Origin of the sequence: Bacteroides luhongzhouii, from assembly GCF_009193295.2 — a bacterium.
Taxonomy (GTDB): domain Bacteria; phylum Bacteroidota; class Bacteroidia; order Bacteroidales; family Bacteroidaceae; genus Bacteroides; species Bacteroides luhongzhouii.
Window position 1 is genome coordinate 1,614,799 of record NZ_CP059973.1, and the last position, 57,671, is coordinate 1,672,469.

Below are 57,671 nucleotides of genomic sequence, written 5' to 3' on the forward strand. Positions count from 1 at the left end.
TAATCTCAGTGGCTACCTTTCCTACTTTGTTCTTTCCTGCGCAAGTAATGATAGGCATCGAGTCAACTAATGATTTCATACTGTCACAATCTTGAGGTTTGAATGAATGGATTAACTGCCTGACGAGTTCGCTGATTGCTTCCGGCATCAAATTCAATCTATGATTGAATGTTTGGTAAGAAGGCAAGTCAGGGAACCATGAAAGTAGGTATTCTTTGGTAAAGGTATGTATGTCTTTGATTTTAAAGTATTGCTGATAAGCTCCACAGAACAGATATACAGTAAGCAGTTCCTGATCGGTAAAGATTGGATGATTGTTATTACTGAATCTCTGGCAGTAGAACTTGAGTGAAGACTCGTAAACATCGCAGATATACATATATATTTTTATAAGTTTTAATTCTTTCTCCTTGGGAATCATAATTAGAACAATGAATGGTTTTATTCTTCTAATATACTGATTTTCAAGGAGATTAGAAAATTAAATTAATGAGATAATTAACTGAATAATAACATTTTAACAAGCGAAAAGGTAGATGATGATCAACTGCTGATTCGCATTAATATGTAAATTTTGCATGGAGGATAATTATTTAATAAGTGTTATTGTTCCGGTACATAATACAGCAGATTACCTGCGTAAATGTGTAGATTCTATATGCAATCAGACCTTAAAATCAATTGAGATAATATTAGTTGAGAACTTGTCAACAGATCAGTCTGCCGATATTTGCGATGAGTATGCCAGATCAGATAAACGTGTAAAAGTTTTGCATCTTTCAGAAGCTGGTTTGTCAATTGCACGTAATGAAGGCCTTAAGGTAGCCTCTGCTCCTTATGTGGGTTTTATTGACAGTGATGACTATATAGAGCCTACTATGTATCAGGAAATGTTGGATGCTATTGAATTATATCAGGCTGACTTTTCGTATTGTAATTATGTTCTTGATTTTGATTATAAAGAAAGTGTTTTTCCTTTTCGTAATTCAGGTTCTGTTGAATTGTGCTCTCGTGAGGATTTTATAAGAGATATGATGTGGGAAAAAATAAGCTGCTCTGTTTGTACCAAGTTGTTTAAAAAATCCTTTTTTGATGCACGTGAGTTTCCTGTAGGCAGGTTATATGAAGATCGTCTCGTTATGCACGAATGGGTACTAACGTGTACTAATATTGTGTGGGTGGATAAATCTTTTTATCACTATATTGAACGTTTGGATAGTATCTGTCATACTATTACTCCGATTAATTATTATCACTATTTTCTATCAGAATTTAGTAGGGTGGAATTTGTGAATAGGCAAGGTTTGTTTAAGGATAAAGAACTCTGTGAAGTACAAACGATGATGTTGCGTATCTGCTTTTCCATTTTTAAAGATATTATGCTACGTGTAGAACCTGGAGATTTTCGGGAGCCAATAAATGATATGAGGCATAGAATGAAGGAATTGTTTCCTTTGTTGAAAAAAGGAGAATTAGAGTCTCGTTGTTATAAGAAGTTGTGGAAAATAATTTATTTGTGGCCTGTTTATCGATTGATACATTATAATAAATTTAAAAGGAATAGGATATGAATGTAAGGAAAGTTTTGTTTTATCATGAAAACTTTCCTGCTGGTGGAGCAGAAAGAGTAACAATAGATATTGCTAATTATATCTCGAATCGGGGATATGAAGTGTATGTGCTTGCTTCTAATGTCAATGAAGGCAATTATTCCCAATTAACTGTGCTGAAATTGCCAGATAAGGTATCCGTTACAGAGGCTTCCGGAATACAATATGTGGTTGATGTGATTCACTCTTTTGATATAGATATATTTGTATTGCCTGTTTGTTCTTTTATCCCATTGTTAGAGGCGGTGAAACGACAGACTTGTTGTAAATTGGTATTTGCCCTTCATAGTGTACCTTTTTGGGAGGTATTGTATTCTTTTTATATAAAGAAAGCTAGAGCTAGAGGTGATTTCTTTAAGACTCTGGAGTGGTGGATGTTGACATACCCTAAAACTATGTGGCTAAAAAAATATGATCCTCCGATTCGTGTGAGACATATTAAAATTTATGAACTGGTTGATGCTTATACTGTATTGTGTGAGAGTTATAAAAAGGATTTGCTTAAAAAGATAGGAATGACAAAATCTGGAGATAAAATATATGTAATTTCTAATTCAGAGAAGGAAATTCCCCAGGTAAATTTGGATAAGAAGAAACAGTTGCTTTTTGTTGGGCGAATGTCTTATGATGATAAAAGGGCTGATCGTTTAATTCATATCTGGCATAAAATATATAGGAAAATGCCGGATTGGGAACTAGTACTAGTTGGGGATGGAGATGAAAGGACTCATCTGGAGACTTTAGTAGCTAAATTGCATTTAGAACGTGTTGTCTTTGCAGGCTATCATGCTGATGTTCGTCGCTTTTATGATGATTCTTTGGTTCTTTGTTTGACTTCGAATTATGAAGGGTGGCCTTTAGTGCTAACAGAGGCTCAAGCTAATGGGGTGATTCCTGTAGCTTTTAATTGTACGGCGGGAGTTCGTGAAATCTTGGAGCCAACAGGAGTGAATGGTATTTTGATTCCCCCTTTTAGTAAAAAAAGATATGCCAAGGAACTTTTAGCATTACTGCGGAATCCTCAGAAATGCCGGGAAATTCAGAAGAATGTAATAATGAAAGCTCACAGCTACTCTCCAGATAAAATAGGTGAGAAATGGTATGCCTTGTTTGAACGATTGTGTGATTAAATATTTGTGGATATGAATGACTCATTGCCTTTGGTTTCTATAATTATTCCTGTATATAATAGCGAGGCTTATTTGGATGCTTGTTTTATGAGTGTTATAAAACAGACTTATAAGATTTTAGAGGTGATTGTCGTGAACGATGGTAGCACAGACAATAGCCTGTCCATAATCAGAAAATATGAGCAGCTAGATAATCGTTTCTTTTGTATAAATAAAGCCAATGGAGGTTTGCCATTGGCTAGAAAAACAGGAATAGAGCATGCACATGGTAAATATATACAGCATTTAGATAGTGATGATACTTTGTTAGAAACTGCTATTGAAAGACTAGTTCGTCGGGCAGAAGAAACGGATGCTGATATTGTTGCGGCTCCATTCAATTTTTGTTTTCAAGATAGACCAGCTCAAAAGTCTGTTGATCTGAAATTTGAAGCATTGTCAGGTTTTGAATATTATCTTGAGATACTTCATTCCCGAGCATATTGGAGTGTCTGGTCAAATTTTCAGAGAAGTTCTTTGTTTCAAGAAAATATAATTCAGACAGTTCCTGAAATTTCTTTTGGGGAAGATGCTATACTCATAACTCAGCTTGCATTGTGTGCTAAAAAAGTAGTGTCACTAGCGGAACCTATTCTTAATTATAATCGATATTCTACGGCTATGTCATTGCAAGTTCATAAAGCTAGATATGAAGAATATAGAGCTTTTCAGAATTGGATAGAAAATTTCTTAAAATCAAAAGGGGTATATGGACTTTTGGAGAAGGAAATGGCTGTTATGCATTTACAGAAAACCTTTTTGAGTATTTCATGGCGGAGACTGGAATATGTGAATGAGGATATGAAACGTATAATTGGTAGCTTGAATTTATTTCCGGAACTTCGTAATGAAATGTCCAAGCAAGAGCTGAAAATCATATCTTATTATAAATTTTCTCCTTTATTGGGGTATATGAAGTTGAAACAGTATTGTAGAAAAAATAAACTATAAAGATGTCTTTTCAAAAACTGAAATGTAAATATTATAACTCTTTATTGAAGAGAAAACTTCTGATTTCACCTAAAGTTATCGTACAATTGGATGGAGGAATCTGTTCTCAGATGCATCAATATTTATTGGGGCAGTATTATGCTCAACAGGCATTTGCTGTGCGCTATGATTTGGCTTTTTATAAAAAATGGGGTAGTGATTTGAATAATCAGTTTGTACGTAACTTTGATTTATTGAGGGCTTTCCCTTATCTTGAATTTAAAGAAGCTTCGGCTTTGGCAGTCGATGTATATAGGAAAAGGTATTATAATGTTGGAAATAATACAGGTAAGCGTGTAGATGATTTTAGTTTTCTACAGAAACAACCTCCTGTTTATTTGGGTGGTTATTATCATTTACCTGCTAATTTGTGGCTGGAAATGTTTCATTCTATATTTAAAATGTCTTTAGAGGTTTTGGATGATCCTAATAAGGAATTTTGTCAAGCTATTGATGAAAAGGCCAATTCTGTTGCGGTCCATGTTCGTAGAGGAGATTTGAAAGTAGAGGTTTTTGATTATGGGAAGCCTGCGTCATTGAAGTATTTTCAAACGGCGGTGGATATGTTCAGAATGAGATTTCCTGATGCTTATTTTTATTTCTTTTCGGATGAACCTGATTGGGTTAGTAAAGTCTTGCTTCCTCAACTGTCGCTTGTGGATGAAGGCCAGGTAGTCAATCTAAATGGATCAGATAAAGGATATATGGATTTATTCTTAATAGCACATTGTAAACATCAAATAACAAGTAAAGGTACTTTGGGAAAATATGGGGCATTGTTGGCAGATAATTCTGCAAAAGTAGTTGTGCTTTGTGATGATGAAATAGAATATTGTTGGAAGGAGTTACTTATGAATCCTATTTTTTTATAATGTATTGATGAAAATCAAAGAGATACGCTTTCATGTTTAACTTGTTTTAATCAAAAAACATTGTTTTGTTATTCAGAAAGGCGAAAGAATCTTTTGAGAGCGTACAAGAGTTTGTTGTTCCATGGCTCTTTTTTTCGTAAAAGGGTATGACCTCCATATTCTTCTTTGCTTTTATCTCTAATCATTATGATTTCTTTGAATGGAATAGACCATCCTTCCGGATATAAATAAGCAGGGGATAAAGTGAATGGCGGGTTTTCGAGGAAATATTTGTTGATATGTGATTCGTCATGCCATATTGCCACAATTTTCTTAGAATTGTCTATATCAACCCATGACTTTATAGTTTCGCAAAGTTGTAAGTATCTCTCTGTGTATCCTCCGGAAAAACCGCCAGCATAATAGTGTATTCCTTCTCCTTTGGGAATATATGCTTTTGAGTTGTATCGGCGTTCGTATGTAAATTCTGAATTAGGTGAATTGTAGAAGCCTGGATGTATTGTTCCTACAAGTTGATTCTCTGTTTTGAGGGGAATAATTTCTGGTCCAATATTTTGTTTGAAAAGTAGGTTTGCATTACAAAAAAACAGAAAGTCGGTTTCTTGTAGTAATTGCTGTTTTATTTGGAGAAATATGTGAAAACGTTTTAATGTATTATCAGGCCATCCTAAATTTTTTTGTTTTATTCGGTGGATATGTTTGTTATTGTCTTCATCGTATAGTTTAGGACTATCTGTGAATACATAATACTCAAGAATGAAAGATTGGTTTTGTAGGAAGTAGCGTTCTGCACTTAGGTAAAAGTCTTTCCAAAAAATATCATATTTGCCAGTACAAATATACAATATACCAATTCTCATTCTATTTGTTTTTTGATTTATATTATTGGCAAATATATAAAGATTTATTTTATAATTATTTGTTTGAAGTATTTTTATTTTCATGAATTATTGGTAACGGGGCTCTTTTTTGCAGATTCTATATTAGTCTTGCTCAGGGATATCTTGTAAATAAGTAATTTGTGTATTCTTAAAAAAAACAATTTTATTTGTCTTTTTCTATACTTAGTCGTACCTTTGCGTACCTAATCAAAACTTAGCTATGGGATATTTATATGTTTTTTTTACCATTCTATTTACCGTATACGGTCAGATTATTCTGAAATGGCGAATTTCAGATTTGAATTGGTCTTTAAACACGACTGGAGGAATAGGACAGATGATTGTTTCTTATATGAAATTTTTATTTGATCCATTGATATTCTCGGGATTTGTGAGTGCATTTGTTGCTTCTGTCTTTTGGATGTTAGCGATGACCAAGTTTGAGCTAACTTATGCTTATCCATTTATGTCTCTTTCTCCTGCACTGGTTTTTATTGTTGGGATTTTTGTGCTTGGAGAGACTTTCACAATCGGAAAGCTACTGGGGTTGCTTATAATCATGATTGGTATTATTGTTACTGTGAAATTATAGAATGGATAGACTTATTCGTTTGGTTACTCTTTTTATGTCGAAGAAAGGAGTAACATTTACATATCCTCTGGCGTTGGGAGCTTGGGTGGCTATTTTTCTGTTTATGTCTTGGTCTTTATCAATTCGCTTTGAGACGAATGATGATGTGGTGATGTTAATGATTTCTTCTGGGGCATATTCTGGTACGCCAGATTTTCATTTGGTCTTTATTAATGTAATTTATGGTTTTCTGCTGAAAGGATTATATTTTATTTTGCCTGGATTAGAATGGTATACCATTTTGTTTTGTCTACTCCATATTATAAGTTTTTCTATAATATTATGGGTGTATAGTAAGCGGATTACTACGGCTTTTGGTCAGTTATTGTTGTTGCTACTATTACTTGTATTACAAGCTCGGTTTATTGTAGGATTTCAATTTACAACGACGGCCGCTATAGTTGCCTGTGCTGGATTGTCTTTGTATTTTGAGCGAGGAAAGAAGGTTAAAATTTTAGGACTATTCCTTTTTTTAATTGGTAGCTTGATTCGCTTTGAAGCTGCGATGCTTTGTTTTGGAGTTTATGCTCCAGTGATGATGTTTCCACTGAGTGGACGAATACGGAGTAAACGGCAATTTTTGAATACGGGACTAATTTTATTTGCTATTCTTGTTCTTCCAGTGTTGGCAAGGGGTGTAGATGCTCAAGTATATAAACATAATCCTGAATGGCAGTATTATGTAGATTACAATCGGGTTCGTGGAGCATTGAATGATAATCCTAATTTTGCGAAATTACTAAATGATAGTCCTGCTTGCTCTGTTGCAGACATTAATGATTTACGAAATCTAGGTAATTTTATTGCAGATCCGGCAGTTTTGGATTTACATGTGATTACTCGAGTGAAAGAGTCATTAGATGCCAAACCTCTTTTTGATAAGTTTCAGAACATAAAAACATGGATATGTTTTTATGTGGATACAATTGTTTGCATTTTGTTATTAATATTATTATTAATGCTTGAACGGAGAGTAACTTATCGATGGGGATTACTTTTTTCGGGATTATCATTTTTTATATTACTTTCATGGGTGTCTCTTAATGCAACAGTAAAAGAACGTGTGTTTCTTTCTTCTATTGTTCCATTAATGTTGATAATTACTTTGTTGATTACCTGTTATCAGAAGAAGATTTGGAAAATAATAGTTTCATCTGTGTTTTATTTGTTAACTTTGCACACAATTATTATGCAAACGGCTGATATGTATGCTGTTAAAAAGGAGCAAAGACGAATAGCTGATAAACAGATAAATTTGATCCAGCGTTTTATAGATTGTGATTTTACTCCATTGGGTGCTGGACTTATTTTAGAAGGATTAAATCCGTTTGGTGTTACATCTGTCTTTAAAGTATTAAATGTTAAGATGATTATTAATGGTTGGATGACACAAATTCCTCTTAACTGTGAGGTAGATTCACATCTTGATTTTGTGGAAAAGCCTATCTTGATATTTCTGGCAAAAGTTGATGCTCCTGTACTACACGATATACAATATTGTATAAAAAAGAATTATCAGATAGAAACAACTTTGGAAGTCATAGCTGAAGATGAATTATCTGAAATTATAGTCATTAAAAAGAAAACGATATGAAAATTAGTATAGTATCTCCAATTTATAGAGCTGAGAATATCGTAGAGGAATTGGTTAGACAAATTGTCAAGAATGTGGAGCCTTTAACATCTGATTTCGAGATTGTGTTGGTAAATGATGCCTCACCTGATCGTTCATGGATGAAGATACGAGAAATTTGCCATAAAGATTCGCGAGTAAAAGGTATAAATCTGAGTCGTAACTTTGGGCAACATTATGCGATAACAGCTGGATTAAGTTATGCATCGGGTGAGTGGGTAGTTGTGATGGACTGTGATTTGCAGGATCGTCCGGATGAGATTCCTAATTTATATGTCAAAGCTTTAGAAGGATGGGATTCTGTTTTTGCACAGAGAGTTGAGCGTCAGGATTCTTTCTTCAAACGTATGTCATCAAAATGCTTTTATGGATTATTTAGTTACTTGACTGAGACGAGGCAGGATAGTAGTGTTGCTAATTTCGGAATTTATAATCGGAAGGTGGTGAAAGCCATTTTATCAATGCAAGATAGTGTTCGTTATTTCCCGACAATGGCTCAGTGGGTAGGATATGATAAATGTTATCTTCCAGTCCGTCATTCTGAACGATTGGAGGGAACTTCTAGCTATAATATAAGAAGATTATTCAAATTAGCGTTTGATAATATTATTGCCTTTTCGGATAAGCCTTTAAAATTAGTTGTGAAATTTGGATTTTTCCTATCATTCATGTCTCTGTGTATAGCTTGCTATTTTCTAGTAAGATATATTTTGGGAGATATAAATGTTATTGGGTTTGCGAGTTTGATCGTTTCTATTTGGTTCTTATCAGGAATGATAGTTATGCTTATAGGAATTGTGGGTATATATATAGGGAAGGTTTTTGATAATACCAAGAAACGACCTGTGTTTATAGTTAAAGAAGAATTGAATATATGTCAATCGAACGTTTAAACTGGGATAGTCAATTTTTAGGATTAGAGGTCGGGCGTACAAACCGCGATAAGCTATTAACTGTCTCTAATAATGAAATTGATAAGTATGATTTGTTATATCTTATGGAGAATGAGATTATTGTGGATGATGCTTTTTTATCACATAGAAATAATCTCTTAGTTGACTGTAAGCTTATATATTCAAAACAAAATTTAAATTTAAGTTTATCTACAGACTATAGAATAAAGGACTACAACAAGTACGAGGATACATGCGTTAGACGTGAACAGTTGTATAGTTTGGCATATCTTAGTGGAGAACATTCTAGATATAAATTGGACGCAAACTTTGCTAAAGGTAAATTTGAGGAAATGTATAGGATGTGGGTTGATAATTCTATTTCCGGAGAAATGGCTGACCATCTATTCTATATAGAGGAAGAAGGGAAAATTTGTGCTTTTGTTACTTTGAAGATAATACATGAAGAAGGTGTTATTGGGTTGATTGCGACGGATAAAAATGTTCAAGCTAAAGGCATGGGTAAAACTTTAATGTTGAAATGTGAGGAGACTTTGAGGCTGAAAGGAATAGATCGACTGAATGTTGCAACACAGGCTAGTAATAATATAGCTTGCCTTTTTTATGAGAAATGTGAAATGCGTGTGACAGAGATGACTTTTATTTATCATAGTTGGAAATGCTAAATATAATATATAATGAATGAAGTACCTTTTAATAAACCATACTTAACAGGAAAAGAGGCACATTATATGTACCAGGCAGTGTATGGTGGCAAACTTTCGGGTAATGGGATATTTACCAAGAAATGCCAGGAGTATTTTGAGAAACAGTATGGTTTTAAGAAGTCTCTATTGACGACTTCTTGTACTGATGCTCTGGAAATGTGTGCTATACTGGCTGATATCCAGCCGGGTGATGAGGTGATTGTTCCTTCATATACCTTTGTTTCAACAGCATTGGCTTTTGTTCGTCAAGGAGCAAAGATTGTATTTGCTGACAGTTGTCCTGATAATCCGAATATTGACGCTACACGTATTGAGGAACTGATTACTCCTAAAACAAAGGCGATCGTTCCAGTTCATTATGCAGGAGTGGCTTGTGATATGGATCTTATTATGGATTTGGCACGAAAATACAATCTTTTAGTGATTGAGGACGCTGCTCAGGCGATTGATTCTTATTATAAAGGAAAGCCTTTGGGAAGTATCGGGCATTTGGCAGCTTTCTCATTTCACGAAACTAAAAATATAATTTCTGGGGAAGGCGGAATGTTGGCTATCAATGATGAACGATTTATTCGTCGTGCAGAAATTATTTGGGAGAAAGGTACTAACCGTGCCGAATTCTTCCGTGGGGCGGTAAATAAATACGGTTGGGTTGATATAGGGAGTTCTTTTTTGCCTTCGGAAGTTATTGCTGCGTTTCTGTGGGCGCAGTTAGAAAATTTGGAGAATATCCAATTGCGTAGGAAAGAACTATGGAACCGGTATAATGATGCATTATCAGCAGCAGCTTTGCCAAATATTACTCTGCCAAATATTCCTGATTATGCAACCAACAATGCTCATATGTATTATTTGGTTTGTCAATCGTTGGAACAGCGTACTGAATTAATCAAAAAGCTGAAAGAGAATGGAGTGTTGGCTGTATTTCACTATTTGTCATTGCACACTAGTGAATATTATCATGATAAACATGACGGAAGGGTATTGACTAATACAGATCATTTTGCAGACTGTTTAGTACGTTTGCCTATGTTCTATGAGTTGACAGATGCAGAAGTAGATGAGATAGTTCGCATTATTGGTAGCTAATGTAAAAAACTTATAATAATGAAGAAGAAACTAGGTTTATTATTCTTGACGGCATTTGTTGTTAGAGTCATCTTTTGTTTATCTTATAACATTAATGAATTATATCCAGATGCTGCAGGGTATCATATGTATGCAGTGAACCTAATCAATAATGGTTATTTTTCACCTTTGGAATCTCCCACGGAGGATGTGTTTTTTAGGGAACCTGCAACTGTTTATATCTTGAAAGTTGCGTATCAAGTTGCTTCCTTTTTTGGTGTGGATGTACTCCCAATTTCTGATTATTCTATTGAAAAATATGCAGTATTGGAATATCATCCAGAATTTTATTGGGGAAGGTTGGCTTTTGCTTTTATAGACTCTATTTCTATTTGTTTCTTCTTCTTGACTTTATTATATTTTACTACGGAGAAAAGGGCGACAATTGTTACGGTCATATATTTGCTATTCCTTCCCTGTTTTTTCTATTTACAAACCTTGTTAAGGGATTCTTTTCAAGTGAGTTTACTGTTGATTCTTAATTACTTTTTTGTTCGATATTTGTTTAAGGGGAGTCGAATATCTTTGTTCTTAGTCGGATTATTACTTGGGATCGCAATTCTGACATTGAAAGCATTGGCGGTTATGGGATTGGGAATTGTTATATATATATTTATTATTCATAGACGCTCTTTAAAAAGGTTCTTTGTAGATGCTGCTTTGGTAACTATTGTTTCTTGCTTAACGATAACTCCTTGGATGATGAAAGTTTATAGGTCATATCCTGATATTAGAATTGTTAAGGCACTTGGTACTTCTTTTACGTTTGATATGGGTGAGTTTTGTACGGCAATGAGAGTATATCGTTTTTCTGGTCAAATACCGGTTAATGATGCTGAGCAAATTTTGGTGAAGACTTGGGCAATGGATAGCAAAAAGCAATTTGCACTCTCATTGGATGGGACATTTAAGCATCAAGCGGATTCGGTTTATGCACTTATGGGTGATAAACAGGAGTACTATAAGCAGAAGTTTCATTTATATTCTTATCGTAGAGCTGTAGAAAATTCTTTTTATCCAACTGGTTGGGGATTGCTGTATAATTTTATGTTTAAGTTAAATGAATCTGTGATATCGATATTTCTTTTAATGGGTGCATTGGGTTTCTTAGGCTTTATCTTATTCTTCAGGAAATATTGGAAAGGGTTGATGGTTTACTCTTCTTTACTAGTCACAATGCTTTTTTTGCCATCATTTGGAGATGAAGGTAGAAGGCTACTGGTATTTTATTCTGTCTGGATTCCTTTTTCTTTGTTGCTAATTAGTAAGATATATCTTTATGTGAAAGGTAGATGGTGCTTTGAGTTGAGGGGGAAATAATAGAAACTTATAGTTGGAGGGGATTTTAGGTAAGCGTCTTTTAGTCTGGTTATTTGAAAAAAAAGAGCAACAGTCTTGTTTATATCTGCTAAAGAACTATATCGATAAAAAGTTATTCAAGCTTGGGGGCTTATTAGTTCTCCGTTGACAGTTCTCTTTTATATGTTCTTGTGGACTAAGATATTGAATGTATAATTCTGATGCGTGTCCTCTTGATATCTAATTATTAGGATAAACATATCCAACTATAGGAGGTTCTATTCGAATCCATCCTCCATGATTATAGCAAGAATGTACCCATCATAGTTCCAAAATTTCCAATCTGGATAGCGAGTTGTTATTCCGTCATCAGTAGTAACTAGATGCTTCCATCCTTCTCGACAATCGTAAGCATATAAAAGTTTTAATTTAAGCTCTTTAAGTCGAGAGTTGCTTATGTACTTGAATACTGCTTGCTTTATCTCCTCCTTTTTCTAAATCATATTTAAGACTTGTGCCATTTCCACCATAAAATTGAACAAAAAGTTCTTTGTTTTGATTGTCCTTAACTAAGGATTCATCTGTTTGAACAGTTCTTGATATATTTAAAGAGAAACCAATTCCAAACAATGCTGCCTTAAGTCCGGAGGCTACAGTGGTCTTTTTATGAGTTGCATCTTTTGTATGTGTAATGACAGACCTATACATCAATTTGTACCGAGGGTATGCTGGAAAACTGGCATGCCCTTTTTATTGCGGAATGGGCAGTAAAGATGTTATTTAAATCGTGTGTATTAAACAATAAAGATTTTTATTGTTTTGTTCTTTCTTTATACCTTAGTGTCTACCTTGATATTTACATTATTATGACTTTCTTAGTATGTAATCTGAACCCCTTAGTGCAATAATATTATCAACTTTAGAATGTTATCATGTGTCTTATACTCTGTTCGGATAGTTTTTTCGACTGGGCTGTATTGATAGAGAATAATATCGAAATGTTATGTATCTTGGCTGCCGGAATGAAATCATGATGGAATCTGTACCTATTCCGAATAATTCTATGTATATTTGTACGATGTGAATTAAATACAGTGAAAGATGAGTGGCAAGATTTACCCTATCGGTATACAGAACTTTGAAAAAATTCGTAAAGGTGGCTATTTTTATATTGATAAAACAGCATTGATTTATCAATTGGTGAAAACCGGAAGTTACTATTTTCTGAGTCGTCCGCGCCGTTTTGGCAAAAGTCTGCTCATTTCTACGCTTGAAGCCTACTTTCAAGGAAAGCGGGAGCTCTTTGAAGGGTTGGCTATGGAGAAGCTGGAAAAAGATTGGATAACGTATCCTGTATTACATCTTGATCTTAATACGGAAAAATATGATACTCCGGAAAGTTTGGAGAACAAACTCAACGGGGCATTGGTGGAATGGGAGAAGATGTATGGCGCAGAGCCCTCGGAGAGATCCTTAGCGATGCGTTTTGAGGGGATTATTAAACGTGCCTGTCGACAGGAAGGACAGCGTGTGGCTATTCTTGTGGATGAGTATGATAAGCCGATGTTGCAGGCCATTGGTAATGATGCCTTGCAAAAGAGTTTTCGCAATACATTGAAAGCTTTCTATGGCGCATTGAAAAGTCAGGATGGCTGTATTAAGTTTGCTATGTTGACGGGAGTTACCAAGTTCGGTAAAATTAGTGTGTTCAGTGACCTGAATAATCTGGATGACATTTCAATGTGGAATAAGTATGTAGATATTTGTGGCGTCAGTGAACAGGAACTATACGATAATCTGGATGTTGAGCTTCATGAGTTTGCCAACATACAAGGGGTGACGTATGAGGAGATATGTGCCCGGTTGAAAGAGATGTATGATGGTTATCATTTTACGCATAATTCTAAGGGAATGTACAATCCTTTCAGTCTGCTTCATGCTTTTAATCGGAATGAGTTTGGGAGTTATTGGTTTGAAACGGGTACTCCTACTTATTTGGTGGAGTTGCTGAAGAAATACCATTACGACCTTCATCGGATGGCTCATGAAGAAACCGATACCCAAGTGCTGAACAGCATTGACTCTGAATCTACCAATCCTATTCCGGTAATCTATCAGAGCGGGTACCTTACCATTAAAGGGTATGATGAAGAATTTGGAATTTACCGTTTAGGTTTTCCTAATCGTGAAGTGGAGGAAGGATTTATCCGTTTTCTGCTTCCTTATTATGCGAACGTGGATAAAGTGGAATCTCCCTTTGAAATTCAGAAATTCGTTCGTGAGGTACGTGCCGGTGATTACGAATCTTTTTTCCGTCGCCTGCAAAGTTTCTTTTCCGATATTCCATACGAGCTTGCTCGCGAATTGGAGTTACATTATCAGAATGTACTTTATATTGTATGTAAACTGGTAGGTTTTTATGTAAAAGCGGAATATCATACGAGTGAAGGCCGTGTGGATATGGTATTGCAGACTGACAAGTTCATTTACATTATGGAATTTAAACTGAATGGTACAGCGGAAGAAGCTCTGCAACAGATAAATGACAAACACTATGCCCGACCATTTGAAACGGATTCACGAAAACTTTTTAAGATTGGTGTGAATTTCAGTGCTCAAACAAGAAATATAGAGAAGTGGTTGGTCGAAAATTGAACTGCCCCTGCGCCGGAAATGAAATATTCATTTCTCATATTCTCATAGATTTGATTTAAATAGCAGATAATTAATAAAGTAAGCTATGAGAAATACTTTTAGAATTGGTATTTCTCATAGTTTTATTCGCAAATAGACCTTGATTTGGCTTATTTCTCATACCTGTTGAACTCATTTCTCATAATGTCCCGGTGTTGGTATATAAATAGGCTGTGTGGGCTTACCTATATTCTGTAAGTAGCCTTGTGCTTTAAGGCGACGGATTTGCCTACTGGCCATACTTTGAGTGAAACAGCAGAGCGACTGCATATTGGAACGGGTCAATACGGGGTGAGTTGCAAAATATCCAGTGAGTTTCTTGTCGATCTCTTCTTCAGAAAGAGAAGCGGAATGTGGCTTGTATTTTGAACGTCGTAGATGAGTGCTCATGCACAAACCTTTTAAATCTCTATCAGCTTGGAAGTTAATGGACTTAAGTTTTACTTTGTCTGCACGGGTGGTAAGTGAGTGCACGGGTTCGGTGGCCTGTAGTGTAACCTGAAAATAACCGATTCCGTCCAGGTGTACTCGTTCTCCCTCGCACAGATGGTTGCCCATGCATCTGCTCAATTCCATTAACATGGCTTCTACTTCTGCTTTCCCGAAAGTGGTTGCCATGTGGATTTCTCTTGCCAGCTTTTGAGTGGTCACATGTTGAAAATTAACCACCCGTGGGTGGTAACTAGGTTCTTCCCCTTCTTTTTCCGGTTGGGGATTCTTATAAAACTCGAACTGTATTGCCATCTTTGTTTTAATTTAATGGTTGTTTATATGTTATGTACTGATGCTCTTAGTGTATCTCGCTTTTATTCTTTTATTATTCAACCGCCATCCTGATTGTTCCACTAGAGTGAACGGCTCTTTTCACTCTAGTAGACAGAACTTTTTACTGTAGTGAACAGGCCTGTGCACTCTAGTGGAACGATTGGGATGCTCTTTCAAAGATACGACATTATTAGGTGAAAAACAAGTAATTAACTAGTTGTTTGCATGAAAGAAATAGCTAGATGTTTGGTAAGATAAGCTTGGCGGATAAACAGGAGAACAGTTGTGTCTGACTATGAGAAATACCCTGAAAGAGTATGAGAAATAGCGGTTTTTTGAAGAAAATCGATGAGGATTGTATGAGAAATACCTATTTTAAAAACGTTTCTCATAATGTACTTCTTTGATTATATGTGCTTTATCTGAAATCTATGAGAATATGAGAAATAGAATTGAAAAATCTTTTCTAGTAGAAAGATGAAATAAGTATTCTCTGAAAAGTTGTTTGTGTGGAATATTTACAGTATATTTGTATCGTAATAATCGCCCTACAAAACACATGCAGGACAAATAAATGAAGTAATGAGAATAACACTGGTAAGAGACGATGGCAAGGTGAACACTATGCGTACGTTAAGAATCGAACAGCTCGTAGAGCAAATGAAAGTGGAAACCAAAATGCAGCCCGTCTCAAAAATGAGAGAAGTCCTGCCTTTTATGCTTCCGGGTGATAAAAATGATTATGTACAGAAAGTACCGAAGTTAATACCCGCCGCAGCCTTTTTTCGCAAAGGCGGCATAACGGCGATGAGTGAATATAACGGAATTGTGATGATTCAGGTCAACAACTTGTCCGGACACATGGAGGCGGATGAAGTGAAAGAGCGGGTAAAGGAGCTTCCGCAGACTTACTTAGCTTTCACCGGATCTTCCGGAAAGTCTGTGAAAGTATGGGTACGTTTTACTTATCCCAATGATCTTCTGCCGACAACTAGTGAGGAAGCGGAGCTTTTTCATGCGCATGCCTATCGGTTGGCAGTGAAGTTTTATCAGCCACAACTTCCTTATGATATTGAACTGAAAGTACCTTCATTGGAGCAATATTGTCGTTTAACTTTTGACCCGGACCTGTATTTTAATCCCGAAGCAATGCCTATTTATATGAAGCAGCCTGCGGCTATGCCGGGTGAGGTGACTTATCGCGAACGGGTACAAACGGAAACGTCACCATTGCAACGGCTTGCGCCGGGATATGAAAAATGCAATGCGCTTTCTGTCCTTTTCGAAGCTGCTTTTGCACGTGCGCTGGATGAAGAGGCTGATTATCATCCGGAAGGAGACAAACAATCGCTGTTGATTAATCTTGCTGGACATTGTTTTCGTGCCGGTATTCCTGAGGAAGATACAGTACGGTGGTCTCGTGCCCATTATCGCTTGCCGAAGGATGATACATTGGTTCGGGAGACTGTGCGGAATGTATACCGGTCTTCAGAGGGATTTGCGAGTAAGAGCAGTCTGTTGCCGGAACAATTATTTGTCATGCAGATGGATGAGTTTATGAAACGACGTTATGATTTCCGTTTCAACCAACTGACATCACAAGTGGAATGTCGTGAACGAAATAGCTTTAATTTTTATTTTCGTCCGGTGGATAAGCGGTTGATGGCAAGTATTGCAATGAATGCACATTATGAAGGGCTTAAACTTTGGGATAAAGATGTGGTACGTTATCTGAATTCGGATCATGTGCCGGTTTATCAGCCTATTGAGGACTTTCTTTATGACCTTCCCCATTGGGATGGTAAAGATCACATCGGCGATCTTGCCAAGCGAGTTCCTTGTGATCATCCTCATTGGGGGCAATTGTTTCGGCGCTGGTTTCTCAGTATGATAGCACATTGGCGTGGAATGGGAAAGAATCATGCAAACAGTACTTCTCCTATATTAATCGGTCCACAGGCTTATCGTAAGTCTACATTTTGCCGGTTAATTTTGCCTCCATGCTTGCAGGCTTATTATACGGATAGTATTGATTTTAGCAGGAAGCGGGATGCCGAGCTATATTTGAATCGTTTTTTACTGATTAATATGGATGAGTTCGATCAGATTGGCATTAATCAGCAGTCTTTCCTCAAGCATATTCTACAGAAGCCTGTTGTCAACACACGGCGACCGAATGCTTCGGCAGTGGAGGAACTCCGTCGGTATGCTTCTTTTATAGGAACGAGTAATCATAAAGATTTGCTGACGGATACTTCCGGCAGTCGTCGTTTTATCGGTGTGGAGGTGACTGGAGTGATTGACGTGGTCCGTCCTATTGACTATGAGCAATTGTATGCGCAGGCAATGGCACTGCTGCGCAGTAATGAGCGCTACTGGTTTGATGAGAAAGAAGAGGCTATAATGACGGAAGCTAACCGGGAATTTGAACAGTCGCCAGTAATTGAACAATTGTTTCAGGTGTATTATCGGGCGGCAGAGGAGGAAGAAGAAGGAGAATGGCTGCTTGCTGCGGATATATTGCAGCGGATACAAAAGGCAAGTAAAATGAAGTTTTCTTCCGGACAAGTTAATTATTTCGGGCGTATCTTGCAGAGATTGGGTGTAAAGTCGTTCAGGAAAACACGCGGGGTTTATTATCATGTGGTGCCTGTTGGGTAAGGGTGATGATGAAATAATGCACGAGATGTGCATTTTATTATTTTATAATAATTATCTTTGCGTAATAACGTGAGATATACGAAGACTATGATAAGAAATCCTTTTATAACAAGTGGATATGTGTCTGCTGATTATTTTTGTGACCGTCAGCAAGAAAGCGAACAGTTGGTACGCGAAGTGATGAATGGGAATAACCTGGCTCTTGTCTCTACCCGACGAATGGGAAAGACGGGCCTGATCCGTCATTGCTTTCAGTTTCCTGAAATTAAGCATGGCTATTACACCTTCTTTATTGATATATATGACAGCCGGTCATTGCGCGATTTGGTATTTGCGCTTAGCAAAGAGATTTTGGAAGTACTGAAACCTGTGGGGAAGAAAGCTTTGCATGGTTTTTGGGAATGTGTGAAATCTTTGCAAGCCAGTATCTCTTTTGATGTGAATGGTATGCCTTCTTTGAATTTGGGATTAGGAGATATACAAGCTCCGGCTACTACGCTCGATGAAATCTTCCGGTATTTAGAGCAAGCGGATAAGCCTTGTTTGATTGCCATTGATGAATTTCAGCAGATTACCGGGTATGCAGAGAAAAATGTAGAGGCTACTCTCCGGACTTATGTGCAGCATTGTAATAATGCGCGTTTCATTTTTGCCGGGAGCCAGCGACATGTGATGGGGAATATGTTTCTGACGCCTTCCAGACCTTTTTATCAAAGTGTGTCAATGATGCATTTGGAAAGTATTCCTTTAGAAGAATACGTTCGTTTTGCATGTATGCATTTCAAACGTGCAGGCAAAGAAATGGAAGAAAGTGCTGTTACCACAGTTTATCAACAGTTTGAAGGAGTCACATGGTATATACAAAAAGTATTGAATACACTTTATGATATGACCCCGGAGCACGGAGTCTGTAAAGTGGAAATGGTGTCAGAGGCCATTCGGCAGATTATTGATTCATTCAGATATACTTATTCGGAAATCCTTTTTCGTTTGCCGGAAAAGCAAAAGGAGTTACTGATTGCTATCACTAAAGAGGGAAAAGCGAAAGCTATCACTTCCGGTGCTTTCATAAAGAAATACAGACTGGCTTCAGCCAGTTCTGTGCAGTCAGCATTGAAAGGATTATTAGAAAAGGATTTTGTGACCCAAGAAAAGGGAGTGTATCAAATATATGATCGTTTCTTGGGTATTTGGTTGAAAGAGAATTATTGAGTCATTTTTTGTTTGTTGAAATGTGCTTTTCAATAAATCGCGTTAATAATTAGCTGAAACTACTGCCTGTTAATCAGTTTTATTGTATCTTTGCGGTCTTAACTTTTTTAATGGTAAATAATGAAGGAATTTCTACAACTAATGCGACGTTTCGTGTCGCCTTATAAGAAGTATATCGGCTGGGCTGTTTTGCTGAATATTTTGTCTGCTGTATTCAACGTATTTTCGTTCACTTTCTTGATTCCTATTCTGAGTATTCTGTTTAAAACAGAAGGAGCGGATAAAGTATACCATTTTATGGAATGGGGTAGTGGAGATTTAGCGGATGTTGCCAAGAATAACTTCTATTATTACATATCTCAGATGATCGTGGATAATGGTCCCACTATGGCTCTTATATTCTTGGGACTGTTCCTGATGGTAATGACATTGTTTAAAACCGGTTGTTACTTTGCTTCTTCAGCCGTGATGATTCCATTGCGTACAGGAGTGGTACGTGATATTCGTATTATGGTGTATGCTAAGGTTATGCGTCTGCCGATGTCTTTCTTTTCGGAAGAAAGAAAGGGAGATATTATAGCTCGTATGAGTGGTGATGTGGGAGAAGTGGAAAATTCCATCACTAGTTCATTGGATATGTTGATGAAAAGTCCAATTCTGATTATTATATATTTTGTGACATTGGTTACGGTTAGTTGGCAGTTGACACTCTTTACTATCGTTGTGTTGCCGGGAATGGGCTGGTTGATGGGAGTGGTCGGAAGAAAACTGAAGCGTCAGTCATTGGAGGCGCAGTCGAAATGGAGTGATACAATGTCGCAATTGGAAGAAACACTAGGAGGCTTGCGTATTATCAAAGCTTTTATTGCAGAGGATAAAATGATTAACCGCTTCACCAAATGTAGCAACGAGCTCCGGGATGCGACAAACAAGGTTGCCATACGTCAGGCTATGGCTCATCCGATGAGTGAGTTTTTAGGAACAATCCTGATTGTTGCTGTATTGTGGTTTGGAGGTACATTGATTTTGGGACAGAATGCAAGCATCGATGCTCCTACATTCATCTTCTATATGGTTATCTTATATAGTGTAATCAATCCGTTGAAAGACTTTGCTAAAGCAGGATACAACATTCCGAAAGGTCTGGCTTCCATGGAACGTGTTGATAAAATCCTGAAGGCAGAGAATAAGATTAAGGAAATTCCGAATCCGAAACCGTTGAAGGGCTTGAATGATAAAATAGAATTTAAAGATATCTCTTTCAGCTACGATGGTAAGAGAGATGTGTTGAAACATGTAAATCTGACAGTTCCTAAAGGGCAGACGATTGCATTAGTAGGACAATCCGGCTCCGGGAAATCTACATTAGTCGATTTGTTGCCACGTTACCATGATGTGCAGGAAGGCGATATCACTATTGACGGAACGAGTATCCGTGACGTGCGTATTGCTGATTTGCGTAGTCTGATTGGTAATGTAAACCAGGAAGCTATTTTGTTTAATGATACATTCTTCAATAACATTGCTTTTGGTGTGGAGAATGCGACAATGGAACAAGTGGTAGAGGCAGCAAAGATTGCCAATGCACATGACTTCATTATGGAGAAACCGGAAGGATATAATATGAATATCGGCGACCGTGGTGGAAAACTGTCCGGTGGTCAGCGCCAGCGTATCAGTATTGCCCGTGCCATCCTGAAGAACCCTCCGATTCTGATTCTCGATGAGGCTACTTCTGCTTTGGATACCGAATCAGAACGTCTTGTGCAGGAAGCGTTGGAGCGTTTGATGAAAACACGTACGACGATTGCTATTGCCCACCGTCTTTCTACGATTAAAAATGCAGACGAAATCTGCGTATTGTATGAAGGAGAAATTGTGGAACGTGGTAGGCATGAGGAACTTATAGAATTAAACGGTTATTACAAACGCCTGCATGATATGCAACAATTGTAATGCAGCATTTGTAATTTTTTGATAGTGCAATGATATTATTAAGTTTTGATACAGAAGAATTTGATGTACCTCGTGAACATGGCGTAGACTTTTCGCTGGATGAAGCGATGAAAGTATCAGTCTATGGTACGACTAGAATACTGGACTGCCTGAAAAAGAATGGGGTGAAAGCCACCTTCTTCTGTACAAGCAATTTTGCAGAAAATGCGCCGGAGGTGATGCGGCGCATTATGGACGAAGGACATGAAGTTGCTGCGCATGGATGTGACCATTGGCAGCCGCAGGCTTCAGATGTCAGTCGTTCAAAAGAAATCCTGGAACGTCTTACCGGCAGAACGATAGAAGGCTATCGCCAGCCACGTATGTTTCCCGTATCAGATACGGAACTTGAACGAATGGGGTATGTGTACAACTCCTCATTGAATCCCGCATTTATCCCCGGAAGATATATGCATTTATCAGAGCCGCGTACCTGCTTTATGACAGGCAAACTGCTTCAGATCCCGGCTTCTGTAACTCCATGGATTCGTTTCCCGCTATTTTGGTTGTCTTGTCATAATCTGCCGATGTGGCTTTATCAAAGCCTGATAAACCGGGTATTGAAGCATGACGGATATTTTGTGACTTATTTCCACCCGTGGGAATTCTACCCATTGGGTGAACATCCTGAATTTAAGATGCCTTTTATCATCCGCAATCATTCCGGTAAAGGAATGGAGGAACGTCTGGATATGCTTATCCGCAACCTGAAAGAAAAAGGCTATCCTTTTATGACTTACTCGGAGTTTGCGCAGATAAAACTGGCTGAACTAAATAAACCGGACAAAAAATGATTAAATTGGCTATTGTATCCCCCTGCTATAATGAGGAGGAAGTGTTGGAAGATTCGGCCGCCCGTTTGACAGCCTTGTTTGATGAGCTGGTGGCGAAAGAAAAGATCAGTGCCGACAGCTTTGTGCTCTTTGTGAATGATGGCAGTAAAGATCGTACATGGAGCATTATTAAGAAACTGCACGGGACGAATCCTTATATAAAAGGAATGAATCTGGCAAGGAACGTGGGACATCAGTATGCCATCATGGCCGGTATGATGACCGCTAAAGACTGGAGTGATGCCGTTATTACCATTGATGCCGATTTGCAGGATGATCTGAATGCGATTGAGGAGATGATAGATGCCTATACGGAAGGATATGATGTAGTATACGGGGTGAAAGTATCCCGTCAGGCAGACCCGATGTTGAAACGTCTTTCCGCAACGGCTTTTTATAAATTACAGCACCGGATGGGAGTAGAGACTATCTACAATCATGCGGATTTTCGTTTTTTGAGTCGGAGAGTACTGGAACAGTTATCTCATTATCAAGAACGTAATGTCTATTTGCGTGGTATTATTCCATTGTTGGGTTTCCCTTCTACTACGGTAGATGATGTGATCCGGGAACGGACAGCCGGAACCTCCAAATATACAGTAAGAAAGATGTTCAGCCTGGCTTTAGACGGAATAACCTCTTTCTCGGTAAAGCCTATTTACGGTATTGTTTATCTGGGAGGTATCTTTGTCTTCATCAGTATTCTGATAGGAATCTATGTGCTTTACGCATTGATTTCGGGCACTGCGGAACACGGCTGGGCCTCTTTGATGTTATCTATCTGGTTTGTTGGCGGAGTTGTTCTATTGTCTATAGGAGCTGTCGGACTGTATATTGGTAAAATCTATAAAGAAGTAAAACGTCGCCCGCTCTATAACGTGGAAGAAGTGTTGTACGATGATCAGAATAAGTAAGGCTATACTCGACAAGCATCCGGACTGGCGGGATAAGTTCTGGCAATTCGTCCGTTTTGGAGTCGTCGGCACAATATCTTCGGCCATTCATTATGGCGTATATTGCCTGGTCTTGTTGGTTGCGAATGCCAACATCTCCTTTACGGCAGGTTATGCAGTGGGATTTGTCTGTAACTACTTTCTGACTACTTTCTTCACTTTTCGTTCCAAGCCATCCTCTCATAATGCGATCGGCTTTAGTTTTAGCCATCTGATTAATTACTTGCTTGAAATCGGTTTGCTGAACCTCTTCCTTTGGATAGGGGCGGGTGAACTGCTGGCACCGATATTGGTAATGATCATTGTGGTACCGATCAATTTCCTGATTCTTCATTTCGTCTACATCTACAAAGGGAGAAAATAATTTTATTAGATCTCTTTTATTTAATTCATAAAAAGAAAAGGCTATTATGAAACGTTTTCTAAATCTTGTAGTATATATACTTACGATACATGTTTCGGCTTTGCTGATCACAGGACTGTTTCGCCTGGTACTTTTTATCTCATCCTATCATCAATTGACTTCTGAAGCCTTGTCGGATAAGAGCCTGTCGGTGCTTGCTTTTGTACATGGTGTCTGGTTTGATAATGTGATAGGTTGCTACATACTTCTGTTGCCGCTGGCAGTTGCGGTGGTATGTGGAGTATGCAACTATTATGGGAAAGCGTTGTTCCGTTTCTTTACGATCTTTTTCAGTGTCTTTTATGGATTGGTTTATTTAATCAGTGCGTCGGACATTCCTTATTTTGCCTATTTCTTTAAACATATCAACTCTTCCATATTCGAATGGTTCGGTTATGCGGGGACTACTGCCGGAATGATACTGGGTGAAAGTGCCTATTACCTGTCCATCGGATTATTCCTGCTCTTTTTGGTCGGGTTTACAGTATGGCTTGTCTGTCTGGCGCATTATTTCCACCGTCGCAGCCTTACCATTTCCGCTCCGTTTCCTTATTGGAAGAGAGGAGTTGCGGCTTTGGTTGGAGCTTGTCTGATCGGCCTCTGCATCTTTGGAATTCGGGGGCGTACAGGTTATAATCCGATCAAAGTGAGTGCGGCATATTTCTGTCAGGATGCTTTTCTGAATCAGTTGGGAGTAAGTCCCACTTTTAATCTGCTGACGAGTGTGATGGATGATATGCGTCCTGAAAATAAGTACTTGCATCTGATGGATGAGCAGGAAGCCATAGCTAAGGCGCAAGCCCTGCTCAACCGTCCGGGAGAGGCAGCCGTATCACCATTGGCTGTGTACAGGCATGCTTCAAAACCAGATAGCGTGCAGCAAGGTCGGCCCAATGTTGTACTGATTATGATGGAATCTATGTCCAGTAAACTGATGAAGCATTTCGGGCAATCAGAGACGCTGACTCCTTTCCTGGATAGTCTGTATACCCGTTCTATTAGCTTCCGTAATTTCTATTCGGCAGGAATCCATACGAATCATGGTTTGTATGCCACCTTATATTCTTTCCCGGCGATGATGAAACGGAACCTTATGAAAGGTTCTGTCATTCCCCGCTATTCGGGACTGCCTACTGTTCTGAAAGAAAATGGTTATTATAACCTTTTCTTTATGACGCACGAAGGGCAGTATGACAATATGAACGCATTCTTCCGGACAAACGGCTATGACGAAGTGTTCTCACAAGAAGATTATCCGGCTGATAAGGTTGTGAATAGCTTTGGAGTGCAGGATGATTTCCTGTATGACTATGCAGTTCCCGTATTGAATCGGCGGGCTGCCACCGGAGAGCCTTTCTTTGCTACTTTGTTGTCCATCAGCAATCATCCGCCGTATGTGATACCTCCTTTCTTCCATCCGAAAACGAGTGAACCCGAGACGCAGATTGTTGAGTACGCGGATTGGGCTTTGCGTAAGTTTTTTGAAGAGGCACGTAAACAGCCTTGGTTTGATAATACGATATTTGTGTTGGAAGGAGATCATGGCAAACTGGTGGGAGACGCCGAATGTGAGTTGCCGGAATCTTATAACCATATCCCGCTGATGATTTACTCCAGTCGTATTCATCCGGAAGAGAAAAACACTTTTGGAGGTCAGGTAGATATACAGCCCACGATATTGGGGCTGCTGAATATTGATTATCTGCAGAATAATTTTGGAGTGGATTTGTTGAAGGAAAAACGTCCCTGTATGTTTTATACTGCCGACAATATGATTGTGGGACGCAATGATACGTTATTGTATCTTTATAATTACGAGACGCAGCAGGAATTCACTTATCATATAGACAATGGCAAATTGAAAGCCGTCCCGATGGACGATCACTTTCTGCCTTTAAAAGAATATAGTTTTTCCATGCTCCAATCGGCAGAGTTCCTTGTGAAGCATGGAAAAACGGTAAATTCGCTCCCTTTTACTCAACAATAGGGGTCGTTTCGGTATTTTCAGGCTGTTCGTTTTTAACGAACTTGTATACTTTGGCTATTTGCCGGAGCACTCGTTTGGGAGATTCGTAAACCTGTTCAAACTGATACCCCTCCTTCTCAAATTCAGGAAGATATTTTTCTGCGTCATTGGTACCGATCAGCAAGAAGCCTTTGGCAGGACGTTTCTGATAGAAGTTGTCGAGACGGTTATGCAGATAGAAATTAATCTCGAAGTAATGCACAGGGTCACCTGCCGCATGCAGACTTTCTTCAATGAATTCGTAAATAGTTCCTTCGCTTTCCGGCGCAATCTTTTCGATCTCTGCAGCGACGAATTTGACGGATTTCGAATTTAATGCTGCCGGCTGATAAGCACCGTCCAACGCAAGGTATAATCCCATGGTAAGCACGACGAGAGCATACAAGAAGCGGTTGCTCAATGTGTGTTTCCGTTGATAGAACCACCAGTAGATACCGAGGACGGTAGGAACGGCAACCAGAAACAAGGCTCCTGCGCCGCTGATATTCTGTATGGCGCGCATGAAATTAATGTTGTCCTGTGCGTGACGCCCGTGGAAAATTGTTTCCGGGATGAGTCCGCATTTTAACACAATGAAGCAAGTGAACAGCAACAGACTGATTACCGCAAGAATACTTCCATATACTTTAATGACTTTGGATTGCTTCTTGACCAGATAAAATAAATATTTGGCAAGGAAATAAGCGATGAAAGGATAGATAGGCATCAGATAGACACTGCGTTTGCTCTGCGGGATGCAGTAGAAAACGAAGATTACGACGATGCTGGTGAAAGAGAATAAATCCACCGGATCCATATTCTTTATCCATGCAGTGAAACGTTTCCACCAGGCGGCCGGCCGGATGCTGAACTTATGGTAAGTCAGGCTGAACAGGGAAAGTACGGCCAACAGTGTCCAGGGGACGTATCCGGCAAATAAGGTCACAAAATTATAGTGCCAGGGGTTCACGCATGAATTATAACTCATGGTATTGGTCATGCGGCCGAGGTTTTCCTCCATCACTAATGCGAGGAATTCTTCTCCGCCTTGTTGGTAGGCGGCTACGTACCAACAGAAGGGCAGAATGAGAGAAAGGATAGCCCAGGCGGAAAGTAGCAGGAATGCCTTGAAGAAGTTGACACCCCGGAGTAACAAGAATATGCCTACAACTAAACATGGAATGATAGTGCCTACCGGTCCTTTAGTCAGTGTTCCGCAGCTCATCAGGAGAATGGCCAGCCAGGGAATGCCTTTGAGCCCTTTCTCATACCATTTGTAGAGACAATAAAGAGCACCGACAGTGAGCGCTGTCAGCACCATGTCCACCCGGCAGTTTGCTCCGGCCCGGTGTAACTCGAAATTAGTCAGAGTGATAAAGGCAGCCAGCAACGACAGTTGCACTCCTTTTCTTTTGGCAAAGAACAGAAAACCGCAGAGAGTCATGGCGATCAAGGCGATGGCGGATGGCAGGCGGGAAGTCATTTCTGTGACTTGCCCTCCGTTCACTACTGCTGATACAGCAGCGATGCTCCAATGAAAGAAAGGTGGTTTATAAGCCATTTCTCCTCCGTTGTTTCTGGGTAAGATCCAGTTTCCGCTATCCAGCATGGAGTAGGAAACAATGGATTCGCGAGGCTCACCTTTCGTGTGGTACTCCGACAAGCCGAGGAAAGGCAAGATAGTAACTACGCAAATGACTAATAACAGCCAGAAAGCTTTACTTGAAGTCAATGTTTTCATCTTTTCATCTATTGAAATTTATATTCTTTTATTTTCTGCCGAAGTCGGCCGGAATTTCTCCCCATTCTTTCGTTTCCCATTTCAGGATATGAGTGGTATACGTGTTTCCCCGCAACCATTTTTCTGCCCGTTCAATCAATAAAAACAGTTCTTCCGTTTCCGGAGTGCGGGGAAGTTTGGTTTTGCACTTCTTCTGTCGTACCCAGCTGATCGCATTGGCGCTATCACTGTAAATAGGCATGTCGAAACCTTTGTTTTTCAACAACGCCAACCCGTGTACGATGGCTAGAAACTCACCGATATTATTCGTGCCTTTCATCGGGCCGAAATGAAAAATTTCCTGCCGGCTGGCAATGTGTACTCCACGATACTCCATCGGTCCCGGATTACCGCTACAGGCTGCGTCGACTGCCAGGCTGTTGTCGATCACGCAAGAGGGTAAAGTATCTGACGAAGGTTTGGAACCTCCTGCTTTAGACTTTGCATTTTTGCCGATATAAGCATAGGGGGACATTGTCAACGCGCGTTCCGCTTCTTCGCGCGTATCGAATGATTTGTATTTGGCAGCTTCGTATCCTTTGATTTGAAGCTGGCAGTCCGTCCAGGAAGTGTAAATCCCGGGTGTGACTCCCTCCCATACGACATAAAATTTCTGTTTAGCCATTTTTCTGACAATAAATTTAGATAGTCAATGAATTGACGCTGCGAAGGTACAAATATATTCTCTAACTGAACAAGTTAGGGAGGATACTTGTTATAAAAAAAAGAGAGTTTTAAGAATATAAAATAAGAAAGGAACTATCATGGAAAGATCTTTTAGTGAGGCTTTGAAACAACGTCGGACTTACTATTCAATTACTAATCAGTCACCTATATCCGATCAGGAGATCGAATGTATCGTTAATATGACCGTGCGCCACGTACCGTCAGCATTCAATTCGCAGACTACACGTGTGGTGCTCCTGTTGGGAGAATCTCATAAGAAATTGTGGCAGATTGTGAAAGATGCATTGAAGAAGATTGTACCGGCTGAAGCTTTTATAAAGACAGAAGAGAAGATAGATCATTCCTTTGCCTGTGGCTACGGAACTGTACTGTTCTTTGAGGATCAAAAGGTAGTGAAAGGACTTCAGGAGGCTTTCCCGCCTTATCAGGAAAATTTCCCGGGATGGTCATTGCAGACTTCTGCCATGCACCAGCTGGCTATCTGGGTGATGCTTGAGGATGTAGGTTTCGGAGCATCGCTGCAACACTATAACCCGTTGATTGATGAAGAAGTGCGCCGTGCATGGAACTTGCCGGAACATTGGCATCTGATTGCGGAAATGCCGTTCGGACTTCCTATTGGCAAACCGGGTGAAAAAGAATTTCAGCCGCTTGAAGAACGGGTAAAAGTATTCAAATAATGAATGACGGAGAATGAACAAAAGAGATTGAAAAAGAAGAAATTCATAACTGATAACTAATAATTATCTGTTATCCATTATCTATTATCTATTAAATGACTAATTTTGTGAGCAAAATTAGTCATTTATGGTTCGTATCTTCCTTACCGGCTATATGGGTGCCGGAAAAACGACGCTGGGTAAAGCATTTGCCCGGCAAATGAATATACCGTTCGTTGATCTGGACTGGTATATCGAAGAGCGTTTACACAAAACCGTTGGAGAATTATTCACTGAACGAGGCGAAACAGGATTCAGGGAACTGGAGCGGAATATGCTCCATGAAGTAGCCGAGTTTGAGAATGTGGTCATTTCGACGGGAGGTGGAGCGCCTTGTTTTTTTGATAATATGGACTTTATGAACCGGACTGGAAAGACGGTTTTTCTCGATGTACATCCGGATGTATTGTTCAGACGCTTGCGTGTGGCTAAGCAGCAACGCCCTATTCTTCAGGGGAAAGAGGATGACGAACTGAAAGCGTTTATCGTTCAGGCGCTTGAGAAGCGCGCGCCTTTCTATCATCAGGCACAATATATCTTTAATGCAGACGAACTGGAAGACCGTTGGCAGATTGAAACATCGGTGCGACGTTTGCAACAACTTCTTGGATTATAATCTGTGCCTAAATTGTATATCAGACTTTATTTTTTTGATACTCTTTATTGTTCATTCGGTCAATATTTGTACCTTGCACTCGTTATGAGATTTTTTATTGACTAATAACACAAAATTAAGGTAAAGTCTATATCATGAAAACTTTAAAAGAGAAATTTGGGGAGTTATCCGCTAGAATTAAAGCGTCCGGACAGCCTGCAAGGGTATGGTTCCCACAGTATACACCGGCCTCATTATTAAATGCGGAAAATTGGTGGGAAGCATTGGCTGTATGTGAATATGCTTTGGACACGAAAGAAGACGAGAAATTAACAGAAGATTTTTTTGAACTGATATTCAGTGCTTTTGATTGTAATGTAGAGGTTGATCTCAACGAAGAAGAATATGAATTCTGGTGGGAAAAGGTGATACAGGTATGCGATCGTGTAGCAGTGTTCAGCGGTGCGGGATGGGCACAGAAGGGTGCGCAATATTCTGAAGCCCGTTATGGAAAGCGGGATATGAGTTATTTGTTTCCATGCTACGAAAAGGCTGCCGATATGGGTTGGCCCGAAGCGGAAGCAACTGTTGCCTATTGGCAATACATGGGATTCTATTGCGAACAAAATAAAGAAGAGGGCGAACGACGTTTTGCCGCTCTCACTTCTCCTAAAGCTATTTTATGGGGAAAACATTATCGTGCTTTTGTCGAAGAATTTACAGGCGATGAGGCGAAGGCATCACAGATGCGTCATGACCTGCTTGCCGAACTGCCTGAAGGAGAACGTCTGCGTGCTCATGTATATGCAGCGCTGGGAGACGCACTCGACAGGGCGGAAGCTGGTGTGGCGGAGGAAGCAGCTTGCTACGAAAAGTCTTTGGAGGTAGTTCCCAATCTTTATAGTCTTAAAAATCTGGCTACGCTTTATTTCCGTTATCCGGAGCTGAATAAACCGAAAGAACTGGGCTTTGAACTTTGGGAAAAAGCCTGGCGTGCAGGTGTGTGGGCTGCCGCTAACTTCCTGGGGTATACTTATCAGAAAGAAGAATGGCTGGATATGCCGAAAGCTATTGAATGGCTGGAAAAGGGTATGCTTTATTGTGAATCTTACAGTGCGTATGAACTGGCGGTGATCTACCTGTATAATGATGAATATAAGAACGTGGAACGTGGACTGATGTGCCTGAACCGTTGTGTGGAAGATGACTATATAAAGGGTATCGAAAAACTGGCTAATATCTATTTCAACGGTGATTTGGTGGAAGAGGACATGAATCGTGCGAAAGAATTGCTGGAGAAGGCTATTGAGCTGGAGTCGGGAAATGCAGCTTATTGTTTGGGCTGGATGTATGAGCGTGGTTTCTTGTCTGAAGAACCGGATTATGTGAAGGCGTTGGAGCTTTATGAAAAGGCAGCTTCGCTGAATAATGCCGACGGATATTGTCGGATGGCGCTTTACCTGGCTAATGGATATAGCGGTGTAAAAGATGCTGATAAGTCAAGAGAATGTTATGAAAAAGCAGCTGAATTGGGCTCTTGTTTTGCTCTTTTAGAATTGGCGTTCTTGTATGAGAATGGCGATGGAGTGGAGGAGAACTATGAAAAAGCATTTGAACTGATTAGTAAGGCTGCTGAACAAGGTTATCCTTATGCGATGCTCTGTTCTGGTCTTTATATGGAAAAGGGTGTTCTTGGTGAAGCAAAACCGGAAGAGGCTTTCGTTTGGTATACAAAGGCGGCTGAAGCGGGTGATAATGATGCGAACTTTGCTCTGGGACGCTGCTATAAAGAAGGAATCGGAACGAAAGAAGACTGGGATAAGGCACTCGAATGGTTTGGCAAAGGGGCGGAGAAGGGAGAGTCCCGTTGTTTGACAGAGATGGGCCTGGCTTATGAGAATGGCAATGGCGTGGAAGAAAATCCACAAAAGGCTGTGGAGTATATGACGAAAGCGGCAGAACAGGACTATGGTTATGCCCAGTTTAAAATGGGAGATTATTATTTCTTTGGTTGCGGTCCCTGTCTGGAAGACAATAAAAAGGCTGTGGAATGGTATGAGAAGGCTGTGGCCAACGAAATTCCAATGGCTATGTTACGTATGGGTGAGTATTACCTGTATGACTATGACAGTCTGAACGAATCGGAAAAGGCCTTTGCCTATTTCAAGAAAGCTGCCGAATACGAATGGTATAACGAAGGATTGGGTATCTGTTATGAAATGGGTATCGGAGTGGAAGATAATGAAACGGAAGCTTTTAAATATTATACGCTGGCTGCGGATAATGGAAATACGATGAGTATGTATCGTACCGGGCTTTGCTATTACAACGGAGTAGGTGTGAAACAGAACTATGCCGAAGCTTACCGCTGGTTTACGGATGCGGCAGGAAATGAGAATATTGCTGCAACTTATTATCTCGGTAAGATGATGATGTATGGCGAAGGTTGTACTCCTAATCCGGAAGCCGCGGTGCAATGGCTACTGAAAGCTGCCGAAAGAAATAACGACAAAGCACAATTTGAACTTGGAAATGCCTATCTGACAGGAAATGGCGTGGAAGAAAACGATGAAATTGCAATGGAGTGGTTCGAAAAGGCCGCAGAGAATGGCAATGAGAAAGCTCTTAAAATCACCGGAAGGAGGAGAAAGTAAAAGAGGAACATGGAAAAAGAAGGGAATAATCTGTTTCAGGTCAATCTCAAAGGTATGATTGCCTTGTTATCAGAGCACATTTATAGTAACCCGAATACTTTTGTTCGCGAACTGTTGCAGAATTGCGTAGATGCCATCACGGCACTACGCAATATCGACGAGAATTATGAAGGACGTATCGATGTTTTTCTGAATGAGGACAAAACGGTGGTGTTCAGGGATAATGGAATCGGACTGAAAGAGGAGGAAGTTTATCGCTTTCTGACGGTTATCGGAGAGAGTTCAAAACGGGATACTCCCGATGCGGACGATTTTATCGGAAGGTTCGGTATCGGATTGTTATCTTGTTTTGTAGTGACCAATGAAATCACCGTGGAGAGTCGTTCGGCAATGAGCGGACAGCCTGTTTGTTGGTGTGGCAAAGTGGATGGGACGTATCAGCTGACTTTATCGGATGAAGAACGGCCTATCGGGTCGCAGGTAGTATTGCACCCGAAAGGAGACTGGATGCATCTTTTTGAATATGAAACGTTCAAGAAGATACTGGTCAGTTATGGAGAAGTGCTGCCATATCCTATCTATCTGCATTATCAGGGAGAAGAAGAATTGGTAAATACACCTTCGCCTGTATGGCTTGACCCGAAGGCGACTCGTAAAGAACTGCTGGATTATGGGGCAAAAGTATTTCAGTCGTCTGCTCTTGATGCTTTCCGGATTTATACAGAAAGCGGTAAGGTAGAAGGGGTGCTTTATGTTTTGCCTTTCCGCGCACAATTTTCAGTGCGCAACTCTCATAAGGTCTACCTTAAACGTATGCTGTTGAGTGAGGATGATTGCAATTTGTTGCCGCCGTGGGCTTTCTTTATCCGTTGTCTGGTGAATGCGGACGGATTGCTGTCTACTGCCTCCCGCGAGTCTTTGGTAAGCAATGATCAGTTGAAGGATGCACGGAAAGAGATCGGGATGGCTATCAAGGATTATCTGCGGGGATTGGTGCAGAATGACCGCGTCATGTTCAACCGGATCTTGGCTGTTCATCACTTCCATATCAAGGCGATTGCTTCGGAAGACAATGAATTGCTCCGTTTGTTTATGGATTATCTTCCTTTTGAAACAAATAAGGGGGTGCGTGGTTTTGGAAGTATTCGTTCGGCAAGCAATGTGATATGCTATACCAAGAATCTGGAAGATTTCCGTCAGGTACGCCGTATAGCCGGAGCGCAAGGATGGCTGGTGGTGAATGCTGCTTACACTTTTGATGAAACTTTGTTGAAAAAGTATGTTCGTCTGAATCCGGAACTTACTTTGGATGAAATATCTCCTTCACGGTTGCTGGAACAGTTTGGTGAAGTGGAGGCGAATAAAGAGTTTCAGGCTTTTGAAATGAAAGCGAACGACTTGTTGAAGCGGTTTGGCTGTGTCTGCCGTCTGAAGCATTTTACTCCGGTGGATATTCCGGTAATCTTTGTGGCGGAGGAAAAGGAGAATGCAGCTAAAAGTGCCAATAATCCGTTGGCGGCTGTACTAGGAACTGTGAATACTGCCAAGCGGATTCCACCGACACTCACTTTCAATGCGGATAACAAAATGGTGCAGACTTTATTGCAAATACAGGGAGACAATAAACTGTTTCAGCATGTGGTGCATATATTGTATGTACAATCGCTTTTGCAAGGTAAATATCCGGTGAACAGTGAAGAAATGGAGCTTTTCAACCGTTCGCTTAGCGAACTGATGACTTCGAAAATGAATGATTTTATAAATTTCCTGAATTAAAAAAAGAGTATGAGATACACGCTTGAAATACAAAAACTGCTGTTGCAGACACAGAATAACAGCCTGCATCCCAGTGAAAAAGCCAATCTATTGAAAGAAGCTATCCGCATCGCTGATGAGAACGAAGATGTGGAATGGGCTACGGAGTTGAGACTGGATCTTATCTATGAACTGAATCTTCTTTCGGCAGATGCGGAAGAGATTACCGTGTTCTCTAAAATCCTGGATGATTACGAGAATCACAAGGATGTAATCAAAGAAGATGACTTGTTGTGGAAATATAAATGGATCTGGGCTTGTATGTTCGAACTGCCGGAAATTCCGATGGAACAGGTGAGAGCGGTTGGTGAGGATTATAAAACCCGTATTCTTCGGAATGGATATTCTTTGCGGAGTTATTATCATCGCTGGTCTGTGGAATGTGTTAGGATGCGCCAGTATGACAAGGCGAAAGAATACATTGATAAGATGCTGAATGAAAAGATAGACGGTCAGTCGTGTGAGGCTTGCGAACTGAATTTTATGCTGGATTATTATCTGGAAACAGGGCAGTTTGATGAGGCTTACAGCCGGGCGCAACCATTGATTAATAAGCAGGTTACCTGTTATGAAGCTAATTTGCGGGCTTACTTGAAGCTTTCTTATTATGCACAGATAGCTGGTAAACCGGAAGTTGCCGCCGATATGTGCGCACGTGCCGAAGAAGCATTGCAGGGAAGAGAGAAGGACGAATATCTTTTGCTCTACTTGGGATTGTTCATTGTTTATAATATGATGACGAAGCCGGAAAGAGGATGGGAATATGCTGAGCGGTGTATCGGTTGGAGTTTGCGTACGAATACGTTGAAGAAATATCGCTTCTCTTGCGATATGGTAGAGGCCTTGAAGTATGAGACCCGCCCGGAAGTCTCCTTATCGTTACCGGAGGAATTCTCTCTTTACCGTCCGGACGGAATTTATCAGGTAAACGAGCTTCGCAATTATTTCTATCAGCAGGCAGAAGAGCTGGCACTTCGCTATGATGCCCGTAACGGAAATAGTGGTTATATGGACCGTTTGAAACAATTAATGTCCAATTAATTGCCAACATGTAGATTAATCTGTATTTTTGCCGTCCAATTATTTACTAAAAACACTGAATAACAGAAAATGAGAAAGTGGCGTATTGAAGATTCTGAGGAACTCTACAACATCACAGGTTGGGGTACCTCGTACTTTGGTATTAATGACAAAGGTCATGTCGTTGTTACACCTCGTAAAGATGGAGTATCCGTTGATTTGAAAGAACTGGTCGACGAGTTACAATTGCGTGATGTGGCGGCTCCCATGCTGGTGCGTTTCCCGGATATTTTGGACAACCGTATTGAAAAGATGTCGTCCTGCTTTAAACAGGCAGCCGAGGAGTATGGTTATAAAGCCCAAAACTTTATTATTTATCCGATTAAAGTCAACCAGATGCGCCCTGTGGTGGAAGAAATTATCAGCCACGGAAAGAAGTTCAATCTTGGACTGGAAGCCGGTTCTAAACCGGAACTCCATGCGGTGATTGCGGTCAATACGGACTCTGACTCATTGATTGTTTGCAACGGATATAAAGACGAAAGTTATATTGAACTGGCTCTGCTTGCCCAAAAGATGGGTAAACGTATCTATCTCGTTGTGGAGAAGATGAACGAACTGAAGCTGATAGCCAAAATGGCAAAGCAGCTGAATGTGCAGCCTAACATCGGTATACGTATCAAACTCGCTTCTTCCGGTAGCGGAAAGTGGGAAGAGTCGGGAGGAGATGCCAGCAAGTTCGGCTTGACTTCCAGCGAACTTCTCGAAGCACTCGATTTCCTGGAGAGCAAAGGGTTGAAAGATTGTCTGAAGCTGATTCATTTCCATATCGGCAGTCAGGTGACGAAGATACGTCGTATCAAAACGGCTTTGCGTGAGGCTTCACAATTCTATGTGCAGCTCCATTCAATGGGCTTCAATGTGGAGTTTGTTGATATTGGCGGTGGACTGGGAGTGGATTATGACGGAACCCGTTCATCCAATAGCGAAGGTAGTGTAAACTATTCCATTCAGGAGTATGTAAACGACTCTATCTCTACGCTGGTAGACGTGAGCGATAAAAATGGCATCCCGCACCCGAATATCATAACGGAAAGTGGACGTGCATTGACGGCACACCATTCTGTTCTCATCTTTGAAGTTCTTGAAACAGCTACCTTGCCCGAATGGGATGACGAGGAGGAAATAGCTCCGGACGCACACGAATTGGTGCAGGAGTTATATAGTATCTGGGATTCGCTGAATCAGAATAAGATGTTGGAAGCATGGCACGATGCGCAGCAGATCAGGGAGGAAGCGCTGGACTTGTTCAGTCATGGAATCGTGGATCTGAAAACCCGTGCACAAATCGAGCGTCTGTATTGGTCTATTACACGTGAGATTAATCAGATTGCCGGCGGTTTGAAGCATGCGCCCGATGAATTCCGCGGACTGTCCAAACTGCTTGCAGATAAATATTTCTGTAACTTCTCGCTGTTTCAGTCACTTCCTGACTCTTGGGCGATTGACCAGATATTCCCGATCATGCCTATTCAGCGATTGGATGAGAAACCGGAGCGTTCGGCTACTTTACAGGATATTACCTGCGACTCGGACGGCAAAATTGCCAACTTTATCTCTACCCGTAACGTGTCTCATTATCTGCCTGTACATGCACTGAAGAAAACAGAACCTTATTATGTGGCTGTGTTCCTGGTAGGGGCTTATCAGGAGATTTTGGGAGATATGCATAATTTATTCGGTGATACGAACGCCGTGCATGTTTCGGTGAACGAGAAAGGATATAATATCGAACAGATTATCGACGGAGAAACGGTAGCGGAGGTATTGGACTATGTGCAGTATAATCCGAAGAAACTGGTACGTACACTCGAAACTTGGGTGACGAAATCAGTGAAAGAAGGAAAGATCTCTTTGGAAGAAGGAAAAGAATTCCTTTCCAATTATCGTTCAGGGCTTTACGGATATACTTATTTGGAATAACCTGCAAGGTGCCGGAGCCGGATTCTCCATTCGGCGAACTTATTAGAAATCAAGAAATGAGAGGAAAACTAACAGTAATTAAGGTGGGTGGCAAAATCGTAGAAGAGGAAGCCACCCTTCGTCAGTTGTTAAATGACTTTGCCGCTATCGACGGACATAAAGTGTTGGTTCATGGCGGCGGTCGTTCGGCAACAAAGATTGCCGCACAACTGGGTATTGAAAGCAAAATGGTAAATGGTCGTCGGATTACCGATGCCGAAACGTTGAAAGTCGTAACGATGGTGTACGGCGGACTGGTGAATAAAAGCATTGTGGCAGGTCTGCAAGCACGCGGAGTCAATGCGCTCGGATTGACCGGAGCGGATATGAATGTAATCCGTTCGGTGAAACGTCCGGTGAAGGAAGTAGACTACGGTTTCGTGGGGGATGTGGAACAGGTGGACGCAACTTTGTTGTCGGATTTGATACATAAAGGTGTTGTTCCGGTAATGGCTCCATTGACGCACGACGGACACGGTAATATGCTGAATACGAATGCAGATACCATTGCCGGGGAAACAGCGAAGGCGTTGTCGGCTCTGTTTGATGTGACATTGGTGTATTGCTTCGAGAAGAAAGGCGTGTTGCGTGACGAGAATGATGACGACAGTGTGATTCCTCAAATCACCCGTGCCGAATTTGAACAATATGTAGCTGATGGCGTTATTCAAGGAGGTATGATTCCCAAATTGGAGAATTCTTTTGAAGCAATAAATGCAGGAGTCTCTGAAGTGGTAATCACCTTAGCGTCAGCGATTAACGACTCTGGAGGAACGAAAATAAAAAAATAATTCAAAAAAAGTAGTGGGCGACTGTAACTTTTCATATCCTAGCCCGTCATTATTATAGAGATGCAAGAAATCAGCTTCCGAAACGATATTTTGCCGTTGAAGGATAAACTCTTTCGATTGGCTCTCAGAATCACCCTGGATAGGGCCGAAGCCGAGGATGTCGTTCAGGACACCATGATAAGAGTGTGGAACAAGCGTGATGAGTGGTCTCAATTTGAATCGGTCGAAGCCTATTGCCTGACAGTGGCAAAGAACCTGGCGATAGACCGGAGTCAAAAGAAAGAAGCTCAAAACGTGGAACTCACCCCCGAAATGGAGGAAGAACCTGATGCAAACAGTCCGTATGACCAGATGATTCATGATGAAAGAATGAACATCATTAATAGACTGGTAAACGAACTTCCCGAAAAACAGCGGCTTATCATGCAACTGAGGGACATTGAAGGTGAAAGCTATAAAAAAATTGCAAGCTTGCTGAATCTGACAGAGGAACAAGTAAAGGTGAACCTCTTCAGAGCCAGACAAAAAGTAAAACAAAGGTATTTAGAAATTGACGAATATGGATTATAAGGATATAGAACAGCTCCTCGAGCGATACTGGCAATGCGAAACTTCCGTTGAGGAGGAAGCAACATTGCGCGACTTCTTCGCAAAGGAAGAGGTTCCGGCTCATTTGCTTCGCTATAAAAACCTGTTTGTTTATCAGCAGGTTCAGCAGGAAGTAGGACTGGGCGAAGACTTTGATGCACGTATTCTGGCAGAGGTGGAGCCTACGGTAGTAAAAGCGAAACGTTTGACACTGACCGGTCGTTTTATTCCTCTGTTCAAGGCCGCTGCCGTAATTGCAATCATCCTTTCTTTGGGGAATGTGGCGCAACATTCTTTCTCCGGAGATGATGGAAGTGTATTGGCAACGGATACCATTGGTAAACAAGTAACTGCACCGTCGGTCGCTATCTCAAATGATGTGAAAGCGGAACAGGTTTTGGCTGATAGTCTGGCGAGGATCAACCACAAGGTGCAAGTTATAAACGAATAGACATTTTCATTTGCTTTAAACATATAATATAGTTAGTGTGCTTAATTAAAACAACAACGAAGGCGAAACTGTGAAGTTTTCAATTCTCTCAAATTTTTATAATAAAACTAACTAAATAAATGGGCTACCGCGCGATGCAGTAGCCCTTTTATGTTTTTAAACTGTCTTTATTTGATCTGCCGTATATTTTTTCTTGGAGCATCCACTTCTTGAGGATCTCCTTTATAGGCAATATCACCGCTTCCTTTGACGCGGGCAACCAGCTTCTGACTGGCATAGCAACTGATGTTGCCGGAGCCGCTAATGCTTGCGTCTGTGTTTTCTGCTTGCAAATCGGCGGCCTGAATATTTCCTGATCCGGCAATAGAATAGCTCGCTTGAATGGCTTTGCCGTTCAGATTGATATTGCCCGAACCGGAAATACTTGCCTGACATTCCTGACTCTCTATTTGTTGTAGTCTTACATCTCCCGAACCATTAATTGAAACGGCCATTTTTTGGCAATTGAATCCTTCTCCCTGAATGTTGCCCGAACCGTTGATGTGGAATTCAATATCTTTAGAGGTTTGTATCCCATTGATTAATCTTATATTTCCTGAACCGTTGACCGACAGCTTATTCAGCTCCGGAGCAAAAACTTTTATTTCCAGTTTTCCTTTCCAGATAGTGACATTCTTCTTGAATTTTATAATGAATGTACTACCCTCCACATACGTTTCTATAAGTGGTATGATGTTGTCGGAACCATGAATTTCGACATGGCTGCATGTGTCTTGCCAATAACTGATGTTGGCACTTCCCACTAGTTTGATTTCATTGAAGTGGTCGGCTTTCACTTCTTTGGAGATGTAATTCTTACTACCTACGATGTGTTTTCCCCGCAAGCAAGAGCCGGCAGTAAGTACTAGAAACATTCCCGTGACTAATACGAGCAATAAACTTGTTTTCATAATTACGCTTTTCTATGATTGATATAATGGTTAGACGTAAGAACTTGATCTAAAGTTGCATCTTCCATAAAGTTTTTCGTTAGCATCTTCTTTTTTATTACTTTTGTGGCTGTTGATAGGAGGATTATAATGGATAAGATTATAGAAGATGATGAGTTAGGGCGTCTGGTGATACGCGTCAATTCACGTGCGAGAAGTCTTGTGTTTCGTACCAAGAGTGATGCTGTTTATGTTTCAGTTCCTCCCGGTACTACCCTGAAAGAAGTGAAACAGGCCATCGAGAATTTGCGTGGAAAACTTCTGGCCTCCCAGCAAAAAATCGCTCGTCCGTTGATTGATTTGAATTATAAGATTGATGCGGAGCATTTTAAACTATCTTTGGTGTCGGGCGAGAAAGATCAGTTTCTGGCTAATTCCCGGTTGGGTGTAATGGAGATCGTTTGTCCGCCTCATGCTGATTTTACAGATGAAAAACTGCAAAGCTGGTTGCATAAGGTTATTGAAGAATTATTGAGACGAAATGCCAAAAGTATTCTGCCTTCACGTCTGGCCTTCTTGTCCAAGCAATGCGGATTGCCCTATTCGAGTGTGAAAATAAACTCCAGTCAGGGCAGATGGGGGAGTTGTTCGGCTCGAAAAGCTATTAATTTATCCTATTACCTGGTTTTGCTGCCTTCTCATTTGATAGACTACGTGTTGTTGCACGAATTATGCCATACCCGCGAGATGAATCATAGCGAACGATTCTGGGCATTGCTGAATCAATTTACAGAAGGAAAAGCATTGGCCTTGCGGGGAGAATTGAGAAAGTACCGTACGGAAATATAAAATGCTTTACAGCCAAGATAATATTCTCGCATTGTCACGAACTTAGTTTATTCTATCTTGGGTAAAGCCTTGTAAGCTCCTATTTCTGGCTGTCTTCTAAATCTTATACATTCCTGATAATGGTTCGTTATGATACGTAATAGGGGGATATGCCTTTATTATTTGGCTAATTGTTTAATCCCGTCCGATTCTTTTTCAAACTGATAAGTTCCTCCTTTTTCGCTAAGATCAAACGTAGAGACTAATTCTGTGTTATTATCTACGATCAATAAAGCGCTTTGTTCCGCAAAACGTCCCAATTCTACTGTGTAAGGCTCTTCCGATATGGTTTTATTGGAGATAAGACTGTCGTTGACAAACAAAGAGATAGAATCTCCGGCAAAACCTTTTACCAGACTGATTGTGTAGCTTTCGATGAAATGACGTTCTTCCTGCTTTTCCCGTTGTAACCGCATACTCATGTATACGAAAATAACCACTACAAAAATGACGGCAAAAGCAAGAATTCCATTACCTACCATAAACTGTTTATTAGTGTTGAGACGATGTGCCATAGTCGTTATTTTTTGAATTGTGGCGTAAAGATACGAATATAGTACTGTTAATTCATACTTTTTTTCTTTAATCTTTTGTAGTCGAACAGATTATTTATATCTTTGCAACCGAAAACGGATGAAAGGTGGAGGGGCAATTAAGCTCCTTTTTTTGTTCTTATATAGCTAATAAATGATAGAAAAGAAAACTGTTTGTCAGATTGTAGAAGAGTGGCTGGAAGGAAAAGACTACTTTTTAGTAGAAATAACCGTGAGCCCGGATGACAAAATTGTGGTCGAAATAGACCATGCAGAAGGTGTTTGGATTGAAGATTGTGTGGAGCTTAGCCGCTACATAGAGTCGAAACTGAACCGTGAAGAGGAAGATTATGAACTGGAAGTTGGGTCGGCCGGTATCGGACAGCCCTTTAAAGTACTGCAACAGTATTATATCCACATCGGACAAGAGGTGGAGGTATTGACTAAAGACGGACGCAAACTGGCCGGTATACTGAAAGATGCCGATGAAGAGAAGTTTACGGTAGCCGTACAAAAGAAAGTAAAACTCGAAGGAGCAAAGCGTCCGAAACTGGTAGAAGAGGACGAGACCTTCACTTATGAGCAAATAAAATATACTAAATACTTAATTAGCTTTAAATAGTTATGGCCAAAAAAGAAGAAACAATCAGCTTGATTGATACATTTTCGGAATTTAAGGAACTGAAGAATATCGATAGAACGACGATGGTTAGCGTACTTGAAGAGTCGTTCCGTAGCGTAATCGCGAAAATGTTTGGCACCGATGAAAATTACGACGTGATCGTGAACCCGGACAAGGGGGACTTCGAGATATGGCGTAACCGTGAAGTTGTGGCCGATGAAGATTTGACTAACCCGAATATGCAGATTTCGTTGAGCGAAGCGCAAAAAATCGATGCTTCTTACGAAGTAGGCGAAGAGGTGACTGACGAAGTGATCTTTGCCAAGTTCGGACGTCGTGCTATCCTGAATCTCCGCCAGACATTGGCTTCCAAGATTCTGGAACTCGAAAAAGACAGTATTTATAATAAATATATAGATAAGGTAGGTACTATCATCAACGCAGAAGTGTATCAGATCTGGAAGAAAGAGATGTTGCTCTTAGATGATGAAGGAAACGAGTTGCTGTTGCCTAAGACCGAACAAATCCCAAGTGATTTCTATCGCAAAGGTGAAACGGCCCGTGCAGTGGTTGCCCGCGTGGATAACAAGAATAATAATCCTAAGATTATCTTGTCACGTACTTCTCCCGTTTTCCTGCAACGCTTGTTCGAGATGGAAGTACCCGAAATTAATGATGGTTTGATTACCATCAAGAAGATTGCCCGTATCCCTGGCGAACGTGCCAAGATTGCGGTAGAATCTTACGATGACAGAATCGACCCTGTAGGAGCCTGTGTAGGTGTAAAGGGAAGTCGTATTCATGGCATTGTTCGTGAACTTCGCAATGAGAACATCGACGTAATCAATTACACATCGAACATCTCATTGTTTATACAGCGCGCTTTAAGCCCGGCAAAGATTTCTTCTATCCGTCTAAATGAGGAAGAGAAGAAAGCAGAGGTTTTCCTCAAACCGGAAGAAGTTTCGCTGGCTATCGGTAAAGGCGGTTTGAACATCAAACTGGCCAGTATGTTAACTGAGTACACTATCGACGTGTTCCGTGAGTTGGATGAGAATGTAGCTGACGAAGATATCTATCTCGACGAGTTCAGAGACGAAATCGACGGATGGGTGATCGACGCCATCAAGGCTATCGGCATCGATACAGCGAAGGCTGTGTTGAATGCTCCTCGTGAGATGTTGATTGAAAAGACGGACTTGGAAGAAGAGACAGTGGACGAGGTAATACGCATTTTGAAATCGGAGTTTGAAGAAGAAAGTGATTCAATTGAAAGTTGAAAATAGAATATTGACAGTTGAAAGTTGGCTTGTAAACAGCGCAGCCAACTGTCAACTGTCATTTATCAGCTATCAACTTCTTAAAGCTCCATTTATTCATTAATTTTAAAATATGACGATAAGGTTAAACAAAGTTACAAGAGATTTGAACGTAGGAATCGCGACGGTAGTTGAGTTCCTGCAAAAGAAAGGGCATACCGTAGAGGCTAATCCTAATACAAAAATTAGCGAGGAGCAATACGCTATACTCGTAAAGGAGTTTAGTACAGATAAGAACCTTAGACTTGAATCGGAGCGTTTCATACAGGAACGTCAGAATAAGGAACGTAATAAGGCGTCTGTTTCGATTGAAGGCTTCGAAAAGCAGCCGGAGAAACCGAAGTCGGAAGATGTGATTAAGACAGTCGTACCTGAGGATGCACGTCCGAAGTTTAAACCTGTCGGAAAAATTGATTTGGATAAAATAAACGGTCGTAAACCTGAAAAGGTGGAGAAAGAGCCGGAACAGAAACAAGAAGAATCTGTTGTAGAACGGCCTGTCGTTAAACCCGAAGTGAAAAAGGAGTCCGAGAAGAGAGAACCCGAGGTGAAGAAAGAAGAGGTGGTGACACCTCCTGTTTCTGTAGTAGAGCCTACTCCAGTGGTAGTTGAGCCCGTAGTAGTGCCGGAACCTGTAGTGGAGACGAAGCCGGTAGAAGTTGAAAAAGTAGTGGAAGAAGTGAAAAAAGAAGAGCCGAAGGTAGTAGAAACTGTACCTGTGAAGGCGGAAGAACATAAAGAAGAAAAAAAGGTGGAAACTGCACAGGCTGAAGTAACCCCGGTAGCAGAAAAGGCTCCGGAGGATGATGGTGTTTTCAAAATCCGTCAACCGGAATTAGGCGCGAAGATCAATGTGATCGGTCAGATCGACTTGGCTGCATTGAACCAGTCTACTCGTCCGAAGAAGAAATCGAAGGAAGAGAAGCGTCGCGAACGTGAAGAGAAAGAGAAAATCCGTCAGGATCAGAAGAAATTGATGAAGGAAGCCATCATCAAAGAAATCCGTAAGGATGATTCTAAAGTGGTGAAGAACGGTCCGAAAGAAAGTGCGGATGCTGCTAAGAAAAAACGTAACCGTATCAATAAAGAAAAGGTAGACGTTAATAACGTTGCGACTTCTAACTTTGCTGCGCCGAGACCTAATATACAAGGTAAAGGCGGTAATGGCAATAACAACGGTCAGGGCAACGGACAAGGAAATAATAACAGAAGAAATAACAACAATAATAAGGATCGCTTCAAGAAGCCGGTTATCAAACAGGAAGTGAGCGAGGAAGACGTAGCAAAACAGGTAAAAGAAACTCTTGCACGTCTGACAACCAAAGGTAAGAACAAGACGTCCAAATACCGTAAAGAAAAACGTGAAATGGCTTCCAACCGTATGCAGGAACTGGAAGATCAGGAAATGGCAGACAGCAAGGTATTGAAGCTGACCGAGTTCGTTACGGCTAACGAATTGGCAACGATGATGGATGTATCTGTTAATCAGGTTATCGCTACTTGTATGAGCATTGGTATCATGGTTTCCATCAACCAACGTCTGGATGCGGAAACAATCAATCTGGTGGCAGAAGAGTTCGGATTCAAAACAGAATATGTAAGTGCGGAAGTGGCACAAGCTATCGTTGAAGAAGAAGATGCTCCGGAAGATTTGCAGCCGCGCGCTCCGATTGTTACAGTGATGGGACACGTTGACCACGGTAAGACATCTTTGCTCGACTATATCCGTAAGGCGAACGTAATTGCCGGTGAAGCCGGAGGTATTACACAGCATATCGGTGCATATAACGTGAAACTGGAAGACGGTCGCCGTATTACGTTCCTTGATACTCCGGGGCACGAAGCGTTTACCGCTATGCGTGCACGTGGTGCGAAAGTAACGGATATTGCTATCATTATTGTGGCTGCCGATGATAACGTGATGCCGCAGACGAAAGAAGCAATCAATCACGCGATGGCTGCCGGTGTACCTATTGTATTTGCAATCAATAAGGTAGATAAACCGACTGCGAATCCGGATAAGATTAAAGAAGAACTGGCTGCAATGAATTACCTTGTTGAAGAATGGGGTGGTAAATATCAGTCACAAGATATCTCTGCCAAGAAGGGAATGGGTGTGGAAGATTTGCTGGAAAAAGTATTGCTTGAAGCAGAAATGCTCGACTTGAAAGCAAATCCGGACCGTAATGCTACGGGGTCTATCATCGAATCTTCTTTGGATAAGGGACGTGGATATGTAGCTACTGTATTGGTATCTAACGGTACTCTGAAAGTGGGAGATATCATACTGGCAGGAACTAGCTACGGACGTGTGAAGGCTATGTTCAACGAACGTAACCAACGCATCAAGGAAGCAGGACCTTCTGAACCGGCTCTGGTATTGGGATTGAACGGTGCACCTGCTGCTGGTGATACATTCCATGTCGTTGAAAGCGATCAGGAAGCTCGTGAAATCACTAACAAACGTGAACAGTTGGCTCGTGAACAAGGCTTGCGTACGCAGAAGATCCTTACGTTGGATGAGTTGGGCCGTCGTATTGCTTTGGGTAACTTCCAGGAATTGAACATCATTGTTAAGGGTGATGTGGACGGTTCTGTTGAGGCATTGAGCGACTCGTTGATCAAGTTGTCTACGGAACAAATTCAGGTAAATGTCATCCATAAGGGTGTGGGAGCAATCTCCGAGTCGGATGTATCTCTGGCTGCCGCTTCGGATGCGATTATTGTCGGATTCCAGGTACGTCCTTCGGGTGCTGCCGCTAAGATGGCTGAACAGGAAGGTGTCGATATCCGTAAGTACTCTGTCATCTACGATGCAATCGAAGAGGTGAAGGCGGCTATGGAAGGTATGTTGGCTCCGGAACTGAAGGAACAGATCACGGCAACTATCGAAATCCGCGAAGTATTCAACATCACGAAGGTGGGTTTGGTAGCCGGCGCAATGGTGAAGACCGGAAAGGTGAAACGAAGCGACAAGGCTCGTTTGATCCGCGATGGTATCGTAATCTTTACCGGAAACATCAACGCGTTGAAACGCTTCAAGGACGATGTGAAGGAAGTGGGTACAAACTTCGAATGTGGTATCAGTCTGGTGAACTGCAACGACATGAAGGTAGGCGATATGATCGAGACATTCGAAGAAATAGAAGTGAAACAGACGCTATAAATAATAGAGTAAGATTATAAGTGATATGTTATAATGTTATAATATAGCAGAGGTCATGATATGATAAAAAGGTGGTAATGTGGTACTGTTTGCAGAACACCACCTTACCACCTTATTTTTTATCATTCTACACCCTATCACTGTGATTACCTTATAATATACACCCGATTATTTGTGGCTTATAACATTATAAATGTGGCAACGATTGATATCATTATCCTTATTGTAATAGGCGCCGGAGCGGTGGTAGGCTTTGTAAAAGGCTTTATCCGCCAGTTGGCTTCTATTTTGGGGTTAATAGTCGGGCTGCTGGCGGCGAAAGCTTTGTATGCCTCTTTGGCGGAAAAACTTTGCCCGACAGTGACGGATTCGATGACAGTTGCGCAAGTGTTGGCTTTTATCATGATCTGGATTGCCGTACCGTTGATCTTTGTATTGATAGCTTCGTTATTGACAAAAGCAATGCAGGCAATCTCGCTGAACTGGCTGAACCGCTGGTTAGGAAGTGGACTGGGAGCACTTAAGTTTCTGTTGTTAACGAGTGTAGTGATCGGTGCGATAGAGTTTGTGGACAGCGATAATAAGTTAATTAGTGCAACAAAAAAGGAAGAATCTTTGTTATATTATCCGATGGAAACGTTTGCGGGGATCTTTTTCCCTGCTGCGAAGAATATGACGCAACAATATATATTAGAGAATAAAGATAAAGATGCAACAAGAAGAACCCAATAAAATGAAACCCAATCAGAAAGACGAACTCGAAAAGAAGACTGATAATGAGTTTGTCCGGAAATTTGCGGAGGAGAAATATAAATACGGCTTCACCACAGAGGTGCATACAGACATCATTGAGCGTGGACTTAATGAAGAGGTCGTTCGTCTGATTTCATCGAAAAAAGACGAACCGGAGTGGTTGCTGGAGTTTCGACTGAAAGCGTACCGCCACTGGCTGACGCTGGAGATGCCGACCTGGGCACACCTCCGTATCCCTGAAATCGACTATCAGGCGATTTCTTATTATGCCGATCCGACGAAGAAGAAAGAAGGACCGAAGAGCATGGAGGAAGTTGATCCTGAACTGATAAAGACATTTAATAAACTGGGCATTCCTTTGGAAGAGCAGATGGCTCTTAGCGGAATGGCGGTGGATGCCGTTATGGACTCAGTTTCCGTAAAGACTACCTTCAAGGAAACGCTGATGGAGAAAGGAATAATCTTTTGCTCGTTCAGTGAGGCCGTGCGGGAACATCCCGATTTGGTGAAGAAATATATGGGATCGGTGGTAGGTTACCGGGATAATTTCTTTGCCGCGTTGAACTCCGCTGTCTTTTCTGACGGCTCTTTCGTGTATATTCCGAAAGGGGTACGTTGTCCGATGGAACTTTCCACTTATTTCCGTATCAATGCCCGTAACACGGGACAGTTTGAACGTACGCTGATTGTGGCGGACGACGATTCATACGTTTCTTATCTGGAAGGATGTACGGCACCGATGCGGGATGAAAATCAGTTGCATGCCGCTATCGTTGAGATAATCGTGCACGACCGCGCAGAGGTAAAATACAGCACTGTTCAGAACTGGTATCCGGGCGATGCGGAAGGTAAGGGTGGTGTATACAACTTTGTGACAAAACGCGGTAATTGTAAGGGAGTGGATAGTAAACTATCTTGGACACAAGTGGAAACCGGTTCGGCAATCACTTGGAAATACCCTTCTTGTATTCTGACAGGCGATAACTCAACCGCTGAATTCTATTCTGTAGCTGTAACGAACAACTATCAGCAAGCAGATACCGGGACGAAGATGATTCATCTGGGCAAGAATACCCGTAGTACGATTGTAAGTAAAGGTATCTCCGCCGGGCATAGTGAGAATTCCTATCGTGGGTTGGTACGTGTGGCTGAGAAAGCGGATAATGCCCGTAATTATAGCCAGTGTGACTCTCTGTTGCTGGGAGATAAATGTGGTGCGCATACTTTCCCTTATATGGATATTCATAATGAAACGGCAGTAGTGGAACATGAAGCCACAACGAGCAAGATCAGTGAAGACCAGATATTCTATTGCAACCAGCGCGGTATTCCGACAGAAGATGCTATCGGACTTATTGTGAACGGATATGCAAAGGAAGTATTGAATAAACTTCCAATGGAGTTTGCGGTAGAAGCACAGAAGTTGCTTACTATCTCATTGGAAGGAAGCGTGGGATAATTGAACGATTAGACGATTTACGATTTACGATTGAAGTTTCTCTCGTGAGTGTGTGGGTCGTCTGAGTAATATGAATCGTAAATCGTAAATTGTTAAATCGTAAATATAATCATGTTAGAAATAAAAGACCTGCATGCCAGCATTAATGGCAAAGAGATATTGAAGGGTATTAACCTGACGGTGAATCCCGGTGAAGTGCACGCTATTATGGGGCCGAATGGTTCCGGCAAAAGTACGCTTTCTTCCGTATTGGTGGGAAATCCGGCTTTTGAGGTAACAAAAGGATCGGTCACTTTTTATGGAAAGAACCTGTTGGAGTTGAGTCCTGAAGATCGTAGCCATGAAGGAATCTTTCTTAGTTTCCAGTATCCGGTAGAGATTCCGGGGGTGAGCATGGTCAACTTTATGCGTGCTGCTGTGAATGAGCAACGTAAATATAAAGGTCTGCCTGCACTGACAGCCAGTGAGTTTCTGAAACTGATGCGTGAGAAACGTGCGGTTGTAGAGCTGGATAATAAGTTGGCTAACCGTTCGGTGAATGAAGGCTTTTCGGGTGGTGAAAAGAAACGGAACGAGATCTTCCAGATGGCCATGTTGGAACCGCGGTTGAGCATCCTTGATGAGACAGACTCCGGTTTGGATATTGATGCGCTCCGTATTGTTGCGGAAGGAGTGAACAAACTGAAAACTCCTGAAACAAGTACGATCGTTATTACCCACTACCAACGTTTGCTTGATTATATCAAACCTGATATTGTACATGTCCTTTATAAAGGTCGTATCGTAAAAACTGCCGGACCGGAACTTGCGCTGGAACTGGAAGAAAAAGGATATGATTGGATCAAGAAAGAAGTAGGAGAATGACAAATATAAAACGATGATGGTTGAACAACAATATATAGAACTCTTCTCACAGACGGAAGCAATGATCTGCAAGCATAGTGCCGAAGTGCTGAATGCGCCTCGTGCAGCTGCATTTGCCGATTTTGAGCGACTCGGATTTCCGACCCGTAAGATGGAGAAGTACAAATATACGGATGTGAGCAAGTACTTTGAACCGGATTACGGTTTGAACTTGAATCGTCTGGCTATTCCGGTCAATCCGTATGAAGTGTTTAAGTGCGATGTGCCGAATATGAGTACCGCCCTGTATTTTGTGGTAAATGACGCATTTTATAATAGGGCACTTCCCAAAGGAAACCTGCCGGAAGGTGTGATTTTCGGCAGCCTGAAAGAGGTGGCCGAGCAGCATCCGGAGTTGGTGAAGAAGTATTACGGTCAGTTGGCAGATACTTCCAAAGATGGAATAACTGCTTTCAATACAGCTTTTGCACAAGACGGCGTTGTGTTTTATGTGCCGAAGAATGTAGTGGTAGAAAAACCGATCCAGCTGGTAAATATCCTGCGTGCAGATGTTAACTTTATGGTGAACCGCCGCGTACTAATCATCCTGGAGGATGGTGCGCAAGCCCGTCTGCTGATTTGTGACCATGCAATGGATAACGTGAACTTCCTGGCTACACAAGTGATTGAAGTATTTGCAGGTGAGAATACGGTATTCGATATGTATGAACTGGAAGAAACACATACAAGCACTGTTCGTATCAGTAACCTATATGTAAAGCAAGAGGCAAACAGTAATGTATTGTTGAATGGAATGACTTTGCATAATGGTACTACCCGCAACACTACTGAAGTGTTGTTGGCAGGAGAAGGAGCCGAGATAAACCTCTGTGGTATGGCAATTGCCGATAAGAACCAGCACGTAGACAATCATACAAGCATTGACCATGCCGTACCAAACTGCACCAGCAATGAGCTGTTCAAGTATGTACTCGACGATCAGTCGGTAGGCGCGTTTGCCGGATTGGTATTGGTGCGTCCTGATGCACAACATACGAACTCCCAGCAGACTAACCGGAATCTTTGTGCTACACGTGATGCGCGAATGTACACACAACCTCAATTGGAGATTTACGCGGATGATGTGAAATGTTCGCATGGAGCAACGGTAGGCCAGTTAGATGAGAGTGCATTATTCTATATGCGTTCACGAGGTATTGCAGAGAAAGAAGCCCGTTTGTTATTGATGTTCGCATTTGTCAATGAAGTGATTGATACCATCCGTTTGGAAGCACTGAAAGATCGCCTGCACCTATTGGTAGAGAAACGTTTCCGTGGCGAGCTGAACAGATGTCAGGGCTGTGCCATTTGTAAGTAACCACTAAAAAATAATAAACGTGGATATTCAAAAGATACGTGAGGATTTTCCGATATTGAGCCGTACGGTTTACGGTAAACCTTTGGTTTATTTCGACAACGGTGCGACGACGCAGAAACCCCGCTTGGTGGTTGATGCGTTGGTGGATGAATATTATTCCGTAAATGCCAATGTACATCGCGGTGTGCATTATCTTTCGCAACAAGCTACGGAATTGCATGAGGCTTCCCGTGAAACGGTGCGTCAGTTTATTAATGCCCGTAGCACAAGTGAAGTTGTCTTCACCCGCGGAACGACGGAAAGCATCAACCTGCTTGTTTCCAGCTTTGGCGACGAATTTATGGAAGAGGGAGATGAAGTGATTATTTCCGTAATGGAACATCACAGTAACATCGTTCCTTGGCAACTGCTGGCTGCCCGCAAGGGAATTGCCATCAAAGTGATTCCGATGAATGACAAAGGCGAACTTCTGTTGGATGAATACGAAAAACTATTTTCCGAACGCACGAAAATAGTCAGTGTGGTTCATGTTTCGAATGTGCTGGGTACAGTGAATCCGGTGAAAGAAATGATTGCGACGGCTCATGCGCACGGTGTACCTTGCCTGATAGATGCTGCACAGTCTATCCCTCACATGAAAGTGGACGTACAGGAGTTGGATGCCGATTTTCTGGTATTTTCTGCCCACAAGATATACGGTCCGACAGGCGTCGGAGTGCTTTATGGAAAAGAAGAGTGGTTAGACCGCCTTCCGCCTTATCAGGGAGGAGGAGAGATGATTCAGCATGTCTCTTTTGAAAAGACTACTTTCAACGAACTTCCTTTCAAATTTGAAGCCGGTACGCCCGACTACATCGGAACTACCGGACTGGCAAAAGCCCTTGATTACGTGAATGGACATGGACTTGAGCAGATAGCCGCCCATGAGCATGAACTGACAACTTACGCTTTGCAACGGCTGAAAGAGATTCCCCAGATACGTATATTCGGTGAGGCAGCCGAACGGGGAGCGGTCATATCCTTCCTGGTAGGAGATATCCATCATTTCGACCTCGGAACGTTGTTGGATCGTTTAGGCATTGCCGTAAGGACGGGACATCATTGTGCGCAACCTCTCATGCAACGTCTTGGTATAGAAGGGACTGTACGGGCTTCGTTTGCTATGTACAATACGAAATCGGAAATAGATACATTGGTGGATGGAATCGAACGCGTCAGCAAGATGTTCTAACGATATAAAAGCTGCTATTCCTGTGGGATGGCGGCTTTTTTTATTCTTTAACTAAAAAAAATGTCTTCAAGTGCAGTGATTTGAGCTTTTGTGCGTCTAATAGGTAAAGAAACAAAATGTTCATTGAATATTAGGAGGGTCGTGAGACCATGCTCATATTATATAAATTCTCTCTCTTTAACATTAATCGCAGCTATACCGTTTTACGGTATAGCTGCAACTTTTTTTATTCGGTTGTAATTTCAATCACACGGCTGAAAGCTTGATTGGTAGTGAAAGCATTGATTCCTACTTTCATCAGATAATCTCCTGAATAAGTATTCTCGGCTTCTTTAGCAGACTTCACGAGTGCAGGAATACCGCCCGGCAGTTTGGATTTCATCACTTCCCAGTCACCTAGTCCGGCATTGTCGCTGTTGCGAGGATGCTTGTTTCGGTGGAAGTGGGCAGTTGCGGATAGTTCTCTACGGTAGCCATCCATAGCAGAGAAGAGGAATGGTAATCAAAATGATAATACCATTCGTTCAATCTCAGACGCAATTTGTGGTTGCATGGCGCCTGCACTCCGCAAGGGGATGCCATGTCACGGGCTGACGAACAACTTCAGAAACAGTTTGGAGTTACTCCTACAGAATTTGCCCAGCAGAATAAGCAGAGAATGGCGGATAGTTAGTTGTTATTGACTATTATTCGTTGTTTTGTTATGGGATGGTGAACTGGTTTTACCCCCTTTCGGTGCATAAATGAGGGAATAAAATAAATAACTGCCATCTGTTTATCTGTCCAAAGTGACGTATGAAAAATAGAATGATCCAACTCTGTAAATTCTTTCTTTTTTACTTGCTTATTTCGATTGATTTCCATACTTTTAGCCTCCGTAATCCTTTAAAAATTGACCCTATGGACAACATTCTTTTCTGGCTCGTTCCAGTCGCTTCCGTGTTAGCCCTCTGCTTTGCTTATTACTTTCATAAGCAGATGATGAAAGAGAGTGAAGGTACACCCCAAATGATAAAAATAGCTGCTGCTGTACGCAAAGGAGCTATGTCTTATCTAAAACAGCAATACAAAATAGTAGGTTGCGTATTCTTGGGGCTGGTTATTTTGTTTTCAATTATGGCTTATGGTTTTCATGTACAGAATGCATGGGTTCCCATTGCTTTTCTTACAGGTGGATTCTTCTCCGGGCTTTCCGGATTTTTGGGGATGAAAACGGCGACTTATGCGTCCGCTCGTACCGCTAATGCTGCCCGTACTTCTCTGAATGCAGGATTAAGAATTGCTTTCCGAAGTGGTGCGGTGATGGGACTGGTGGTTGTTGGCCTGGGACTGCTCGATATCTCTTTTTGGTATTTGTTGCTGAATGCAGTGATTCCTGCTGATGCGCTGACACCTACTCATAAACTCTGTGTAATCACTACCACCATGCTGACGTTCGGTATGGGAGCTTCTACACAGGCGCTCTTTGCCCGTGTAGGCGGTGGTATCTATACAAAGGCAGCCGATGTCGGAGCCGATTTGGTAGGTAAGGTAGAAGCCGGAATCCCGGAAGATGATCCTCGTAATCCTGCCACTATTGCCGATAATGTAGGTGATAATGTAGGTGACGTGGCCGGTATGGGAGCCGATTTATACGAATCTTACTGTGGTTCGATTCTGGCAACAGCCGCCCTGGGGGCTGCTGCTTTTATCCATTCGGCAGATACAGTGATGCAATTCAAGGCAGTTATCGCCCCGATGCTGATTGCGGCTGTTGGTATTATCCTTTCTATTATAGGTATATTCGCTGTCCGTACCAAGGAGAATGCGACCATGAAGGATCTGCTCGGTTCGTTGGCTTTCGGTACGAATCTTAGTTCCGTGCTTATTGTTGCCGCTGCATTTTTGATTCTGTGGCTCCTGCAGCTTGATAACTGGATTTTGATCTCTTGTGCCGTAGTAGTCGGACTGGTGGTAGGTATTATCATCGGACGTTCTACGGAATATTATACTTCCCAATCTTATCGCCCTACCCAGAAACTTAGTGAAAGCGGTAAGACCGGACCTGCCACCGTAATTATCTCCGGTATCGGTTTGGGTATGCTTTCTACGGCTATTCCGGTAATTGCAGTCGTGATTGGTATCATTGCTTCCTATCTGCTGGCTTCTGCAGGCGATTTTGCCAATGTCGGTATGGGATTGTATGGAATCGGTATTGCGGCTGTCGGCATGCTTTCTACTTTAGGTATCACTCTGGCAACGGATGCTTATGGCCCGATAGCGGATAATGCAGGAGGTAACGCGGAAATGTCCGGCTTGGGTGCCGAAGTCCGCAAACGTACCGATGCGCTCGATTCGTTAGGGAATACGACTGCTGCCACCGGAAAAGGTTTTGCAATCGGTTCCGCTGCATTGACAGGGTTGGCTTTGCTGGCTTCTTATATTGAAGAAATCCGAATCGGCCTGACACGGCTTGGTAATGTAGATTTAACCTTTGCGGATGGTAGTTCCATCAGTGTGGCGAATGCTACTTTTATCGACTTCATGGATTATTATGAAGTACATCTGATGAATCCGAAAGTTCTTTCGGGTATGTTCCTCGGTTCCATGATGGCTTTCCTGTTCTGTGGATTGACTATGAATGCCGTAGGACGTGCAGCAGGACATATGGTGGATGAAGTACGTCGCCAATTTCGTGAAATAAAGGGCATTCTGACGGGAGAAGCGGAGCCGGATTACGAACGCTGTGTTGCAATATCGACAAAAGGTGCGCAGCGTGAAATGGTTATACCTTCCTTAATCGCTATTATTGCTCCTATCCTTACAGGCCTTATTTTCGGTGTTCCCGGCGTACTTGGTTTGTTGATTGGTGGTTTGAGTAGTGGTTTCGTACTGGCTATCTTCATGGCTAATGCCGGAGGGGCATGGGATAATGCAAAGAAATATGTAGAAGAAGGAAACTTTGGAGGAAAAGGCGGTGAAGTTCATAAAGCAACCGTAGTAGGAGATACTGTGGGCGATCCGTTTAAAGATACATCCGGGCCGAGCTTGAATATCTTAATAAAGCTAATGAGCATGGTGGCCATTGTAATGGCAGGGCTTACTGTCGCTTGGAGTTTATTCTAAAAAAGCAGGAAAGAAGTAAGAAAAAGGAGACAAAACAAGTCTCCTTTTTTAATTTGAATTACCTTTGTGTCAAAATAGAAGCGATAAATATGTTATTACCTTACTTAAACGAGAATCTGATTGAAGCCGGATGTGATGAGGCCGGTCGTGGATGTTTGGCAGGAGCGGTATACGCTGCTGCGGTTATTCTTCCGAAGGATTTTAAGAATGAACTGTTGAATGATTCCAAGCAACTGACGGAAAAACAACGTAATGCACTGCGTGAGGTAATAGAGAAGGAGGCGATAGCTTGGGCAGTCGGCATCGTGTCACCGGAAGAAATTGATGAAATAAATATCCTGCGGGCTTCTTTCTTGGCCATGCATCGTGCAGTGGATCAGCTGACTACCCGCCCACAACATTTACTGATCGACGGAAATCGTTTCACTAAATATCCCGGCGTCCCCCATACCACAGTAGTGAAAGGAGACGGGAAATATCTTTCAATAGCTGCGGCTTCTATTTTAGCCAAGACATACAGAGACGATTATATGAACCGTCTCCACGACGAGTTTCCTTATTATGATTGGGATCACAATAAAGGCTACCCAACTAAAAAACATCGCGCCGCCATTGCCGAACGTGGAACCACCCCTTACCATCGAATGACATTCAATCTATTAGGAGACGGACAGCTAACTTTAAACTTCTAAAGTTGCTTTGTTTCATTTTGCACAAACATTCTACATTTTTTTGCAGAATAAGCACGATTTTGTTACGGATAACCTTGAAATTGTTCTGTTTAGGCTGAAAAAGTGTTGCCTAGTGCTTTTATTTGTTATTGAAATACTATATCTTTGCAAACAATAATAAGAATTAAAAAGTTTAAAATCATGGCAACGAACAAACTATTGTGGTCTTCTAAACTCATTGGGGTATTTTTTATTATGTTGGTTTGCACTTTTTCCGCAAATGCACAGTTTTTACGTACTTCCTATTTTATGGAAGGTACACACTATCGTCAACAACTGAATCCGGCTTTAACACCGACAAAAGGTTACTTCAACCTTCCAGTAATTGGTGCAGTTAATGCAACTGTCGGTTCTACTTCATTAGGCTATCAGGATATCATCGATATTATTGATGATGGTGACGATTTCTATACTAAACCGGATTTCATGAACCGTCTGAAAGATAATAATAAGCTGAATGTGAACTTCAGTACAGAGATTCTTTCTGCAGGATGGTACAAAGGCAAGAACTTCTGGTCATTCAATATCGGTCTGCGTACAGATATCGGTGCTAACTTGACTAAGAATATGTTTACCTTCTTGAATGAGATGGAAACAGTTGAAGAAAACTGGAGAAACAGTAACTATGATATTAGTGGTCAGCAATTGAATATTAATGCTTATACGGAAGTCGGTTTAGGACTTTCACGTCAGATTAACAGCCGTTTGACTGTTGGTGCTAGAGTGAAAGCATTATTGGGTATTGGCAACATGGAGTTGAAACTTAATAAAGTTGCGATGAATGCTAATTTACCTAGCGACCAACAAATAAATCAATGGTCAAGTGAGAGTTATTGGAGTTCTATGACTCCTTCACAGGCAGTACAAGCAGCACAGGAATTAAAGGATAAGTTTAATAATTATCATGCAAACTTGACTGTTGGCGCAGAACTGAAAAGTTCTTTCAAAGGTCTGGAATTGAAAGAAGAAGAAGGTAAAGACTATGTAACAGATTTCGACTTTGACAGTGGTAAATTGGGTATTGCAGGTTATGGCTTTGGTATCGACTTGGGAGCTTCTTATAAAATATTGGATAATCTGACAGTGTCTGCATCTGTTCTTGATTTAGGTTTTATTTCTTGGTCAAAATCAAGCACAAAAATTGCCTCAGCTAACCCAGATCCGATTGATATTAAAGGGAGTACCTATGCAAATATGGTTGATCCGGATGATCCGAATACTGTTATGAACGCTGTAAATCAGTTGCAGACTGACGCTCAAGGATATATGGACCGTGTAACGAATGGTGATGTACTTGACTATGACATGTTGCAACTTGAAGTAGGTGATGCTAGAGAATCTCGTAAATCCCGTCTTGCTTCTACATTAGTATTAGGTGCAGAATACGGATTCTTCAATAACAAATTAGCAGTCGGTGTATTGTCAACAACTCGTTTTGTACAGCCTGATGCTCTTACAGAATTAACATTCTCCGCAAACTATCGTCCGAAAAGCTGGTTCAATGTAGCGCTTAGCTATTCAGCAATCCAGTCAGCCGGTAAATCTTTCGGTCTGGGTTTGAAGTTAGGTCCTCTGTTTGTCGGAACTGACTATATGTTCTTAGGAAAGAACTCTAACTCTGTTAACGGATTTGTTGGAGTATCTATTCCGTTAGGTGGAAAAAAAGCAAATAAAGAAGGATAAAATATTTTAATTTCTCTCTCTAAACATTCTCTTTTAATTAATTCTCTATAGAATAAAAAACGTATAATTACAGCTTACCGTCATAAAGAATCCTTGTAAAGGATCATAGATGGTAAGCTGTTTTTTTATGTTCCGCCTTTTAGAACCACTTAATCTTCCGGAATATCACAAACGCAAGCGTTGACAATCCGATGGAGAAGAGCACGATCAAAGAGAAAGCAAAGGGCACTTCTTCCAGGTGAATGTCCACATTCATGCCATAAAAACTGGCAATCAATGTCGGAAGCATCAGGACGATGGACAGACTTGTCATACGTTTCATGATCGTATTCACATTGTTGGAGATAATAGAGGCAAAGGCATCCATTGTTCCTGTGAGGATATCGCTGTAAATATTTACCGTATTGAGTGCCTGTTTCAGCTCGATAATCACATCCTCCACTAATTCTGTGTCCAGATAATCCGTATCCTGAAAAATAGTCCTTAACTTACCGATCATCACTTCATTTCCACGGATGGAAGTATTGAAGTAGACAAGTGTTTTCTGCAGTCTC

49 protein-coding genes (2 of these 49 only partly in view) are annotated in these 57,671 nt (G+C 41.2%); 39 read left to right on the forward strand and 10 right to left on the reverse strand.

Annotation, left to right across the window (positions count from 1 at the left end; all coding sequences use genetic code 11):
- Positions 1–421, reverse strand: partial view of a transposase gene (locus tag GD631_RS05835; protein ID WP_244983359.1) — the 5' end (the start) only. 491 nt of this gene lie to the left of the window's left edge; only the first 421 of its 912 coding nucleotides appear in the window; the start codon lies at positions 419–421; the stop codon falls past the left edge of the window.
- A 157-nt stretch (positions 422–578) separates the two neighbouring features.
- On the opposite strand from GD631_RS05835, the gene GD631_RS05840 reads away from it, so the two are divergent.
- From GD631_RS05840 to GD631_RS05855, 4 genes are read left to right on the forward strand one after another with little or no spacing between them, the layout of a single operon-like run.
- Positions 579–1,571, forward strand: coding sequence for a glycosyltransferase family 2 protein (locus GD631_RS05840; protein ID WP_143256772.1), 993 nt, complete (start codon positions 579–581; stop codon positions 1,569–1,571).
- A complete protein-coding gene (locus GD631_RS05845; protein ID WP_143256773.1) occupies positions 1,568–2,740 on the forward strand; it encodes a glycosyltransferase in 1,173 nt (390 codons plus the stop codon). The genes GD631_RS05840 and GD631_RS05845 overlap by 4 nt, the downstream gene beginning before the upstream one ends.
- Positions 2,741–2,752: 12 nt before the next feature.
- Complete coding sequence (locus GD631_RS05850) at positions 2,753–3,730, forward strand: glycosyltransferase family 2 protein (RefSeq protein WP_143256774.1); 978 nt, start codon at positions 2,753–2,755, stop codon at positions 3,728–3,730.
- Between the two features lie 2 nt (positions 3,731–3,732).
- Positions 3,733–4,641: an alpha-1,2-fucosyltransferase gene (locus tag GD631_RS05855; RefSeq protein ID WP_143256775.1), complete on the forward strand. Its 909-nt coding sequence runs from the start codon at positions 3,733–3,735 to the stop codon at positions 4,639–4,641.
- Between the two features lie 68 nt (positions 4,642–4,709).
- Here GD631_RS05855 and GD631_RS05860 read toward each other — a convergent pair whose 3' ends face one another.
- Positions 4,710–5,585: a family 6 glucosyltransferase gene (locus GD631_RS05860; protein WP_223225800.1), complete on the reverse strand. Its 876-nt coding sequence runs from the start codon at positions 5,583–5,585 to the stop codon at positions 4,710–4,712.
- Positions 5,586–5,742: 157 nt separating this feature from the next.
- Here GD631_RS05860 and GD631_RS05865 point away from each other — a divergent pair, with 157 nt between their 5' ends.
- Genes GD631_RS05865 through GD631_RS05890 form a run of 6 tightly spaced genes read left to right on the forward strand, consistent with a single transcriptional unit; the run spans position 5,743 to position 11,855 of the window.
- Positions 5,743–6,114 (forward strand): EamA family transporter, encoded by a 372-nt coding sequence (locus tag GD631_RS05865; RefSeq protein ID WP_143256776.1) that lies wholly within the window; start codon positions 5,743–5,745, stop codon positions 6,112–6,114.
- A 1-nt stretch (position 6,115) separates the two neighbouring features.
- Positions 6,116–7,747 (forward strand): glycosyltransferase family protein, encoded by a 1,632-nt coding sequence (locus tag GD631_RS05870; RefSeq protein ID WP_143256777.1) that lies wholly within the window; start codon positions 6,116–6,118, stop codon positions 7,745–7,747.
- Entirely contained in the window at positions 7,744–8,679 is a 936-nt protein-coding gene (locus tag GD631_RS05875; RefSeq protein WP_143256778.1) for a glycosyltransferase family 2 protein, read from the forward strand. Before GD631_RS05870 ends, GD631_RS05875 begins: the two co-directional genes overlap by 4 nt.
- The gene (locus tag GD631_RS05880; protein WP_143256779.1) at positions 8,661–9,365 is read left to right on the forward strand and encodes a GNAT family N-acetyltransferase; all 705 of its coding nucleotides are present in this window, start codon (positions 8,661–8,663) and stop codon (positions 9,363–9,365) included. Before GD631_RS05875 ends, GD631_RS05880 begins: the two co-directional genes overlap by 19 nt.
- A gap of 12 nt (positions 9,366–9,377) precedes the next feature.
- Positions 9,378–10,496: a dTDP-4-amino-4,6-dideoxygalactose transaminase gene (rffA, locus tag GD631_RS05885; RefSeq protein WP_143256780.1), complete on the forward strand. Its 1,119-nt coding sequence runs from the start codon at positions 9,378–9,380 to the stop codon at positions 10,494–10,496.
- Between the two features lie 18 nt (positions 10,497–10,514).
- Positions 10,515–11,855, forward strand: a complete 1,341-nt coding sequence (locus GD631_RS05890) for an ArnT family glycosyltransferase (RefSeq protein ID WP_143256781.1) — start codon at positions 10,515–10,517, stop codon at positions 11,853–11,855.
- 417 nt (positions 11,856–12,272) lie between these two features.
- On the opposite strand, the gene GD631_RS05895 is transcribed toward GD631_RS05890, so the two are convergent.
- A complete protein-coding gene (locus tag GD631_RS05895; protein WP_143256782.1) occupies positions 12,273–12,542 on the reverse strand; it encodes a hypothetical protein in 270 nt (89 codons plus the stop codon).
- A 393-nt stretch (positions 12,543–12,935) separates the two neighbouring features.
- Here GD631_RS05895 and GD631_RS05900 point away from each other — a divergent pair, with 393 nt between their 5' ends.
- Complete coding sequence (locus GD631_RS05900) at positions 12,936–14,489, forward strand: ATP-binding protein (RefSeq protein ID WP_143256783.1); 1,554 nt, start codon at positions 12,936–12,938, stop codon at positions 14,487–14,489.
- 171 nt (positions 14,490–14,660) lie between these two features.
- Here GD631_RS05900 and GD631_RS05905 read toward each other — a convergent pair whose 3' ends face one another.
- Positions 14,661–15,272 (reverse strand): HU family DNA-binding protein, encoded by a 612-nt coding sequence (locus GD631_RS05905; protein ID WP_143256784.1) that lies wholly within the window; start codon positions 15,270–15,272, stop codon positions 14,661–14,663.
- A gap of 603 nt (positions 15,273–15,875) precedes the next feature.
- Here GD631_RS05905 and GD631_RS05910 point away from each other — a divergent pair.
- From GD631_RS05910 to GD631_RS05940, 7 genes are all read left to right on the forward strand, one after another.
- Positions 15,876–17,954 (forward strand): virulence-associated E family protein, encoded by a 2,079-nt coding sequence (locus tag GD631_RS05910; RefSeq protein WP_087320813.1) that lies wholly within the window; start codon positions 15,876–15,878, stop codon positions 17,952–17,954.
- An 87-nt stretch (positions 17,955–18,041) separates the two neighbouring features.
- Positions 18,042–19,166 carry an AAA family ATPase gene (locus GD631_RS05915; protein ID WP_143256785.1) on the forward strand — a complete coding sequence of 375 codons (1,125 nt, stop codon included), beginning with the start codon at positions 18,042–18,044 and terminating at the stop codon, positions 19,164–19,166.
- Between the two features lie 120 nt (positions 19,167–19,286).
- On the forward strand, positions 19,287–21,122 hold the full coding sequence (locus tag GD631_RS05920; RefSeq protein ID WP_143256786.1) for an ABC transporter ATP-binding protein: 1,836 nt from the start codon (positions 19,287–19,289) through the stop codon (positions 21,120–21,122).
- 29 nt (positions 21,123–21,151) lie between these two features.
- Complete coding sequence (locus GD631_RS05925; protein ID WP_143256787.1) at positions 21,152–21,955, forward strand: polysaccharide deacetylase family protein; 804 nt, start codon at positions 21,152–21,154, stop codon at positions 21,953–21,955.
- Positions 21,952–22,908, forward strand: coding sequence for a glycosyltransferase family 2 protein (locus tag GD631_RS05930; protein ID WP_143256788.1), 957 nt, complete (start codon positions 21,952–21,954; stop codon positions 22,906–22,908). The genes GD631_RS05925 and GD631_RS05930 overlap by 4 nt, the downstream gene beginning before the upstream one ends.
- Positions 22,892–23,311 (forward strand): GtrA family protein, encoded by a 420-nt coding sequence (locus tag GD631_RS05935; RefSeq protein ID WP_117809346.1) that lies wholly within the window; start codon positions 22,892–22,894, stop codon positions 23,309–23,311. The genes GD631_RS05930 and GD631_RS05935 overlap by 17 nt, the downstream gene beginning before the upstream one ends.
- 46 nt (positions 23,312–23,357) lie before the next feature.
- Positions 23,358–25,337, forward strand: coding sequence for an LTA synthase family protein (locus tag GD631_RS05940; protein ID WP_143256789.1), 1,980 nt, complete (start codon positions 23,358–23,360; stop codon positions 25,335–25,337).
- On the opposite strand, the gene GD631_RS05945 is transcribed toward GD631_RS05940, so the two are convergent.
- On the reverse strand, positions 25,324–27,096 hold the full coding sequence (locus tag GD631_RS05945) for an ArnT family glycosyltransferase (RefSeq protein WP_117809344.1): 1,773 nt from the start codon (positions 27,094–27,096) through the stop codon (positions 25,324–25,326). The two genes, GD631_RS05940 and GD631_RS05945, sit on opposite strands and share 14 nt — an antisense overlap.
- Before the next feature lie 28 nt (positions 27,097–27,124).
- Entirely contained in the window at positions 27,125–27,760 is a 636-nt protein-coding gene (locus GD631_RS05950; protein ID WP_143256790.1) for a ribonuclease H1 domain-containing protein, read from the reverse strand.
- A gap of 139 nt (positions 27,761–27,899) precedes the next feature.
- Between GD631_RS05950 and GD631_RS05955 the strand changes: the two genes are divergently transcribed.
- From GD631_RS05955 to GD631_RS05995, 9 genes are all read left to right on the forward strand, one after another.
- The gene (locus tag GD631_RS05955) at positions 27,900–28,502 is read left to right on the forward strand and encodes a nitroreductase family protein (RefSeq protein ID WP_143256791.1); all 603 of its coding nucleotides are present in this window, start codon (positions 27,900–27,902) and stop codon (positions 28,500–28,502) included.
- Between the two features lie 127 nt (positions 28,503–28,629).
- On the forward strand, positions 28,630–29,157 hold the full coding sequence (locus tag GD631_RS05960; protein ID WP_143256792.1) for a shikimate kinase: 528 nt from the start codon (positions 28,630–28,632) through the stop codon (positions 29,155–29,157).
- A 134-nt stretch (positions 29,158–29,291) separates the two neighbouring features.
- Positions 29,292–31,790, forward strand: coding sequence for a tetratricopeptide repeat protein (locus tag GD631_RS05965; RefSeq protein WP_143256793.1), 2,499 nt, complete (start codon positions 29,292–29,294; stop codon positions 31,788–31,790).
- A gap of 9 nt (positions 31,791–31,799) precedes the next feature.
- On the forward strand, positions 31,800–33,566 hold the full coding sequence (locus GD631_RS05970) for an HSP90 family protein (protein WP_143256794.1): 1,767 nt from the start codon (positions 31,800–31,802) through the stop codon (positions 33,564–33,566).
- Between the two features lie 9 nt (positions 33,567–33,575).
- Positions 33,576–34,646 (forward strand): hypothetical protein, encoded by a 1,071-nt coding sequence (locus GD631_RS05975; RefSeq protein ID WP_143256795.1) that lies wholly within the window; start codon positions 33,576–33,578, stop codon positions 34,644–34,646.
- Positions 34,647–34,715: 69 nt separating this feature from the next.
- Entirely contained in the window at positions 34,716–36,608 is a 1,893-nt protein-coding gene (gene speA / locus GD631_RS05980) for a biosynthetic arginine decarboxylase (protein WP_143256796.1), read from the forward strand.
- Positions 36,609–36,664: 56 nt separating this feature from the next.
- Positions 36,665–37,438: an acetylglutamate kinase gene (gene argB / locus GD631_RS05985; RefSeq protein ID WP_143256797.1), complete on the forward strand. Its 774-nt coding sequence runs from the start codon at positions 36,665–36,667 to the stop codon at positions 37,436–37,438.
- 60 nt (positions 37,439–37,498) lie between these two features.
- Positions 37,499–38,008: a GFO_1088 family ECF-type sigma factor gene (locus GD631_RS05990; protein ID WP_143256798.1), complete on the forward strand. Its 510-nt coding sequence runs from the start codon at positions 37,499–37,501 to the stop codon at positions 38,006–38,008.
- Positions 37,998–38,477: a PG0215 family putative anti-sigma factor gene (locus tag GD631_RS05995; protein ID WP_143256799.1), complete on the forward strand. Its 480-nt coding sequence runs from the start codon at positions 37,998–38,000 to the stop codon at positions 38,475–38,477. The genes GD631_RS05990 and GD631_RS05995 overlap by 11 nt, the downstream gene beginning before the upstream one ends.
- A 167-nt stretch (positions 38,478–38,644) precedes the next feature.
- On the opposite strand, the gene GD631_RS06000 is transcribed toward GD631_RS05995, so the two are convergent.
- Positions 38,645–39,427 (reverse strand): head GIN domain-containing protein, encoded by a 783-nt coding sequence (locus GD631_RS06000; protein ID WP_008024080.1) that lies wholly within the window; start codon positions 39,425–39,427, stop codon positions 38,645–38,647.
- Positions 39,428–39,556: 129 nt separating this feature from the next.
- Between GD631_RS06000 and GD631_RS06005 the strand changes: the two genes are divergently transcribed.
- Positions 39,557–40,255, forward strand: a complete 699-nt coding sequence (locus tag GD631_RS06005; RefSeq protein WP_143256800.1) for a YgjP family zinc-dependent metalloprotease — start codon at positions 39,557–39,559, stop codon at positions 40,253–40,255.
- A gap of 158 nt (positions 40,256–40,413) precedes the next feature.
- Here the strand turns inward: GD631_RS06005 and GD631_RS06010 are convergent, their stop codons facing one another.
- Entirely contained in the window at positions 40,414–40,809 is a 396-nt protein-coding gene (locus GD631_RS06010; RefSeq protein WP_143256801.1) for a hypothetical protein, read from the reverse strand.
- A 172-nt stretch (positions 40,810–40,981) separates the two neighbouring features.
- Between GD631_RS06010 and rimP the strand changes: the two genes are divergently transcribed.
- From rimP to GD631_RS06050, 8 genes are all read left to right on the forward strand, one after another.
- Positions 40,982–41,449, forward strand: coding sequence for a ribosome assembly cofactor RimP (gene rimP / locus GD631_RS06015; protein WP_143256802.1), 468 nt, complete (start codon positions 40,982–40,984; stop codon positions 41,447–41,449).
- Between the two features lie 2 nt (positions 41,450–41,451).
- Entirely contained in the window at positions 41,452–42,729 is a 1,278-nt protein-coding gene (gene nusA / locus GD631_RS06020) for a transcription termination factor NusA (protein ID WP_143256803.1), read from the forward strand.
- Positions 42,730–42,841: 112 nt separating this feature from the next.
- On the forward strand, positions 42,842–45,934 hold the full coding sequence (infB, locus tag GD631_RS06025; protein ID WP_143256804.1) for a translation initiation factor IF-2: 3,093 nt from the start codon (positions 42,842–42,844) through the stop codon (positions 45,932–45,934).
- Positions 45,935–46,129: 195 nt separating this feature from the next.
- Positions 46,130–46,666: a CvpA family protein gene (locus GD631_RS06030; RefSeq protein ID WP_143256805.1), complete on the forward strand. Its 537-nt coding sequence runs from the start codon at positions 46,130–46,132 to the stop codon at positions 46,664–46,666.
- The gene (gene sufB / locus GD631_RS06035) at positions 46,644–48,146 is read left to right on the forward strand and encodes a Fe-S cluster assembly protein SufB (protein WP_370511848.1); all 1,503 of its coding nucleotides are present in this window, start codon (positions 46,644–46,646) and stop codon (positions 48,144–48,146) included. The genes GD631_RS06030 and sufB overlap by 23 nt, the downstream gene beginning before the upstream one ends.
- A gap of 111 nt (positions 48,147–48,257) precedes the next feature.
- Positions 48,258–49,010, forward strand: a complete 753-nt coding sequence (gene sufC / locus GD631_RS06040) for a Fe-S cluster assembly ATPase SufC (protein WP_004307398.1) — start codon at positions 48,258–48,260, stop codon at positions 49,008–49,010.
- 13 nt (positions 49,011–49,023) lie between these two features.
- Entirely contained in the window at positions 49,024–50,367 is a 1,344-nt protein-coding gene (gene sufD / locus GD631_RS06045; protein ID WP_143256806.1) for a Fe-S cluster assembly protein SufD, read from the forward strand.
- Positions 50,368–50,386: 19 nt separating this feature from the next.
- Positions 50,387–51,598, forward strand: a complete 1,212-nt coding sequence (locus GD631_RS06050; RefSeq protein WP_143256807.1) for an aminotransferase class V-fold PLP-dependent enzyme — start codon at positions 50,387–50,389, stop codon at positions 51,596–51,598.
- A 226-nt stretch (positions 51,599–51,824) separates the two neighbouring features.
- Here the strand turns inward: GD631_RS06050 and GD631_RS22315 are convergent, their stop codons facing one another.
- Positions 51,825–52,079, reverse strand: a complete 255-nt coding sequence (locus tag GD631_RS22315) for an alpha-galactosidase (protein WP_143256808.1) — start codon at positions 52,077–52,079, stop codon at positions 51,825–51,827.
- Between the two features lie 419 nt (positions 52,080–52,498).
- On the opposite strand from GD631_RS22315, the gene GD631_RS06060 reads away from it, so the two are divergent.
- The 3 genes from GD631_RS06060 (at position 52,499) to GD631_RS06070 (ending at position 57,117) form a co-directional block, all read left to right on the forward strand.
- Positions 52,499–54,703: a sodium-translocating pyrophosphatase gene (locus tag GD631_RS06060; protein ID WP_143256810.1), complete on the forward strand. Its 2,205-nt coding sequence runs from the start codon at positions 52,499–52,501 to the stop codon at positions 54,701–54,703.
- Between the two features lie 89 nt (positions 54,704–54,792).
- Positions 54,793–55,395 (forward strand): ribonuclease HII, encoded by a 603-nt coding sequence (locus tag GD631_RS06065; RefSeq protein ID WP_143256811.1) that lies wholly within the window; start codon positions 54,793–54,795, stop codon positions 55,393–55,395.
- A 180-nt stretch (positions 55,396–55,575) separates the two neighbouring features.
- Entirely contained in the window at positions 55,576–57,117 is a 1,542-nt protein-coding gene (locus GD631_RS06070; protein ID WP_143256812.1) for a DUF5723 family protein, read from the forward strand.
- A 139-nt stretch (positions 57,118–57,256) separates the two neighbouring features.
- Here the strand turns inward: GD631_RS06070 and GD631_RS06075 are convergent, their stop codons facing one another.
- Positions 57,257–57,671, reverse strand: partial view of a magnesium transporter CorA family protein gene (locus GD631_RS06075; RefSeq protein ID WP_008770430.1) — the 3' end only. Its footprint extends 515 nt past the window's final position; only the last 415 of its 930 coding nucleotides appear in the window; the start codon falls outside the window, past its right edge — the gene reads right to left on this strand; it ends in the stop codon at positions 57,257–57,259.

What these genes read in the sequence shown, in the direction of transcription:
- GD631_RS05840 (WP_143256772.1), top strand. Translation starts at nt 579, where the DNA reads ATGGAGGATAATTATTTAATAAGTGTTATTGTTCCGGTACATAATACA.
- GD631_RS05845 (WP_143256773.1), top strand. Translation starts at nt 1,568, where the DNA reads ATGAATGTAAGGAAAGTTTTGTTTTATCATGAAAACTTTCCTGCTGGT.
- GD631_RS05850 (WP_143256774.1), top strand. Translation starts at nt 2,753, where the DNA reads ATGAATGACTCATTGCCTTTGGTTTCTATAATTATTCCTGTATATAAT.
- GD631_RS05855 (WP_143256775.1), top strand. Translation starts at nt 3,733, where the DNA reads ATGTCTTTTCAAAAACTGAAATGTAAATATTATAACTCTTTATTGAAG.
- GD631_RS05860 (WP_223225800.1), bottom strand. Translation starts at nt 5,585, where the DNA reads ATGAAAATAAAAATACTTCAAACAAATAATTATAAAATAAATCTTTAT.
- GD631_RS05865 (WP_143256776.1), top strand. Translation starts at nt 5,743, where the DNA reads ATGGGATATTTATATGTTTTTTTTACCATTCTATTTACCGTATACGGT.
- GD631_RS05870 (WP_143256777.1), top strand. Translation starts at nt 6,116, where the DNA reads ATGGATAGACTTATTCGTTTGGTTACTCTTTTTATGTCGAAGAAAGGA.
- GD631_RS05875 (WP_143256778.1), top strand. Translation starts at nt 7,744, where the DNA reads ATGAAAATTAGTATAGTATCTCCAATTTATAGAGCTGAGAATATCGTA.
- GD631_RS05880 (WP_143256779.1), top strand. Translation starts at nt 8,661, where the DNA reads ATGTCAATCGAACGTTTAAACTGGGATAGTCAATTTTTAGGATTAGAG.
- rffA (WP_143256780.1), top strand. Translation starts at nt 9,378, where the DNA reads ATGAATGAAGTACCTTTTAATAAACCATACTTAACAGGAAAAGAGGCA.
- GD631_RS05890 (WP_143256781.1), top strand. Translation starts at nt 10,515, where the DNA reads ATGAAGAAGAAACTAGGTTTATTATTCTTGACGGCATTTGTTGTTAGA.
- GD631_RS05895 (WP_143256782.1), bottom strand. Translation starts at nt 12,542, where the DNA reads ATGTATAGGTCTGTCATTACACATACAAAAGATGCAACTCATAAAAAG.
- GD631_RS05900 (WP_143256783.1), top strand. Translation starts at nt 12,936, where the DNA reads ATGAGTGGCAAGATTTACCCTATCGGTATACAGAACTTTGAAAAAATT.
- GD631_RS05905 (WP_143256784.1), bottom strand. Translation starts at nt 15,272, where the DNA reads ATGGCAATACAGTTCGAGTTTTATAAGAATCCCCAACCGGAAAAAGAA.
- GD631_RS05910 (WP_087320813.1), top strand. Translation starts at nt 15,876, where the DNA reads ATGAGAATAACACTGGTAAGAGACGATGGCAAGGTGAACACTATGCGT.
- GD631_RS05915 (WP_143256785.1), top strand. Translation starts at nt 18,042, where the DNA reads ATGATAAGAAATCCTTTTATAACAAGTGGATATGTGTCTGCTGATTAT.
- GD631_RS05920 (WP_143256786.1), top strand. Translation starts at nt 19,287, where the DNA reads ATGAAGGAATTTCTACAACTAATGCGACGTTTCGTGTCGCCTTATAAG.
- GD631_RS05925 (WP_143256787.1), top strand. Translation starts at nt 21,152, where the DNA reads ATGATATTATTAAGTTTTGATACAGAAGAATTTGATGTACCTCGTGAA.
- GD631_RS05930 (WP_143256788.1), top strand. Translation starts at nt 21,952, where the DNA reads ATGATTAAATTGGCTATTGTATCCCCCTGCTATAATGAGGAGGAAGTG.
- GD631_RS05935 (WP_117809346.1), top strand. Translation starts at nt 22,892, where the DNA reads ATGATCAGAATAAGTAAGGCTATACTCGACAAGCATCCGGACTGGCGG.
- GD631_RS05940 (WP_143256789.1), top strand. Translation starts at nt 23,358, where the DNA reads ATGAAACGTTTTCTAAATCTTGTAGTATATATACTTACGATACATGTT.
- GD631_RS05945 (WP_117809344.1), bottom strand. Translation starts at nt 27,096, where the DNA reads ATGAAAACATTGACTTCAAGTAAAGCTTTCTGGCTGTTATTAGTCATT.
- GD631_RS05950 (WP_143256790.1), bottom strand. Translation starts at nt 27,760, where the DNA reads ATGGCTAAACAGAAATTTTATGTCGTATGGGAGGGAGTCACACCCGGG.
- GD631_RS05955 (WP_143256791.1), top strand. Translation starts at nt 27,900, where the DNA reads ATGGAAAGATCTTTTAGTGAGGCTTTGAAACAACGTCGGACTTACTAT.
- GD631_RS05960 (WP_143256792.1), top strand. Translation starts at nt 28,630, where the DNA reads ATGGTTCGTATCTTCCTTACCGGCTATATGGGTGCCGGAAAAACGACG.
- GD631_RS05965 (WP_143256793.1), top strand. Translation starts at nt 29,292, where the DNA reads ATGAAAACTTTAAAAGAGAAATTTGGGGAGTTATCCGCTAGAATTAAA.
- GD631_RS05970 (WP_143256794.1), top strand. Translation starts at nt 31,800, where the DNA reads ATGGAAAAAGAAGGGAATAATCTGTTTCAGGTCAATCTCAAAGGTATG.
- GD631_RS05975 (WP_143256795.1), top strand. Translation starts at nt 33,576, where the DNA reads ATGAGATACACGCTTGAAATACAAAAACTGCTGTTGCAGACACAGAAT.
- speA (WP_143256796.1), top strand. Translation starts at nt 34,716, where the DNA reads ATGAGAAAGTGGCGTATTGAAGATTCTGAGGAACTCTACAACATCACA.
- argB (WP_143256797.1), top strand. Translation starts at nt 36,665, where the DNA reads ATGAGAGGAAAACTAACAGTAATTAAGGTGGGTGGCAAAATCGTAGAA.
- GD631_RS05990 (WP_143256798.1), top strand. Translation starts at nt 37,499, where the DNA reads ATGCAAGAAATCAGCTTCCGAAACGATATTTTGCCGTTGAAGGATAAA.
- GD631_RS05995 (WP_143256799.1), top strand. Translation starts at nt 37,998, where the DNA reads ATGGATTATAAGGATATAGAACAGCTCCTCGAGCGATACTGGCAATGC.
- GD631_RS06000 (WP_008024080.1), bottom strand. Translation starts at nt 39,427, where the DNA reads ATGAAAACAAGTTTATTGCTCGTATTAGTCACGGGAATGTTTCTAGTA.
- GD631_RS06005 (WP_143256800.1), top strand. Translation starts at nt 39,557, where the DNA reads ATGGATAAGATTATAGAAGATGATGAGTTAGGGCGTCTGGTGATACGC.
- GD631_RS06010 (WP_143256801.1), bottom strand. Translation starts at nt 40,809, where the DNA reads ATGGCACATCGTCTCAACACTAATAAACAGTTTATGGTAGGTAATGGA.
- rimP (WP_143256802.1), top strand. Translation starts at nt 40,982, where the DNA reads ATGATAGAAAAGAAAACTGTTTGTCAGATTGTAGAAGAGTGGCTGGAA.
- nusA (WP_143256803.1), top strand. Translation starts at nt 41,452, where the DNA reads ATGGCCAAAAAAGAAGAAACAATCAGCTTGATTGATACATTTTCGGAA.
- infB (WP_143256804.1), top strand. Translation starts at nt 42,842, where the DNA reads ATGACGATAAGGTTAAACAAAGTTACAAGAGATTTGAACGTAGGAATC.
- sufB (WP_370511848.1), top strand. Translation starts at nt 46,644, where the DNA reads ATGCAACAAGAAGAACCCAATAAAATGAAACCCAATCAGAAAGACGAA.
- sufC (WP_004307398.1), top strand. Translation starts at nt 48,258, where the DNA reads ATGTTAGAAATAAAAGACCTGCATGCCAGCATTAATGGCAAAGAGATA.
- sufD (WP_143256806.1), top strand. Translation starts at nt 49,024, where the DNA reads ATGATGGTTGAACAACAATATATAGAACTCTTCTCACAGACGGAAGCA.
- GD631_RS22315 (WP_143256808.1), bottom strand. Translation starts at nt 52,079, where the DNA reads ATGGATGGCTACCGTAGAGAACTATCCGCAACTGCCCACTTCCACCGA.
- GD631_RS06060 (WP_143256810.1), top strand. Translation starts at nt 52,499, where the DNA reads ATGGACAACATTCTTTTCTGGCTCGTTCCAGTCGCTTCCGTGTTAGCC.
- GD631_RS06065 (WP_143256811.1), top strand. Translation starts at nt 54,793, where the DNA reads ATGTTATTACCTTACTTAAACGAGAATCTGATTGAAGCCGGATGTGAT.
- GD631_RS06070 (WP_143256812.1), top strand. Translation starts at nt 55,576, where the DNA reads ATGGCAACGAACAAACTATTGTGGTCTTCTAAACTCATTGGGGTATTT.